The following is a 57,671-nucleotide window of genomic DNA, read 5'->3' on the forward strand; positions in this document are numbered from 1 at the left end:
CGGCTATAAGAAGAAATTCGCCAAGCATCGTAAGTGGGGTAAGGTTACTTCGCTTATTTGGTTTGTAACTGCAATTACCGGTACGATGGTATATATTTTGCTATATTTGATGTATCCGGGCGGGCATACGAAGCCGGTAATAGATGCTATTTTCGGATTATAAAGTAACGGACGGTTTGCAAAGGGAAAGCCATGCTTGCGAAAGAGATCGCTCTTTCGTAAGCATGGCTTTTTTTATGGAGGAATGCTGCAAAGCTAAATTTAGTGTATCGTTAAGATCTCCCATATTATTGAATAAGTGAAACGACTTTCCTTTTTTATCGTATTGATGGATCAGGATAGGGTGCTTGGCGTGTACGAGAAATCAGATCGAACTAAGTGAGGGGAGCAGCAAAATGAATTCGTTAAAAGTCGAGCAGGTCGTTAAGCAATACGGAGATAAAACAGCCGTCAACGGCATTAGCCTTGAGGTGAGTGAGGGCGAGATTTACGGCTTGCTCGGCGCCAATGGTGCAGGAAAGACGACAACGATGCGGATGGTGCTTGGCCTCATTTACCCGGATGAGGGCCGGATTTTATATAACGGGAAAGGCTACAGCAGCGATCAGCTCCGCAATCTTGGGTATTTGCCGGAGGAAAGAGGCTTGTATCCGAAGGTACGCGTCAGCGACCAGCTTATTTATCTCGCTCGGCTGCGCGGCATGTCGAAGAAGGATGCGGAGCTAAGCCTGAAGAAGTGGCTGGACCGGTTCGAGGTACCGGAGTATTACAATAAGAAGGTCGAAGAGCTGTCCAAAGGGAATCAGCAAAAAATTCAATTTATCGCAGGCGTTATCCACTCGCCCAAAATCGTTATCCTCGATGAAGCGTTCAGCGGCCTCGATCCGGTTAATGTCGAGCTGTTGAAATCAACGGTGAAGGAGCTGCGTGACTCAGGTACGAGCATCCTGTTTTCGACCCATCGCATGGAGCATGTGGAGGAGCTGTGCCGGAACATTACCATTTTGCACCGCTCGAACGTCGTGTTGAAGGGTAATTTGAAGGAGATAAAAAAGCAGTTTCCGAAGGAACGCGTCATTCTCAGCACGGAGCAGGAGGTAACCGGAATCGAGGGGATTACCGGGGTTACGAACGTTAACCGTCATGAATATGGCTATGAAGTAGGCATTGCTAACGAGGCTGTTGGCGGCGAGATTTTGCGTCATGCGCTGAAGCAGACGGTGATTACGAGATTCGAGATCAAGGAACCGACATTAAATGAAATATTTATTAAGACAGTAGGCGGTGATAGCCATGAATAACTTTTGGACGGTCGTCGGCTTTACGTTAAAAAACAAATTTAGAGGCAAAGCATTCCTTGTTACGACGCTTATTATCGCCGTTATTATGACTATCGCTATTAATCTTCCCTATATTTTTTCGCAATTCAGCAGCGGCGACAAAGTGACCAGCATTGGCTATATTCAATCGAAGCAGGCGGAAGGCTCGGCGACGGGCGATCAGCTTAAAACCTATTTCGATATGCTGGAGAAGCCGGGCGTGAAGCTGGTTCCTTATGCAGATAAAGGCTCGGAGGCAGAGAACGAGAAGCAGCTGAAGCAGGCCATTACAGATAAAGACATAAAAGGCTACTTGGCATTTGGCAAAATAACGGAGAGCGGCTTTCCGGAAATGACGTATAAATCCGAGAAGCTGCTCGCTTTCGAGCTGACTAGTTCGATCCATAACGGGCTTCAGTCTATTCGCCAGGCAGCCGTTCTGCAAAATGCCGGTTTAACGGAGGCGCAGCTGGCTTTGCTGAATGCGCCAATCCATATCGCAACCGTTCAAATTTCCGCGACGGAAGACGCAGGCCGTGTCGATCAAGGCAAGACGCCGGAGGAGCAAGGCGTTAATATGGGGCTCGTCTATTTTATCGTCGTCCTTCTGTTTATGGCGATCATGATTACGGGGCAATTAATCGCATCGGAAATTACGGCAGAGAAAAGCTCCCGCGTGATGGAGCTGCTCATTACGAGCGTGTCGCCGCTGAAGCAAATGTTCGGTAAAATCGTAGGCATGTTTTTGGTAGGACTCATCCAAATTTCCATTTATGTGATCGTCATCATCGTAAACGTGAATTTGCCGCATAACGATAAAATGCTAGGCCAGTTCAATATAGATTTAACGAAGATCGATCCTGAGCTGCTGATGTACGCGGCCTTGTTCTACTTAACCGGCTACTTCTTGTTCGCCACATTATTCGCAGCGGTTGGCTCAATCGTCAGCCGTACGGAGGATTTAGGCCAGGCGGTGCTGCCCATAACGATGACCGCGATGGCCGGCTTCTATATTTCCATATTCAGCATTTCAAGTCCGGACAGCATCCTTGTGAAGGTATCATCGTTCGTTCCCTTCTTCTCGCCATTCGTTATGCTGCTGAGACTAGGCTTGACCGATCCGCCGCTATGGGAAGTGTGGGCATCCATTGGTATTCTTCTCGTTACGATTTACGCGGCTGTATGGTTATCCGCAAAAATCTACCGCACGGGCGTATTGATGTACGGCAAGCGTCCGAGCTTTAAGGAGCTTCGTAAGGCGATGAAGGCTTATAAGATTTAACTGCCTGTGGGACTTGTGGTTGTGGGTAATGTGTGGTGTCATAATTAATGAGAAAGCTTTCAAGATAAATGAGAAAAAGTTTTCAGAAATACTGAGAAATGAATAATGCAAGATTATGTATATAAATTGCGTGGTGATTAATTGTATTTCACAAAAGTTCTTGATTTTATGTAGAATACTAAGAGTTGATTTAGGAAGTGGTTACTTTGGGACCCGGGCATGCCGGAGGAGGAAGTGTGGCGCATGCGGTACGCCTGTTTGCGGACAAATTTGCGAAGCTGCGCAATCGTACTTAAAGCTTGCCGTGACGATTGGCATCAGTTTGCCTGCCGGCGAGCTCGGCCGGGCGGATGCGGCATACAGGGAAGCGGTGACTGCGATGCGGATGGCTATTGTCGGCGGTGAAGAAATCGTGGAATGCGGCATGTCCGAGCCGGAGAATTCCGCACTGTCTTATCCGGCAGAGCTGGATATCCGATTCGAGAACGCGCTTCGCGGCGGAGTGCGGAAACGGCCCTCGAAGTGGTGAAGCAGTTCGGCCAAAAGCTCCGAAGCCAGCGCTACAGTTGTGCGCTTCGCCTATAATCAGCTGCTCACTTCCGCGCTGCGTACGGCCAGTTTGCTCGGTATGCCCTTGCGGAGCATTTCGGGGATAAAGATCCGTATGCCGAGCTCGCCGGACGGCAGAGGCACGAGCAGGCGGTTCAATGGTTTGAAGACCGCCTCATCCGGCCGATCGCCCAGTGCGTGGCGGACCGGCAAAACCGTGATTATGAGAATTCGGTGCGCAAAGTCGTGGACTATATCGGAAATCATTATCACGAGGATTTGTCGCTGAATCGCCAGGTAGCTATCGCAAATTAAATAAAAAGTCCTAAATAAGATCCAACTCCCCCACAGAGGCAGATCAGCTTCTTGCTTTTCGCTGATCCGCCAGTAAAGCAACGATAGCCATGTCAAAAAGATCCCAATCGAAAGGATCGTCCGTCAAATTATTCGTCAAATAGGCTGCGACATCATGCAGATTGTTGGCACGAAGCTCGTGAAGGAGCTCATCCGGGTCGTCCAGAACAAGCAAATTGCGCTCGCGGCTGATCGTTTTCAACGCTTCGACGACATAGGCCGGCGTTCTTTCGGCCTCCCGCTCAAGCTCGGTTAACATAGTGATACCTCCGATATTATCGAGATATCACTATGTTTTCCCGACCTATGGAAAAATATTACTTCAACCGCCGCGCCAGCTCGTCGTCGGACAGCGCATGCGTGGCGCACCAAATAAAAGGGGATCATGCTGATGACGAGCGTGCGCGGGGTGCCAGTCCGATCCGCCAGAAAACCACTAAGTTTGGAGCCGATTAAGCTCACGATGCCTAATATGAAAAGAATGACACTCTCCACTCCTCCACTAAATGACATAACGGAGGTGAGGAATGGGGTAATATACGTATTGACCACCGAAGAAATTCATCATCAGTGGTGCGGTACTAGCGCCGCATGTATTGCTAACGGGCAATTAATTGAGTAAACGATTTGAGGTGATAAATATGGACATTAGAGAAACAGGCATTATTCTTTTCTGCGAGGATTACGAATTAGTATTAAAGTTTTATTCCGAACAACTTGGCATGAAAATCCGACAACGTGGTGAGGACTTATCTATTTTGGATTTCGGCGGCAGTTATCTCATGCTTGAGAAAAATGGTGGGGCTTCAGATAAAGAAAAAACAAGATCGCAAAATCCAACGGTTATTCGATTCAACGTTAATAATTTTGGTTCAGCCGTATCGGAGATTGTGGCACGTGGAGTAAATGTTGAGGTGAAGAGCTTTGAATGGGGAACGATAGGAGTAGTTATTGATCCCGAAGGAAATAGAAAAAGGTGTCTTCTTCTGTCTGCTTATTCAAGTTCCCGGCATTGTTCTTCTTCGCCGTTAAGCTCATTTTCCGAGCCAAATTCCGTTCCTTCAAGGTCCTGTCTCTCAATATGGCCTTTTATTGCAGCGATCGCATCCGCGTCAGAATTTTCGATCGGTTCCGTGCCGTCTTCGACGATGCGGGATTCATCATATCGATCATTACGTCTCGTTACGTTAGCATAGATTTCTTTGTCATTCATTAAAATTTCAATCCTTTTTATTCAATTGACTTTCTTAAAGGCCGCCGCATGATCCCTTGTATCCGTCATTCTCCTGCATTTCCTTGAGATGTTCGCGAATTTCCGGATCCTCCGGCATTTCTGCCACTATCTTTACTTCCGGTACCTGGTCCGTTGTTTCGATTCTCTGATTCTTTGCCTGATTTCGGTCTGCCATAGCGCATCTCCTTACCCGGGAAAAAATGCCTAGCGGATATTACTCTTCTTCAGCCTCTGTACCTCGGTTTTGCTGGAAACTTTTTGCCGCTACTTCTGCAGGCTCTGCGGAAAACTCCGTATCTTCTTCGTTTGCCATAGGCATTTTATTCATTTCGGTCGTCTGCACTTCTGCTTTGGACGCTTGGTTATGCTGCCTTGCCATGGATAACACCTCCTTAAAGATAAAATCAGACCCCTGTAGATTGCGTTATCTTCATGGATTATATGCAATTCATGCATAGTTAGGTTGATCGAAGTTCAAGCTATTGAGGAATCGAATAGGAGGTCAGATAATGGCAGAGAAAAATATACTTGCTTTCTTTAACAGTCCCGAACAGGCGAAGGATGCGCTGCAGCAGCTAAAGGGTTTGAATCTTATCGATACATCAATAGACCGGGTTAACGCCTACCCCGGAAGCGGAAGCGACCATGTGTCAAACCCGATCACCGGAGATATTCCAAGCCTCGGTTATCTCACTTTAGGCGGTGATTTCAACGACCGGAATGCCGGTATTTTAGCCGCCACCAGCGTCAGCGCGAGCGGCATGAGCGCAGGCGGTCCCCATAATACAGTTACCGGAAAAGACACCGTTCTTACGATCGTTGTCGATGAAGCCGATTTCGAGCAAGCGTTAAAGACTGTTCAGAATGCCGGAGCTCTCGTTTAATATTTCTAAAAAAAAGGAGTCGAATGACATGCAGCAAACCCAAGCTCAACAAGGCCAACAGCAGCAGCAGCCTCTCATGACGCAGCCGCCGCAAGTGATAACGACGAAAGATTACCAGTATTTAAAGGACCAATTGTCATGGGAGATATTGGCTATGAAAAAATGCCGTCACTTCTCCCAGGAAAGCACAAATTCCGAAATTAAACAGGCAATCGATAAGGCGGGACAAATGCATCAAAGGCATTACCAACTGCTCTTAAAGCATCTGCAAAATAACAATATAGAGGAAATGAAAAAAGTTCCGCAAATCCAGCAGTAAAAGGAGGATATAAAATGAATCAAAATCAGGCTTCCCAAGCGATCCAAAATCCGAAACCGGCTAATGAACCTCAGGTTAAAGGCCCGGAAATGAATGACCGCGACCGCGTCAATGACATTTTGGCAATGGAGAAATACTTAACTGACAGCTTTAACATATCGGCCCGGGAGGCAAGTCATTCTTATCTTCACCAAGATATTATGACAATCTTGAATGAGACGCATCAATGTCAATATGAATTGTTTGAATTGATGTTTAAACAAGGCCACTATAAATTAGAGGCGGAGCAACAGCAGAAGCTCGATCAAGCCTATCAACAGTTTAATAACTATTCGTCTCAATTCCCTTATCCAAATACCATGCTTCAATAGGTAAGGAGTGGCTGAGCTGCGAAGCGTTATATATGTTTCCGTCCCGGTTCGGGAACATTAAATGTTGCTGCACATTCATACGGGAGGCGAAAAGCATGCGGAATATCGAAATTAGGCCTAATCTTAAAACAGCCGGAGGAGAGTTCAGCGATATCATGGTGGGCGGGCGGTTTGCCGGCACTTTAGCATTGGTTTATCGCGAAGGAGACCGTATCACGGGATCCGTCCAGCTGGAAAAGGATTCATTGAAGCCTACTGACAAACATCGCGTCGAATCTTACCTGAAGGATTATATTCAATCCTTCATCCACGCAGTCCGGGCTGAAACATGCGATGTTGTCATGACGTTCAGCCGTTACGATCATATTGTAACTATGGATCAGGAGGATTATGAAGCTGAGACGGAGGAATATGATCCCCGAGACCAATCTGATTACAGCGAACGGCAACCCGCTTTTATTTCCGAAGAGGATGAAGATTCACCGGAGGATTGGGAATCAGCCGAGTACGAGTTGGTAATGGTGAACAAAAAGCGGAATCGAATCGAATATCATATTTACGACAACAAAGGAAAATGGATTGCTGAAGCTATCCTTAGGACTGACCATGCGGACATTTCGGGCGACGTACGCTGGGTTTTCGAGCCGGATGATAACGAAGTCCAAAATATTACTGAGCTGCTGGTTACAGATTTTGATGAAGAGACGATAGATACATTCATGATTAACCATAAATTCGACGGGGAACTATTAGAGACCGTAGAATTGACCCATGAAGATTTATTGGATACCCCGATAGAAGAAATTGGGGACATTCCGAAGAAGAAAGATTACAGCGTTATTTTAGCCCGTGATGACGGAGATGTATTAACTTACGAGATTTACCAACAAAGTGCAGGAAAGCTGCCGATCGGTACCGCCACAGTAAACATTGAGCATCGCCGATTAACCGGCTTCATTGATTTCCGTCACCGTTCAAACGTTAACAATGCAGAAGTCATTTCCTCCCTGCTGATGCAGGAACTTGACAAAGAAAAGGACTATAGCGGCTTAAACCTCTCTCTGATGTTCAAAAATGAACTGGTAGACGAGCTTATTTTTGATAACGAGCCCGTACATTAATTAAATTGACTAATGATGAGTCAGTCAGGATAGATTGAACCGGGCACCTGCTGAAATCAATAAGCTTATCAGGAGGCATGTTTCTATCGTAGGATTACGATAGAAACATGCCTCTTCATTCGATTAAAGTCCGAATCTATGAAAATCGAGGGGTGGTGATAGGGATTATGTTGCCTCCGGTCAATCCAATTGCCGGGAAACATAATCCGCCGTACGAATCGCCAGTGCAGCTGTAGTCAACGTCGGATTGGCAGCTCCTGTAGTTGGCAATACACTGTTGTCAGCGATATAGAGGCCGGATACGCCGTGAATTTGACCGTAGCGGTTGGTTGACGAGGTAGACGGATCATCTCCCATACGACACGTTCCCATTACATGATAGTCGCTTCCGGGAAGAGCTATACAGATTTCAGGCTGCTTGTTTGCTCCTAAGACAGAAGCAGCTTTATTTAAACGATCCGCCAATTGCGCAAGGATAGACTTATCTTTTTCACTGAAAGAAAAATGAACTTGAATCTCTGGGACTCCGTAAGAATCCCTTCTGCTGGGATCCAGGAAAAGCCTGTTTTCATAACGGGACTCCACCTTGCCAAAAGACCATGTACTAGCATGATATTCCGCAGCGTTATCGAGTGTTTTATATCTCTCGGAGATGCCAAACTGGATTTGATTCGTTTCTTTTTCCGTCTGCGGAATCAAAAGATTAACCGTTTGCAGGCTATTCCCGACGGCACTTTGTGGCTGCTTCACTTGGAAGCTTGATGACAAAAAAGAATGAATGGTTAAATAATGACCGATCGCTCTTCCTTTTATCCCGGAGGAAAGCAAGAGGCGCGGGGTTTGAAAAGCGTTTGCTGAAATGATTATGTTTTTTGCTTTTAATTCATAAGCTTTTTTCTCAGGAGTCATTACCTTAATGCCGTTGACTTTCCCTTGATCCGTAAGGACTTGTACGGCTCTGGCATTGATCGCCAAATCGAACGGCCGCTGCATGAAGGCTGAGCCTAAAAAGGAGATAGAACTGAAATATACGACAGGGCCATATTTGGCCGGTTCCAGATTTTCTGCCCGCGGAATGATAGTTGCTTCGGGAAAACCACCCTCCCAAAGACGGGTAAGGAACGATTCGGAAAGCGGATACTTCGTCTTTGTGACGGTCATTTGCTGTTCTGCGATATTGTAATATAACTCCAATTCATTTCGATCTATAGGATAATTCAACCATTCGGAAATGAACATGCGAGGGCTTGCCAAACCCCAGAACAAATTCATGCCTCCAAGACCAATTACTTCTCTAGCGCCAGGCAAGTCAGGAAGGAGATTGCCAATATGCCTTGAAATTTTTGGATTTAAAAAATAGTCATTAAATCTGAGCGTAGGAAGGTTTCCAGCATGGGTTTGTAACAAGATCGGTCCTGCTTCCACAACACCGATTTTTTTACCGGTATTCCGCAGCTGTTCACATAACCTCCAGATTGCCGCACCGCCGCCCGCCCCTGTTCCAACGACGATCACATCATAATCCGTTCCAGCCATTTCATCTAATGAAGTTAGTGGAATAAATTGATCCTGCAATTTCCCTGGAACCTGTGGGGGACAAAAAGGGATGCCGGTGAGATTTCTGTTTCGCATAAATATTCTCATTATTTTCTCAGTCCTTTTCTGACGACCTTATATAATGAATATTTACAGTCCATTATTTATATGTTCTTTTTTTGCATGATAAGGTTTCACAGTGCAAACGTTTCCCTAAAATTATCATGCATGCTAAAATGATTAGAAAAAAGTATGAAAATAGTTATGTATGGAGGGTTGTAGAAGAAAATGACGTTGAAGAGAAGAATTTTTTTAATATTTCTAGTCAGTTCTGTGGTGCCCTTTTTAAGTATTTTTATCATTTCGAACTACACGATTGACAAGATATTTGACAATAAAATTGAGAGCGGAATTAACAGTAATTTAAGACAAGTTGAACTTTCTTTAGGGAATTCCATAAGCAATCTAAATCATATTTCACAACAATTAGCATATGGCGGCAATATCGTAAAACAAATAGACGATGTCTTGTTCCAAACGATGGATCGTTATCAAAGAATACAAACTAAAAATCAGTTGAAAAGCGAACTGAACTTGATAACCTTTTCCAACCCCAATATTGGACTAGCGCTTTACTATATCCAGAAAGAAGATGCCATTCAATTTGAAAACTTCCCTGTAAAAGAAACATTTTCAGTAAATTCTTTGCCTTTGCTAGCTAAGTATTATGATATTACGTATTTCGGACCCCATAAAAGTATGAACGAGTCTGATAATCAAATCGTGTTGTCAGCGTTAAGAAAGGTAGGATTGCCGGATCGTGATGATGTCTACGTTTATATTGAAACCGGGTTTTCCTTGACCCAAAACATTCTAGATAACAATGAATATGGAGGAGGCTTATCTCATCTTATTTTAGACGGGAATGGTCGAATCGCTTATAGTGAGGTTCCGGAAATATTTATGAATGGCGCACAATTCCCCGATTTTTCGAAGGAGGAGGGGACCGGTTTATATAAAGATCATTACTGGTTTAAGCAGACCTCTAATCAAAATTGGAGTGTTGTTTCCGTTATTTCACAGACTGACTATCACAAAGAAAAAGACCAATGGATGCTTCAAATATTGCTGGTTTCGCTGTTTTTTATTTGCCTGACCATTTTGCTCGCTTGGATGCTTTGGAAGATGGTATACAAGCCGTTAAACCTTTTTCATTCCGAGATTAAATGGATGTCTCAAAATCGCTTAAAACCGCAGCTTGAAAAAACGAATATTCCCGAATTTGATTACTTATTAAGACAATTTTCCGAAATGAAGGAACAGATCTGGAATTTATTTAAAGAAGTAGAGCAAAAGGAAAAAATACGTGTAGATCTTGAAGTAGAAAAACTGCTCTATCAGATCAACCCACACTTCTTGATGAATACCCTTGATACTGTGCATTGGCTCGCCATGATCAACGGGCAAAAGGAGATTGACCGGCTCGTAAAGTCGCTGAACAAGCTGTTGTATTACAACTTGGGTAAAATGGGACAAGTATCAACCATTGAGGAAGAGATCGACGCGTTGAGACAGTATCTTGTTTTACAGCAAATTAGGTACGATTTTCAGTTTGATGTTCGGATAGGAGTGGACGAGAGTGTCCTAAAACAGCCCGTGCCGCGCTTTATACTGCAGCCATTGGTTGAAAACTCTTTATATCACGGCTTAAGCGATGATGGATATATTGAGGTCAGTGTCGCATTGGATAAAGATATTCGCATATCCATTCATGATAATGGAGCAGGGATGAAGGAAGAAACGATCCAAGAGATCCTGAATAATCGCACGATTGAACATAAGAAAGTCGGGATGGGAATTGGCATGAATTATGTTAAACGAATGCTGGATGCACGTTATGGAGATAATGCGAGTCTGGAAATAAAGAGTGAAGTCGGCAAGGGGACAAGCGTATTGTTGACTTTGCCTCTGAGCAGGGAGGATACGTGATGTCGATAAAAGTTCTTGTGGTAGATGACGATAAACTAGTTCGCAGAGGCCTGATTTCGTTTATGCCTTGGGAAGATTTCAGCATGGAGGTAGTCGGGGAAGCGAGTAATGGTGAGAAGGCATTAAAGTTTTTAGAATCACATGCAGTCGATTTGCTGCTTACAGATCTCTCCATGCCGGTCATGTCCGGCATTGAACTTATGAAGATCGCGCGAATGCGGTTTCCGCATCTGCATATGGTTGTATTGACGCTGCACCAGGATTTCGAATATATCCAGGAAGCGTTAAGGCTGGGCGCAATCGATTATATTGCCAAGGTGCAGATGGAAGAGGAACAGTTTGAAGAAATTCTTGGTCGAATAGCAGCACGTATTAACGAACAAAGAAGTCAAAGCATAAAATCGTTAAATCCGGATCAAGCTATTGCCGAAAATAAGTTTGCTTATGTGCTTTTATCCTTGAATCATGAAATTGATCATAATTGGCCTCATGAACTGCAGCTTTCTACATCTGCAGTCATGATGGAAGCGGATCGAAATTGCTCTGTGTGGTTTACTAAAGAAGAACAACAAAGTGAAGTGTTTGAAACATTATCGGAGAAGGTGCGTGTGGAACCGGAGAGCGTGCTGCTTATTTTATCTGACAAGGACGGGTACAGCTGGAAGGATATGCAACGCTGGTTTAGGGTTTATAAGGAGAAAGTTTTATTTTATGAATATCATCCTGATCACAAAATCATTAACGTTTCCCTGAGCGAGGATGTAAATGTCCATACCGAAACGGATGATTCAGTATTGGAAAAAGTAAAGGAAGGCTGGCTGTTCTCTACATGGTTCCATAACGATACTACATTTAATAGACTTATTCACGAAATGAAGTCGTTGAGGCTGCAAGAAAAACAATTAATAGGACTTCTATATTCGCTTGTTATCGAATGGAACCGTCTTTTTACTCAGACTCAATTATGCAAAATTCAAATGATCAACCCTGTTCATTCTTGGTTTCACGTAGAACAATGGTTAAGCAAGATCCGAAAGAGCATTCAGGATTCTATTGGAAATCCTGCTTACTCACAAGAAATCATGGATTGCATCACGAAGGCTGTTTCAATGGTTCAAGATGAGCTAAGCAAGCAGCTTACAGCAGCCGAATTGGCCCAACGATTAAATTTAAGCCGAGGTTATTTTAGCCAATGTTTTAAAGATATTATCGGAAAAACGTTCAACGATTATTCCCGGTCCATCCGAATAGAAAAGGCAAAAGAGTATTTGTTGAATACGAACCATACCATTGTTTGGATCGCGGAACAAACCGGCTACTCGGATGAAAAATATTTCAGCAGAATTTTTCGTGAATTGATAGGCGTACTTCCAAGCGAATATCGTCAAACTAATCGAATGAATTAGTACAGGAGACCCGAAATCCATGCAGGTAGATATATGTATGATAATAGGGAGGGAAATGTTAAGAGCAAATTGCCATTTGCGATCCTGGTCGCATGAATTGCCTTCATTTCTCTAACTGAACCTCCTCTCGCTATCTATCTCGGAGTGCTGACTTTCAGGTATATACTGAAACACGAGGCAAAAACTTAGCGAAAGAAGGGGACGTTAATGTTAAAAAAGATCACCATGGTGTTGCTTGCAGCATCAATGGTAGCGGTATCAGCGTGTTCGAATGGATCAAATGAATCAACAGCGGAAAAGCCGCAGGCAAGTGCTAAACCAGCCGTACCTGCCGATCCGTTCGGTAAATACGAAGAGCCGGTAACCATCACAACCGCTTACTCTGTAGACCCGGCCTTCAAGTCCACTAAAGGGGAAACACTTGAGAAAAATGCCTGGAAAACGGCGATGAAAGAAGAACTTAATATAGAAATTGATATTGCGTGGCAGGTATCCAAAGAAAATTTTGAACAGAAAATGAATTTGTCCATTGCCAGCAATGATTTGCCTGATGCTATGGTTGTCAGCCAAGTACAGTTGAATCAAATGGTGAAAGCAGGGGAATTGGAAGATCTCACGGAGGCTTACAATAACTATGCGTCTCCTTCTGTAAAAAGAATTATGGAAAGTACAAATGGTCTTGCTCATGAGCAGGTTACCTTTGACGGAAAGATGATGGCTATTCCGCATGTAGGTGCAGAAGACTTTAATATGCTGTGGATCCGTCAAGACTGGCTCGATAAGCTCGGCCTCCAGCCTCCAAAAACGGTGGAAGAACTGGAAAATGTGGCGAAAGCCTTCGTGGAGCAGGATCCTGATGGAAACGGTAAAGCGGACACCATCGGTATCGCTGCGGGTACGGGATTATACAATGATTTTACTGCCGGCCCAGGCGCCTTCGATGTAACGCCGATTTTTGGAGCCTTTCATGCGTTTCCGGGATTTTGGGTTGAAGACGACGACGGCAAGCCAGCGTATGGATCAATTTTGCCAGAGACCAAAAATGCGCTTGCTAAGCTGCGGGACATGTATGCAAACGGTTTGATCGATAAAGAAATAGGCATTCGCAAAGCTGCCGAAGAGACGGTCATTGGCGGTAAAGCGGGTATGTTTTTCGAAGGTTTCTATGGAGGATACTGGCCGCTGCCGAGCGCATGGCAGAACGATCCCAAAGCCAACTGGCAGGCTTATGCGGCGCCGCTGGATGCGGAAGGCAAATACAACGTCAAGGTAACTAACCCATCGAACGGTTACCTGGTTGTCCGGAAAGGATATGAGCATCCGGAGGCTCTAATTAAGCTGAATAATCTTTATTTGAGAGACGAAGCGATACACGGGCCTGATTTCATGCTCATCCGTAACTTCTTTGCGCCGCTCGACGAAATCGGTTTTGAATATAAGGCTATGCAAGAGGTATTGGCGGGGACCAAGACGCCGGAAGATTATGCAGACATGCCGGAATATAAATTGCTGAAAAATTCGTTGGAAACGATTAAAAATGCCAAATTAGAACCTTATGACAACCTGGATATTCAATATTGGAATCAGAGCGACAAAGATTTTATGCGCGCCTATTCCATTATGGTTGGGGCTAGAAACCATTCCGATCCAAATCTCAATAAAGTCAAAAGTCTTTCCTATACACGTACCGGAACCGTCGAGAAAAGATGGACGAACTTAGCCAAGCTGGAAAAAGAAACGTTCTTGAAGATTATTATGGGTTCTGCACCGCTTGATACCTTTGATCAGTTCGTTAAGGACTGGAAAAAACAAGGCGGCGATGATGTAACAGAGGAAATTGCAAAAACAATTAAATAAAAACTGTTACCAGGAAGGACGCCGACATAAAGACGGCGTCCTTTCCCTATGTCTTTCATTGCTTAGGTGGACAAATGTAGGATGGACAGGCGTATAGATGTTAGAAATGATTGATCAAACGGCTCTCGTGCTTGCTTGATTTTCCTTCATTTCTCTACCTGAATGCCCTCTCGCTATCTATCACGGAAAGAAGTACATCGCGTTTATACTGAACTAGAAGCATCTGCATAAGAGCACTTGCACTGATCCGGCATCTCTCTACAACGAAAACAAGGAGTGACAGTATTGTGAAAAATAAAGGATTAGCAAAACATTACTATCTCATGCTTCTCCCGGGGTATGCATGGTTGATAATGTTTAGTATCGTACCGATGTTCGGGGTACTTATTGCTTTTCAGGATTATCAGCCTGTACGCGGCGTGTTTGGCTCGGAATGGATCGGTTTAGAAAACTTCGAATATATGTTTGCGCTTAATGACAGTAAAATCATCTTTTTTAATACCATTTTTATCGCACTAATGAAGATGGTGGCGCATCTTATTGTACCGGTTATTTTTGCTCTAATGCTAAATGAATTACGGGTCGCCATCTTCAAAAGATGGGTGCAAACTTTAGTCTATTTACCACATTTTCTGTCTTGGGTCATTCTCAGCGGGATTATAATGGATGTCTTCTCCTTTACGGGCCCGGTTAACAACATGTTGTCGGTATTCCATATTGATCCGATTCTATTTATGGGCAAACCAGAGTTGTTCCCGTATCTCGTTGTCGGGAGTGATGTATGGAAAGAGTTTGGTTTTAATACCATTATTTATTTGGCAGCTTTAACAGGAATCAATCCCTCTTTATATGAAGCGGCGGCACTAGATGGAGCAAATCGCTGGCATCGGCTCAGGCATATTACGGTTCCAGGTATCGCGCCAACCGCTTTGCTGCTTCTAATCTTAAGTCTAGGAAATGTACTGAATGCCGGATTCGATCAAATCTTTAACTTGTATAATCCGCTTGTATATTCCACCGGCGATATTATTGATACCTGGGTATACCGCGAAGGTCTGTTGAAATTGCAATATGGTTTGGCTACGGCCGTCGGTTTGCTAAAATCCGTTGTGGGCTTTATCTTGATCACATTATCTTATTACCTTGCCAATCGATTTACAAATTACCGGATCTTTTAACGAAGGAGCATTGAAATGATTAGAGAAACGAGTGCCGCCTCCAAAATATTCGATTTAATCCTTATTATCTTATTAGTTGCCATTTCACTTCTATGTATCCTTCCTATCTGGTACACATTGATGGTTTCCCTGAGTCAAAAATCTGCAGCTGCAGCCGGTATCGTCAGCGTATGGCCGATAGGGTTCAATCTGAATTCATACATGCAAATTATGAAGGATGCTGTTTTTTTTAACTCATTCTGGGTATCCATTCAACGTGTTGTATTGGGGGCTTCCCTCAGTTTTGTAGTTACGGTGTTTATGGCGTACCCGTTATCCAAGAGCACCAAAGAGTTTCGTTTAAGAAACGTCCTTATGTGGATACTGGTGTTTATGATGCTGTTCAGCGGAGGGCTTATCCCGCTCTATCAAACTGTGAAGGCATATGGACTCATCGACAGCGTTTGGGTATTGGTGCTGTCAGGCGGCTTACCCATGTTTAATGTCATTCTGGTCCTGAATTTCTTCAGGAACTTACCTAAGGAGCTGGAAGAATCCGCTTTTGTGGATGGAGCAGGACCGTGGTATACCCTGATTAAGTTAATTATACCTTTATCCGTACCGGTATTAGCCACAGTTACACTGTTCAGCATAGTCAGTCACTGGAATGAGTTTTTCAGCGGTTTGGTTTTTATGACGAAGCCAGATAATTATCCGCTGCAAACCTATATTCAACAGATGGTCGTTCAGATGGATTTGACCACGATTAACAACGATCCTGAAACGTTGAAACGCTTAAATGAGCTATCCAACCAGACTCTGAATGCGGCAAAGATCTTTATTGCCATGATTCCAATTCTAGTGATCTATCCGTTCTTGCAACGATTCTTTGTTCATGGGATTACGCTTGGATCGGTCAAGGAGTAACGGTATCGCCCACAAATGTCTTACCTGATGTGATCAAATTCCTTGATCTATCAGGTTTTTTTATTTGGTTCGATCAGTACTATTGCCAGTCATAACCCCGAAACCTATGATTTGAATTGTGATCGATGCACACATGAATTTAAGTAGAGGGGGACGGCGGATGAAGGGGCAAATGACCAGCCGAATGTTATTTTCTTGTGAGATACTATCATTTGCTAACCAAAATAAATTTTGGGGACGCTTGGCATATTCGCTCAGTAAATCTTGATTCGGAAAATCTTCTGTAGACGTAAAGCCGAGATTGCTGATCATCCAATCGTGCTCCAGGTTTATTAGCCTCGTATCGGCCACACCCTCAATAGAATGAAGATTATACAAGCCTTTGGAGAGATTGTTGATCGTTTGGAAATCATGATTGTGCAAATCATCGTATAGAAAGTCGCTTACCAACGATGAAAAGGCCAACGCATTATACATATTCAAGAATGCTTTTTCTGATGTGTCATTATAGATTTGAAGGAATCTATGAAATGAAAGCAGGCCAGCCTCAACCGAGGATGGGCTGCTTTTGCACTTTTAGCCTCTTCACACGTTTACGGTACAAACTGTTTTCAAGTATGGTTTATAAAAACCAAGCCGATAATGGTTGTGATTACATTTGACTTCTAGGTGGATGCAAAGATGAACAAATGGTTGCAGAAGTTGTATGCACGAATACAAAAGTTTGATCAGAACCAAGATTCACAATCAAACAGCAAACAGGCCGAAACGGTTTCAGGCGACCTGCAGCAAAATATTAATTACATTTTAGCGTTAACTGGGAACAGCTCGGACTTTAACATTCGTAAGTTTCAAGGGGCTTATGGTTTGCCCATGGCTATTATTTATATAAATGGTCTAACCGATACCGAAGTGATTAATGATAACATCATGAATCCGATCCTGTCCGATGCAGATGCAAACACGGTTAAAAAAGAAAATTTATCCGATATGTTTGGTTTTATTAAAGATAAAGTTCTTACTGTAAATGCCGCTAATACGGTGAGTAAAATAGATGACTTAATATCGGCTTTGTACAAAGGGGATACCGTGATTCTCGCAGACGGCTGGAATCAAGCTATTTCTGCAAGCTCTGCCAAATGGATTCAAAGAGGGGTAGAAGAGCCGTCTTCTCAATCGGTTATTCGCGGTCCAAAAGATGGATTCACCGAGGATATAAGCACGAATGTAGCGTTACTTCGGCGCAGAATCAAAAGTCCGAATCTATGGAAAGTCGACCGGAAAATCGGAGTAGTGACACAAACTGACGTTAGTGTTATGTATCTTAAAGGGACCGCCGATGATTTAGTTGTGAAGGAAGTGCTCCAAAGGCTTGATCGCATTGAAATAGACGGCATACTGGAAAGCGGCTATATAGAAGAATTTATACAGGACCAAACCTTTTCCCCTTTTCCTACAATCATAAACACAGAACGTCCGGATACGGTTGCGGCTTCTATCTTAGAAGGGCAGGTTGCCGTCTTGGTGGATGGAACACCCTTTGTTCTTGTGATGCCTATTACCTTTCTCAAATTCTTCATTGCCAGCGAGGACTATTACCAGAGATTCGATATCTCCTCGTTCTTGCGGCTTTTGCGTTTTTTTGCGTTTATCATTTCTATGCTGCTGCCTTCCTTATATATTGCAATAACGACTTTTCATCAAGAAATGATACCGACGACCCTCTTGGTTAGTCTTGCAGCACAAAGGGAAGGGATTCCTTTTCCGGCATTCTTTGAGGCATTATTGATGGAAATCACGTTTGAGGTGCTAAGGGAAGCTGGGGTTCGAATGCCTAGAGCCATCGGTTCCGCAATTTCTATCGTTGGAGCTCTTGTTTTGGGACAGGCAGCAGTTGAAGCTGGTATTGTGTCCGCAGCCATGGTAATCGTGGTAGCCTTTACGGCGATCTCCAGCTTCGTCGTCCCGGCGTTTAATATATCGATTGCCGCAAGATTAATTAGGTTTATACTCATGCTTCTTGCCGCAGCCCTAGGATTGTTCGGGATTATGTCGGGTCTCTTTTTTCTCTTGATCCACATGCTGTCTCTACGCTCTTTCGGTGTTCCTTACATGACACCATTAGCACCTTTTGTACCTAATAACCTAAAAGATACGATCATAAGGGTGCCTTGGTGGATGATGGTTACCAGACCGCGCCTTTTCGCTAAAAACAATTATGTGCGCCAAAACGTAAACGCACGTCCGGAACCTTCCGACATGGAGAAGGAAAAGTAATCGTCTGAAATTTTTCAACAGGGATACGGACATCAAAAGGGGATTAGGAAATGAAGCGAGGGAACATCCTGTTGTTGATCATCATCATGTTATTAGTTAATAGTGGTTGTTCGAACCATATTGAACTAAACAAGCTCGGGATCATCAGCGCAATAGCCTTTGATTTAGATGAACGTAATCAATGGGTATTGACCTTTCAAGTTATTATACCGAAATCAACCTCGAGTAAAACCGGTGGCGGTTCCCAGTCTCCGGTTACCGTCTTCTCAACGAAAGGAAAGACCGTACTTGAGGCCATTCAGAAGAGTGATTTAGAGACCCCTCGCCATCTCTTTTTTTCTCATACGCAAGTTATTATTATCAGCCAGCGTGTTGCTGAATTCGGAATCAGCCAAATACTGGACGCTTACTTAAGAAGCTATGAATCAAGGGAAACAGCAAATGTTCTAATTTCGAATATAGACGCTCAGAATGTACTCGGGATCCTTGCGCCTTTAGAAAACATTCCCGGAAACGCGATTAACAATTTGTTAAGTAGACAAGGAGACAAACAAATCAACATCATTCAGTCCAAGTTACATGATGTGATTTCTACAATGACAAATCCTTCAGCTAGTGCTACTTTGCCGGAAATCAAAATCGGGGGCGAGACAGAGAAACAAAATTCTTTAGATGCACTTAAACAAACTCGGAATTACGCAACATTGACATTGGATAGAGTGGGGGTGTTTAAGCGGGATAAATTTGCAGGCTGGTTAAGCCGGAAAGAAAGCCTCGGCATCCCCTGGATAACAGATCAATTAAAAAGAACGACCATCGTCTTTTCTTGTGAAGGGGAGAGCGGCAGCGAACAGCTATCCTCCTTTTTAGTTGAAGTATCTCACACAAAACGAAGACCGAAAATTTCGAATGGCAAGTTGTTCATGAACGTAGAAATTGAAGCCAAAGGAAATCTGATTGAAACGGCATGTAATCTGGACCTGAAAAAGTCTAAAACCTTAAAAAAACTGGAAAAACATATCCAAGAGAAAATAAAAAATGATGCGGAATATTCCTTTCAAGCTCTGAAAAAAATGAAAGCAGATGCATTGGGCTTCGGAGACGCATTTCACAAGTTTTATCCACAGGAATGGAAAAAGCTAAGCATGAACTGGGAGAATGAGTTTACGGAAATAAAAATGGACGTAAAAGTTAATGCAACAATAAGGCGGACCGGAATGATTGATGATTCCTTTTCCAAGATTTCTGGTAAAAAAGAATGAGAAATGAGGCTTCATATGGAACAAATCAGCAAATATCAGTTGGGTTCGATGATTATCTTATTTCAAATTGGAAGCACGCCTTTATTTGAATTAGGAATCAAAGCCAATCAAGACGCATGGTTAGTTGTTGTTACTAGCATGCTGCTGGGATTAATGCTGCTTTTTCTTTTTTTGGCGATCCAACGAAGGGAACCAGAAAAAAATATGAGTCAGTTATTAACTCAATATTTCGGTTCCTTTGCGGGGAAGTTTCTCTTATTGCTCTATGTCGTGTTCTTTGCTTACGAAGCCATGCGAAATGTGCGCGATTTCGGGGATCTTTCCCTCTTTACCATTCTTCCGCATGGCCCCATTTCCGTTATTATGATCATTATGATGTCGTTGTCGATCTATTCGGTTTACAAAGGAATTGAAGTCTTTTTTCGGTTTGCCGAATTTATCGTGATAGGAGTGCTGTTATTTTATCTGATCTTGATTATCATGCCATTTATTTCGGGAATTGTGCACTTGGATCGTCTTCTTCCGATTATGGAAAATGGAATTCAACCCGTTTTAAAAAATAGTTTACTTCATGAAGTCTGGATGCCATTTGGCCAAATGGTCGTTTTTCTTATGTTTTGGAGCTATGTAAACGAAAAGAAAGAAATGGCTAAAACGACGGTTAAAGCTTTTTTTGTTTCGAGCATGGTTGTCCTTCTCTCTAACATCATAAATCTGATCGTTCTGGGGCCGGAATTAATTAAAATTAGTACGGTACCTTTATTGCAATCCGTACAGCTCATTCAGATCGCTGAAATATTCGAGCGTTTTGACGCGCTTGTTATTTTGCTTTTTTATGCGGGGATATTTATCAAAGCGACACTATGGTATTTAGCAGCCTTGCTTGGTCTGTCTCAGTTATTTCGTATAGATTATAGACGGTTTGCCATTCCTGTCGGAGCAATTATTTATATCACTTCACTTCTCCCTACAAGCTGGCAATCGCATCTGGAGTTTGGGCATTTCATCACGGATCAATTACATATTAATAAGGTTTTCATCGCCATTATTCCTGCCCTTCTATATATGATTATGATGATTAAATCATACAAGAAATAATGAAACGAGTGTCTTTTTGTCGACAATTTAATCAGACCATGAAATAATAGATCCACATTTCTTACTAAGGGTGGTGCTGGATTTGTGAGATCGTTTCTGCCTTCTTTGCCTGCCTTTAGCTTAAGGGCGCGGCTGACGTTTTATTTCATCACGTTGATTATAATTTCGCTTACGGTCATGGGAGCAGGCTATTTTATGAAGAGCTCCGACGTCATTCTGGCAAACGCAAGCGAAACGTCGCTGGGTCTGGTCAAAATGAGCAATCGATCCATAGACGCCACATTGGCCCAGGTAGAGCAAAGCGCGATTAACATGCACCTGGACGAAGAGCTTTTTACTTTTTTTAATAACACCAGCCTTGAAGACAGAAGCGATGCCGACCGTAGGATTACGCGCGTTCTCAATAAATATTTTCCTTCTACGGAGGATGTGTTTTCGGTCAATTTGGTTACGAAGGAATACACGTTCGGTGAAACCCCGAACTTTTGGATTCCCAAAAAGGATTATGCCTTATCCAATATTTATCAGATTGGCCAGCGATCCACGGCAAACACAAGATGGATTCCTACTTACAACCTGCTTGAACAGTTTTATTCGACCAGCCTCACATATACGGAGAAGGATCAATACGTTTTTACCGCCACCAGGCGGATGAACTTTACAGCAGTACGGAACAATTTGCTGAGGGAAATGGGAGAAAACGTAGAGCGCCCGATCCTCATCCTGAACTTTCAAGAGACGATGATTAAAAAGGCATTTAAGGAGAGTCTGACGATTGAAGGCTCTTTTTATCAGATGTTCACCGAAGATGGCATGATTGTGTCTGCCTCTGGGTCGCTTCACGATCAGGCTGCGGTAAGCCAGGATTGGATCCGTTATGCGGCTGCGAAGAGGAGCGGTACGGAATATATCGAGATCAATGGCCGGAAGATGGTCGTTTGCTTTGACACCGTTAACGTTACAGGCTGGTTATCCGCTGTATTTATTCCTTACGACAACCTAAAGAAAACCGTTCCGAACATGTCTGCCTATATGTTTTATTCGACGATCTTCATCATTCTGATCTCGGTTGTCCTAGCCTCCTTTATATCGGGGAGAATAACCCTGCCGTTAAAAAGGCTTCTGCGGGCCATCCATCGCATTGGGGAAGGCAATTTCGACAGCAAAATCGAACCGACAGGCACGATGGAGCTTAACGTCATCATTCACAAATTCAATCAAATGAACGATAAAATCCATACTCTGATCGAGGAAAACTATAAGACGCAACTGAAAGAAATGGAAGCGGAATTGAAGGCGCTCAATTTTCAGTTCAATCCGCATTTTCTTTATAATACGCTTAATATCATTAATTATTTGGCGATTGAGAACAAGCAAAAGCTGATCAGCAATATGCTGGTCGATCTATCGGAGATGCTTGAATATACCGCCAAAAATCCGGGCAGGGTAAGCTTCAAGGAAGACCTCGCCTACTTACAGAACTATGTCTTCATCATGAACCAAAGGTTTGAGGGGAAATTTACGATATCGTATGAGATGGATCCCCAGTTATTCCATTATTCCGTACCGAAATTTTTTCTGCAGCCTTTTATAGAGAATTCACTGATACACGCTCTTGATGAGATGGAGGAGGGCGGAGTAATTAAAGTATCGGGACGAATCGAAGGGCAACTTAGAGTTTTCACCATTGTGGATAACGGGAAAGGAATGGATCCGGACACGATCCGCCGTGTGCTCGAGTCAGAGGATATTCCGAAAGATAAATTTCAATCCATAGGGATGACGAACGTGAACCAACGGATCAAAATGCTTTACGGGCATGACTATGGCATTCATATTGAATCGCAGAAAAATCATGGGACGACCGTTACGATACGGCTTCCTCTCAGCTAATTGGATCAGGCGAGAATGGCTATTGACGCCGCCTTGCCTGATTTTTTTATGGAAATGTGCTTTTGAAAGTGTTTTCAGTGTTATTGTCCACTAATTTACGTTTTTTAGAGTAGGTTAATTCCATTAATCCTATTATGATGAAAGCGTAATCAAAAAACGTTTAGGATGGTGTTATATGAAAAAGGGGATCATTACCGCAGTACTTGCCACAATGCTTATTACCGGCTGTTCCTCCGGAGGCCAAACGAACGAAGCGGCTTCTGAAGGGAGCGGCGGAAATGCAAGCAATGAAGTAGTTGAGCTTAACTTCTGGCGTCCGCAAGCGGGCGAGGCGGAGGATAATGTTTATGTAAAGCGGATAGAGGAGTTCAACAAAGCTTATGAAGGCAAGATAAAATTGAAGATGGAAGTCATTACAAGGGGCAATTCTTTCGCTTATGAAGATAAAATCAATGCGGCTGTAGCATCCAATACGCTTCCGGACGTCATTGCGATGGACGGGCCCAATATCGCCAATTACGCGGCTTCGGATATTATTATCCCGCTGGATGAATATTTCACCGAGGAGGACATGAATGATTTCGTACCGTCCATAGTCCAGCAGGGCATGTATAAGGAGAAATTTTATGCGCCAGGATTGAACGAGTCTTCCGTAGTGTTGTTTTACAATAAGAAAATTATGGAAGAAAACGGGATCACGCCGCCTGACAAAATAGAAGACGCATGGACATGGGACGAGTGGTATGACGTCATGAAGAAAACCTCCAAGGACGGCATTTTCGGAACGAATATGATTAACGATAAGGGCGAATGGATGACATATGCGTTCGAGCAATTGTGGATCTCGGGCGGAACGGACCTCGTAAACGACGAAGGAACAAAGGCTGACGGATTCGTTAATAGCGAGCAAGGCATGGAAGCCGCCGCTTTCCTGCAGAAGCTCGCGAATGAAAAACTGTTCAACATCGACCCGAAACCGACAGAATTCGAAGAAGGAAAAGCGGCCACCAAGCTTGGCGGTCCTTGGAATATCCCTGGATTCAAAAACTATCCGGACCTGGAATGGGGCATTACCTATTTCCCTAAGAAACCGGGTGGCAACTCGACCGCACCTTCCGGCAGCTGGGCTGTAGGCGTCTCGGCGGACAGTGAGCATCCGAAGGAAGCGGCGGAAGCGGTGAAATGGCTTACGAACAAAGACAGCTCCACAGAGCTGGCGAAAGCGACAAGCATGCCGGCCAGCCGTAAATCTGCTTTCGAGAGCATGTCGGAATACAATGAACTGCCGCTCCGAATCATTAAGGAGCAAGTGACGACGGTCTCGAACGCAAGACCGGTAACCCCAGCTTATCCCGTGCTGACGCAAAAGTTTGCCGAAGCTTTGATCGATATTATGGTGGGCGCCGATGTGAAGAAGTCGCTTGATAATGTGGCAACCATTTATGATGAAGAATTCAAGAGAAACTTTGCCGAATAGGCGTTAAGTAGAGAATGAATGGTTGCGGCAGCGGGAATAGCCACAAATGCTCCTGCGCCGCACCTTTCATTATTTTTGGAGAGAGGGAGATTAGACGATATGCAAACTGCATGGGGTGTAGTTGAACATAAGATCAAGCAGGCGTCACTCAGGCGGCAGAAGAGAAGGGAAAGTGTCGTTGGTTATTCTTTCATTGCGCCTTCGGTAATATTGCTTCTGGTGTTTCTGGTGCTGCCGTTTATGTTTGCGGTCCTATTCGGCTTCACCAAGTTCAACTTGCTTCGGCCGGATAAGATCCAGTTCATCGGATTAGATAATTACAAGCTTCTTTTTCAGGACAGCTTATTCTATAAGTCACTGTTCAACACATTATATTTTACCGTCATCGTCGTTCCTGTCCAATCCGCTGTGGCGTTTATGCTTGCCCTCTTGGTCAATCATCAGTTAAAGCTGCGGAATGTGTATCGAATCGCCTACTTCAGTCCGGTTGTGACCTCCATGACCGTTATCGCTATATTGTGGATTTCTCTCTATAATCCGAATGAAGGATTGATCAATTCAGCCCTGAATTTTTTCGGAATCCCGAAACAACCCTTCCTGAGAAGCGCGGATCAGGCGATGCATTCGATTATCTTTATGTCGGTATGGCAGGCGGCCGGCTATCAAATGATGATTTTTCTCGCCGGCCTTCAGGGGATCTCCAAGGATATCTATGAAGCCTCATCTATAGACGGGGCGAACAGGTTCCAGCAGCTGCGTTTCATTACAATTCCAAGTTTGTATAACGTGACTGCGTTTGTGCTGACGATTACGACGATTCAAGCGGTGAAGCTGTTCGTGCAGCCGTACATTATGACGAACGGCGGTCCCGAAAATACGACGCGGACGCTGGCCTTGCTCATTTACCAACAAGGCTTCCAGTTTAGGAACGCTGGATATGCTTCGGCCATATCCGTCATTTTCTTCCTTATTGTCGTCGTTATCTCTTTTTCCATGAAAAAATTTTTTAGAGATAAATAGCGGGAGGGTCGTTACGTATGACAGATCGAACAGCAAAACGGTTTCTAAATATAGCTAACATAATCATGTCGCTTTTGTTCATTACCCCATTGCTATGGATGGTGGTTTCATCGTTTAAGCCTGAAACTCAGATTTTCGCGGACTTAAGCTCCTTGAAAGCATTGCTTCCTCTACATTTTACGTTTGATAATTATATAGCCGCTTTCGACCGGATTCCGATGATGAAATATTTGTTTAATAGTTTATTTTATGTTACGGTCACTTGTGTAAGCGGATTGGCTGTCAATTCCATCTGCGGTTATGCGCTTGCCAAGCTGCAATTCAAAGGCAGGGAATTCGTCCTTATGGCCGTCATTGCGCTAATGATTGTGCCATTCGAGAGCATCCTGATGCCGATGTATTTCATCGTGAACAGCTTGAAGTGGGTGGACACCTGGTATGCATTAATCGTTCCTTTTGTAGCGAATTGCTTCAGCATCTTTATGTTCCGCCAATTTTTCATGGACGTTCCCAATGAAATACTGGAATCGGCCGCTATTGACGGTTCATCGCCGATGAAGACATTTATAGCCATCGTCGTTCCATTATCGGGGCCTGTCTTCGCGACCGTTTTTATCCTTGATTATATTAATCACTGGGGCGATTTCATGTGGCCGATCCTGGTCACAACGGGAGAATCGCTGCGGAACATTCAATTAGGGATTCAGACCTTTTTCACACTTCCGCCTATCTATTACGGTCAGATTATGGCAACCCTTACGTTTACTACCGTTCCAATCATTATTCTTTTTCTGATGTTGCAAAAATATTACGTGCAAGGAATAACGAGCGCGGGCATAAAAGGGTAAATGAACGGCCTTATGGTAAAATGAAGCCAACATATGACAATCGTTAGGGTAGGTGAGAATCATCTTGAACAAGATAATGGTCATCGACGATGAGGCTATTCAGCGAAGGGTGCTCGGGAAAATGATTCGTGAAGTCCTGCCCGAATGCGAGGTTATTGAGGCAAGCAACGGAAAGGCTGCCCTGGATTTGCTCAAGTCACATTCAATTGATGTTGTTATCACGGATATTAAGATGCCGATCATGAATGGTTTTGCATTCATTGAGCATGTGAATGAAACGGACGCCCATACGAAAATTATCATTCTTAGCGGATACCGCTACTTTGAATATGCACAAAGAGCCGTCCAGCTCGGTGCATTCGATTATTTGCTGAAGCCGGTGAAGGAAGAGAGTATAGAGCAGCTGTTGAATAAAGTAGCGGAGACCATCCGAAAAGAAAAAGTGCAGTCCATAGAACAAGAGACGATCAAAAATCAATTGCACAGCAGCTTAAGCGTCTATTATGATCACTTGCTGCATGAGTGGATAAACAACGGGTTGTCAGAGCCCAAGTTAAAAGAACTGAAAACCAAATTTAAACTGGGCAATAACGGTTTCAGCGTTGTTACAAGGATTTATGATACCGATCCTGAACATTTATCCGAAGGCCAATTAGAGGAAATCAGAAACGCCATGCCTGACAGGTTGGAGAATCTTATTGGTTTGGACGGCAGGGCTGTTTCTTTTTTTTCGACGGAGGATAAAAGAAGCCTGATTACCGTGATGACTGCGGAGACTTACACGGATGCCGAAGCAGATAAGATGCTGGTTTCCTTAAAGGATTTCAGTCGCCAGTTGTCAGAGCAATACAATTGCTTGTTCATCATTGGTGTGGGCGGAGTACGTTCGAATTTTTTGCAGGGCGCGTTAGATTCTTATAAAGAAGCGCAAGCAGCTGTTTGCTTCCGTTATTTTCTCAGCACAGAGCGTGTAATCCGCTATAAAGATATTTCGGGCAAGATTAAGCCCATGCTTTATGATTTTATGAAGGATGAGGAGCTTCTCAAAGAGTACATCCGAACAATGAAGAGCGAATCCATGATCAACCATGCCGAAGCGCTGTTCAATCGGGTCATCGACAACGGTTTCCCGTACCCTGACCAGTGGATCAAGTCGGTTGTTCATATGGTTTATCATATAGCGCCGGTTATTTCGGATTTCGTTAGCGATGATGAATATCAACAAACGTTAGCGGAAATCGAGAGACTGCTCACGACGGCTGCAGATTATGGCGATTGTCAAAAAAAGTTTACGGATATTCTCATTCACTTCATGACGATCATCAAAAGCAATCGCACGAAAAAGCATGAAATGGTGATCGAGAAATGCAAAGCCTATATCGACACTCATTACATGGAGGATTTGTCCTTAGAAACGGTATCCAGCCAGTTATTTTTTAGTCCCAATTATTTGAGCATCATATTGAAAAATCATTTGGGCATGGCCTATTCGAAATATTTAACGGAAGTTCGATTAAGGAAGGCCGTTGAAATGCTCGAGAACCGGGATAACAAGGTGTATGAAATCGCCGCCAAAGTCGGATTTAAGGATGAAAAATATTTTTATCGCGTATTTAAGAACAGATTTGGCGTTACGCCGGACGAATACCGCAAGAGTCATCACTGTTTTGATAATCGTCAGTAACGAGCAAGGCGGCAGCCAGGGAGGGGGCTGCCGCGTTTTTTATTTCAATCCTCAGAAGATTTTTCTTCCGTAAATATGGCCAAATATTTCACCTGCGGCGACAACGGGATAACGAGGTGTTCCTCCAAGGAATTAAAGTATACGCCGTCTCCGGCATTCATTTCATATTCCAGGCTGCCAACCTTGTATTTCATTTTGCCGGAGAGCACAAAGATGAACTCCTCCCCTTCATGGGAAAATACGTGGCTCTTGACCTCGCCTTTCTCTGCGATAAATAGATACGGCTGCATCGTCTTGTCCCTTCGTCCCGATGCAAATGCATAGAAGGAATAACCGTTGCTCGTCTTGATCCATTTATCAGCATCATCATATTCCGCTGCGCTTGTAAACACGGTTCCATTGCTTACATCGGGTTCAAGCAGGTCCGACACCTTCACGCCAAGCGCTCCGGCGATTTTCATGAGTGTCGCAACGGCGGGCATGGTGCTGCCGCTTTCGATCTTGGACAGCATGCTCTTCGTGAACCCGCATGCGCCCGCAATCTCATCTTGTGTTCGCTTCTGCTCCTTGCGAATCAAACGGATTCTCTTTCCTAATTCCATGTCCATACCTCATAACTTAAAAGTTTATCGTCATTCAACTTTACCCATGTTAGTGTAAAAAAGCTAGTCCATGAACGATTGCCATGAAGAAAACGATTGCAGAAATGCCCGGCCTATGCTATATTTACGCTAATTCAACTAGGTTGAATATAAGTTAATTAAATTGAATGAGGTGAACGGAATTGAAGAAGTTTAATGTCGGTCTGATCGGGGCGGGCGGTGTAACCGAACTGCATTTGGAAGGTTACAAGGGCGATCCGGAACGTATTGCATTTACCGCAATCTGCGATCCGAACGAAGAAATACTTAAGCATCGGGCAGATAAATATGGCATTCCCCAGCGATTTACGAATCTGGATGACTTCATCCGGGAAAGCGGTGTCGATGTCGCAGTCGTCTGTACGCCTACCTCGATCCGCAAGCAAATTGTTCTGCCGCTGCTAGAAGCGGGATTTCCGTTGTTTGTGGAGAAACCTTTTTCCGATACACTCAGCGATGCCGTAGAAATTACGGAAAAAGCGAAGCAGCTTGGCATCCCGGTTGCCGTGAATCAGAACTTCAGACGCCATTATACATTCGATACCGTTAAGAAAATTGTTGCTGAGAATACGATTGGAAAAGTAACCATGATTACCTTCAATAATATGTTTTACCGTCAAGACACCGGTTGGCGGCTGGATTGTGAACGGCATGCGTTGTCCGTTATGGGGATTCACTGGTTCGACGGGTTCCGGCAGGTTCTCGGGTGCGAAGCAGAATCGATCGTCAGCATGATGAGCTCTTCTGCGTCAATCGACTGCAAGGGAGAAACAGACGCAACCGTGCAGATTAAATTCGAGAATGGCGCCATTGTTACATATACACAAAGCTTCTCCTCTAGGATAGGCAGGACTGAAATGATCGTGATCGGCGAAACGGGCACGCTTCGCTGCGACCACGGCAGCGTTGAGCTTTTCCGTAATGGCGACAGGGAACCGTCTCAAAGATGGGAAAATAACTGTTCCAGGGAAGAGAACAGTCTGGAAAATATCAAACAGCTGTTAACCTGGATCGAAACGGGCGTAGAGCCGGCTAACAGCGCGGAGGACAACCTGAAGATCGTGGCAATGCTCGAAGCAGCTTATACGTCAGCGAAGGAGAACCGGATCGTCCAGTTGAGAAACGGAGTATTGATATGACGGTGAAGTTTGCTTTCTCAAGGCCTACCGCGACAGACGAGGAACGGAATCGGCTATTTACCGGGTACAGGCCAGCCGGATATGGGGGATTGCAGCTCAAGTCCGGCCAATATGCGCCTTATCTGAAAGTGCCTGAGCGTTTTCTGGAGGAGTGGGGCCATCTGGACGGCGTCGGTTCCGCCTTGATTACCGGAGGAAGCCTAAATGAACAAGGAATAGATGAGCTGCGGGAACGATTTCATTTCGGCAGGATGATCGGTTCAGAATTAATCGTATTCTGCCACGGCGTATCTAGAAGCAAGGTGACGGCAGAGGATATTCGCAAGTTTGCGGATATATTGTCAGAGCTGGGGCAGGAAGCGCAGCAGCACGGTTTAAAGCTTTCGCTGCATCATCATTATGATCAGCCGGTCATGTACAGGGAGGACTTTGACATTTTCTTCGATCGCGTGCGGGAAGGAACTGTCGGGTTAACAATCGATACCGCTCATTTGGTTAAGTCGGGACACGCAGATTGCCCAGAGCTCATTAGAAGCTTTAAGTCTGTCATTGACAACTACCATATGAAGGACTTCGCTAATGGGGAGTGGCAGATTCTTGGCCGGGGGGAGATCGAGTTCCCGCAAATTTTCAAGGCGATCAGGGACAGCGGCCACAGCGGATGGATATCGGCTGACGAGGAAAGCGGCGGAGGGATCGATGAAGGATTGGCGGAATGCTTATCTTTTCTGAAGAGCGGATTTGGGAAACAATCGTAGGAGGAAAATAGATATGGCAACAATCAAGGATTTGCGCAAGCAGGATGAAGGTCGGATATTGCCGATGGACTGGGGAAAGATCCAGTGGCTATGCGGAAAGGAAATTGACCCGGAGGCGGAAATGACGTTCGGCATGGTTTATATTGATGCCGGCAAAGCAAACACCAGGCACATCCATCCCAATTGCGAGGAAATTATATTCGTTTTAAGCGGCGAATGCGACCACTCGCTCGGGGATGAGGTGTTCCATTTGGAGCCGGGTATGATGCTGCGGATTCCAAGAGGCGTTCCGCATCATGCTAAAGTGACCAGCTGGGAGCCTTGCCGCATGATTATCGCGTATTCCGCGCCTGACCGGCAGACGATCGGAGAATAGTGCAAATTGCAGTACCTATGGACTCCTCCTTGTTTTCTTGTGTGAGATTACGATACACTGAAATAAGGAGGGATTGCTATGAGTTTAAATCGCAGCATCCAAATCGGTCCAGCTAAGTTCGGCATCGCCGTTCATGCCCTCATTTGGCTCGCGCAAAGCGGAGGGACTCTGTCCAGCGCGGCCATTGCCAGCCAAGTCAATTCCCATGCCACATTCCTGCGGAGGGTACTGGCGCTGCTCGTTCACTCGGGTATAGTTGAAGCGAAGGAAGGAAGGGATGGCGGATATTTTCTAAAACGCTGTCCCAATCAAATTTCGCTCGCGGATGTATTCATGGCCGTGAAATCGGAATGCGGCGAACAGGATATGCATATTGATTGCGGTACTGCAGGTAAACAGATCGATGCGAGGCTGGAAGCGATTATGGAGGAAGTACAATGGAAAACGGTTACGCTGCTCAAGCAGTACACGTTAGATGACGTGATGAAAGATATTGATTTTACCAATTAAGTATTAATAAATAATTGGCTTGCAATGTTTCTTCAAAAGTTATAAACTGAGCTTAGGTTTATTGCAGTTAAATTTTTAACTGCATTTTATTTTAAACTATACTGTGCCTTTGTTCAGCTCAGTATAATTTGCCGGGGAGTAGGCGCCGCTCCTTTGAGTCAGTACCCATTTTAAAACGGAGGATAACACTTATGGCAAAGATATTACTAGTTAAAGCAAACGACAGACCTGCGGAGCAAGCCGTCAGCGTCCAAATGTACGAAGCTTTTTTGAAAACATACAAAGAAAGCAATTCGCAGGACCAAATAACGGAGCTGGACCTTTATAACGTGGAGCTTCCATATTACGGAAATGCTGCCATCACGGGTCTTTACAAGGCAGCACAAGGATATGAAGCAACGGCAGCAGAACAGCAGGCTGCGGAAATAGTGAATCGCCATTTGAACCAATTCCTGGAAGCAGACAAAATAGTATTCGCATTCCCTCTCTGGAACTTAACGGTTCCGGCGCCGCTTAACACCTACATTTCCTATTTAACGCAAGCAGGCAAAACGTTCAGGTATACAGCGGAAGGCCCTGTAGGACTGGTTGGCGAGAAAAAAGCTGTCCTTCTCTGCGCGCGTGGCGGAGACTATTCATCGGAATACATGGCCCCGATGGAGATGGGCTTGAACTACGTGAAAAACATAATTGGCTTTTGGGGAATAAAAAACGCTGAGGTTGTCGTCATTGAAGGACACAATCAATACCAAGACCGTTCGGCGGAAATTATCGCATCCGGATTAAGCAGAACTGCTGAACTGGCAGCAAGCTTTTAATCCTGTGCTTGTCCCTTAGTAGAAGGTATCGTATTGACCCTGATTTGCCGGTCGTTTTGTTCAAATATAAGAATTTATAAGTTTCACATTTATAAATAAGCTTATATTTCACCGCGAAACGAGCTGTTGCCGCCAAAGGACGGCGACAGCCGTTTACGCTAGCGTCGTCCATTAGAAAAATCCAGTCGCAGCAAAGCTTTGCTGTGATTGGATTTTTCTATTTTTCAAATAGGATGAAAATTTCGCTTAATCCATATGCGCATTGCTTAAGAAACTGCACAAGACTCTTAAAAAGGAGCATATGTATCAGTCATTTTCTTGTGCTAATCTTTAAAAAGCATAGCATAGAGAAGGATGGTGGACGATTTGGAAACACAATGCGCGACAATCGACCTCATGGAGTGGGACATTCTTCATGAGGGTTATCCGAATAGAAGAGCGTCGAATGAAGCGGGAATTCTGATTATTCCGGCTGACAGCGTTAATTTTCAATATCCTGGCGTGCAAGAGCCGAATAACTGGTATTTGCGCGGTTTTGAAGAGAAGAATGATTTTAGCGTCGATCTAAGAGACTGGCACTTTCTTGAGCTGGAAGTGGAGCTGCCGGCCGATGGTTTGTTCGAGCTGAAGGTTGAGGTCGGTTTGCTGCTTAATAAAAGCCCTATGCCAGAACAAGCGGAGTTTACAGCAGTCCAATGCCTGGTGGCTGGACGAGGCAGGCAGACCGTTACATTCCCGCTCAATCAGTTTGACGATAAGAAATCATTATCGGGAAAATGGAAATTTGTCCGGAGCATCCGAATATCCGGTGAATGGAAGACCGGGGGCTCGAAGGAGCCCTTTATGGTGCTCCGAATGGAGCTGAAATGCAGGCAGGCCATTCATATCAGCGCGCCGGTCCGCTCCAAAGCCGTACCAGCGGGAGAAACAGCCCAATATGAAATGACCGTTCACAATTGTACGGGCCGAACGCAGCCCGTAACATTTATTTGCGAGAAATACGGGTGGGAAACGATGACCGTCGAACTGGACCCGCCCTTCCTGTTGATGGAGCCTTGGGAGACGAAGCAGCTCCGGGTCAGCGTAAACGTTCCGGAGAAGGTCGCTCCCGGCGGCCATGAAAGGCAAAAAATTACAGCGATACCCGGGGGACAAGGGGCTGCCGTCGATGCTTTGGAGCTGTTTACTCTCCGGTCACTGCCCCGCCCCTATGTGAAAATGACTGAACCGGAGTGGGAAGGAGTACGGGAGAAGGCACAAAGCCATGAATGGGCCGGAGAGCTACTGGCCATGTACGAACAACGAGCGGACAAATGGATTGTACCCGAAATCCATGACGGTCTTTATTTGTTCGAGACTCATCACTCGCATGAAGCCGAAAATGCGGCCATCGTCTGGAAGGTGACGGGCAGACGGGATTTGGCGGAAAAAGCGGCGATGTTCCTGCGCCGGCTCATTGACCCGGCGAAAGGTTATCCGGCAACGCGGAGAGCCAGCCATCAGGAGCTGGTTCATGAAGGCGAATTGTTCAAGCATGCAGCGGTTGTCTATGATTTGATTTACGATTCGGGATTGCTGTCGGAGGAAGACCACGCCAATGTGGAGAGAACCTTCCGCTTATTTATTGAGCTGATTGATTGGGCGCTCTGCAAGGGAGTGATTTCCAACTGGACGCTCGCTGAAATGATCGGCGCCTTATACTGCAGCCAGACACTTCAGGATTATGAACGGATGAACCGCTTTCTTTACGGAACCGGCGGCTTTACCGATCATTTGTCCAAAGGCACCTTGGACGACGGCTGGTGGTATGAATGCTCGGTCGGCTACAACCTCATGGGAGCGGGATTGTTCTCCGAGATGACGCAGAGCTGCAGGCCTTGGGGCATCAATTTGTCCGAAATCTGGGTGCCGGCCCATTATTACGATCAGGTTACTCCCGGAGGGAAACCGGATATTGACGGCCTTTGCGTCGATATTTGGGGACCCAGCCGCAGCAATTACCGTTCGATAACCCAGCTTTGGGACAGTCTGCTGCCTTTCGCGGATTACCGCGGCATTCTCTTCGGTATCAATGATTCCGCCGAATCCAAACTTCCGGGCATTTCACCAAGGGGCTATATGGATGGCCGTTTCGATCTGGCTTATTACCTGTACCGCAAGCCTGAGTATGCCGACATTCTCCTGACCTGCGGTCTTGCGGACCGGGATCTGCTGTACGCCGTCCCCTGTCTGAAGCAAAGCGAATCCAAGCCGTATCTTTCTTCGGCCTATGCGGACAATGCCGGCGCAGCCGTTCTTCGTTCGCAAACCGAAGGAAGAGCACCCCGCGAACAGATTCAAGCCGTTGTAAAATACGGCTCTCACGGCGGGGCGCACGGCCACTATGACAGGGTCAGTTTGCTCTCCGTTATGCGTTATGGGAGAAGCTTCTATAACCCGGAAAGCATCTGGTACAACTACCATACCTTTATGTATAAGTTTTACGTGCAAAATTCCATTACCCACAATATGGTCATCGTGGATCAGAAGCTTCAGGACCCGGCGGAGGGGCAAAGGCTTCTGTTTCATAGCAGCGGGTTATTCCAAGCCTGCGCGGTGGAGAACAAAGCCCGTTGGTCCCATCCCCCTTATGGAGGCTGGCGGGTAGACGGGGATAAGACCTTTGCTGAGCGCAACTGGAACGAGGGCAGATACGTGCCCGTTCCGGACGAGGCTCCGGAATACTCGAAACGTACAGCCTTTACGGAGCCGGTCCTGCAGCGCCGTATGACCGTCGTCACCGACGATTATGTCGTTTTGTTCGATTATATGAGCGGGGAAGAGGAGCATACTTATGACTGTTTGTTCCACTGCAAGGGATTGATCACTCTGGAAGCGGACAAAAAACGTCACAAAGCGCATACGGAGCAGTTTAGCGCTGATCCGCTGGGAAGCGCCCAATTCATTACCGATTGCGATTGGTATGACATGTCGGGCACCGTGAAAGCCAAGTTCGAGATGGGCTTCGGACAGGGCTACGACAATAGGGCGAACCGGACGGCATGCAACGAGGACGGACCTCTGAGCATCGATCATTATACGGTTTGGCCGCCTGAGGTAGAGATGATCGTCGGCGCGGACCCGGAATTCTTCCAGGTGCAGAAACAGCTCCATTATACGGTAGCGGGCGACGGCCAAACACTTGCCGGCGGGAAGTTTGGGGCATGGATTTTAGGGAGAGACGATCTGGACGTTGCTGTGGAAGGGATCGAAATGCTGGAGCTCCGGGTCCGAACGGATGAAGCATACGGCGAGCATGGCATCATGAACAAGTCGGAGAAGACGATTTTTTGGGGAGACCCTTACATTGTAACAGAGGAAGGAGATATCCGGTATTTGGCGGATTTGCCAATCCGCTATAGCAACACTGACCAAGGAAACGGGGTTGGGGTGGATTACTTCGGCGGTCCCGTGAAGCTTAGGGGCAAACGGTTTGACCGGGCGGTGCCCGCGAACCCTGCGGAATTGGGCCGGGAAGGCGTTATTGCCGTGGATTTATCAGGCTTAAAAGCGGTACGGTTTGTCGCTTCTATCGGGGGTGATTTCCCCTTGGGAGATGAGACGTCCAGGCGCAAAATGTTAAGCGCCCGCGCTGTCGGCAAAAGCGCGCGTTTTGTATCTGTGATCGAAACCTATGAACGAGCCGCTATGATTACGAAAGCTGTAGCGGCATCTGCCAATGAGATCAAAGTGGAGCTTTCGGACGGCAGGGTACAAATCATTAAACTATCCGGATTTGACAGGGATGGAGATGTTTTGTCCGTACACCTCCAAGAGATCGGCGCGGACGGCACAATGATCCGCCAAGAAATGACAGGCGACCGATGACAAAGAAAATAGCTATTGGCTTAGAGCATAGCGGATAAGCAAGCGAAAGAGGCCACCATCGGATCATACAATCCGGCGGTGGTCTTTTTGAAAATATAAGAATTTATAAGTTTCACATTTATAAATACGCTTATATTTCACCGCGAAACGAGCTGTTGCCGCCAAAGGACGGCGACAGCCGTTTACGCTTGCTCTTAAAAAATCGCAATTATGCCATTAATTACTTCATTTCCTGCCAGGTGCTATATCGGTTATGATAAGGTGGAATACCTATTTGTACATCATGTCCGGGGGATAATTTCATGATCAAATGGACGACGATACGGCATAGTATCTTTTTCAAGTTTTCGCTGGCTTTTCTGATCGTTGGGATGATTCCTCTCCTTGTGCTTAGTGCGCTGTCGCTCAATCAATTTACCGATCAGGTTGAGCGCAATACCGAGAACAATTTTAAACAAATGGTGCTTTATCTGAGTAAAAATGCGGATGATATTTTTCGCAATTACAATGAAATTTCCAAAAACATGTACTATAATCCGCAAGACATTACCGATCGGCAGGGCATTACGCTGGGAGAGGAAATCAATCGTCTCGGCAGGATAAATCTCACGACGATCAATGATTTCTTGAAAACGATACTATTTAGCGATACGCATATTGAGAACGCTTTATTCGTTCGCACTTCCGATCAAGCCGTCTTTAACCAGTCGCGCGCCAACCAGATGCTCGACTCGAATGAACCCTTCCCGCCGGTCAGCTGGGCCTATACGCTATCCGGAAAACAGAAGCAGCTCGTTGTTTTTCCTCCGCATCCCGAGACTTACTTTGGCTCGACGAGACCGGTGATTACATTTGCGCGCAACTTAAACGACACTTCCGGTAAACTCGGTCCCGAAGCAAATGTGCTTGGCACGCTCTATTTCGACGTCGATCTCGATATCTTCGATAAGCTGTTTCAGCAGGTTGTGCTTGATCGAAGGGATGAAGTGTATGTGATTGACGGCAATGGTTATATTCTCTATTCCAATCAAGGAGACAAGCTCGGGAAGCGATTCGACGAGATGGCAGCCCAAAGAAGCGGAACCAAGATGCTTTACTCGGAGCCGATACCGTTCATTGGCGGACAAGTCATCGGGCTGGTATCCAAGGCGGATTTTTACGCTTCTTTGACTCAGATCAGATCAAATGTGATTATTGCTTCCGCGATATGTCTGCTCGCGCTGCTCGCCCTTGGCGCTTTATTTTCAAGGACGTTCACTAGGCCGGTTCTCGATATTATGCGGCTGATGGTACGCGTCGAGTCGGGACATCTTGAAACCGGTATCATGACAACGCGCAAGGACGAGATGGGGCGGCTTGCACATGGCTTCAACCGGATGATCGAGCGGCTTCAGTTGTTTATCAATGAGGCTTATGTAGCCGAGATCAAAAGCAAGCAGGCGGAATTGAATGCGCTGAAGAATCAGATTCAACCTCATTATTTATACAACACATTGGAAGTAATCCGCATGAGCGCCGTAGCCGACGATTCATTGGAGGTAGCGGACATGATCCATGCCTTGGCGGGCCAGCTCGAATACGTGATCGACTTCGGCGAAGAGTGGGTTACCGTTCAGCGGGAATTAGAGCACTTGAAAAATTATTTTCATCTGATCGAAGTAAGGTTCGACCGCCGGATCGACCTGCAGATAGACTTGAAGGAGGAAGATGCGGAAGCGCTTATTTTGAAGCTGTCCATTCAACCGCTTGTCGAGAATGCGGTGCATCACGGCATCCGTCCAAGAAGAGGGAAAGGTACCGTGCTTGTTACGATAGAGAAATCAGGTGCGGACGGCTTGGCTGTTACGGTTTATGACAACGGTATCGGGATGGATTCAGAAACGCTCGCCCGGCTTCAGCGTCAATTGGCAGAGGGCGAGAGCGCGACGGGGAAAAGCATCGGCCTCAAAAATGTGCATGCACGGATACGTCAGGCATGCGGGGAACCGTACGGGATTACGATCGAGAGCAAGCCGGAAATCGGTACTTCGATTCGAATGCTGTATCCGCTGCAAAGGGAGGAGCTGCGATATGAGAAAAATAAAAGTTTTGCTGGCGGATGACGAGCCTGTCATTTTGAGGGGACTTCGTAAGCTGCTGCAATGGCATGAACTTGGCCTCGAAATCGTCGGCGAGGCCTATGACGGGGAAGAATTGCGTCAAATGATAGATACGACTGAACCAGATTTGATTATTAGCGATATCAGCATGCCCGGGTGCACAGGCATTGATATCATTCGCGAAATTCATGACACGAACCGGAATATAAAAGTCGTTTTTATCAGCGCTTATCGTGACTTTTCCTATGCCCAGGATGCGCTGCTATACGGAGCAATCAGTTACTTGGTCAAGCCCGTTGATAAAAATCAATTGGAGCATGCCGTTCAGAAAGTGATCCGGCTTATTGGCGACCAGTCGCAAAGAGTCCGCGAGAAAGAAATGGCCGTGCGATTCGAGATAGAAAAGCGAAACGATTCCATTGAAGAGCTGCTTGTGCGATTGGCAGATGGCGATAAAAGCGCATCAGTCCAATTGAAAAAAATGGGAGTCGTTTCTCGGAGTAAATATATGACGGTGTGCTTCGGTGAATTGGACGGTGTTAGGAGTGACGGGAATAACCGCTTGGAATCGGGGCGGAAATTACTCGATTTTGCTATTTCCAATGTCCTTGTAGAATCCATTTCACAGACTGACTCCGGCATTTATTTCCGGAAAGGCGATCTGCACGGCATTTTTCTCCAACATGACCGTCTGGAAGATGCATTATCTTTATCGCGGGACTTCCATGATAAGCTGAATCGATATGTGAAGGTCAGCTTTACGATTGGTGTCGGAAAAGCAGTTGAAACGTTGGAGGAGGCAGACATTTCCGCTCATTTTGCGATGAATTCCTTGCAAGGCAGATATTTCTCAGGATGGAACCGTGTCATTGAAGGACAGCAGCCTAAAGCGGATTCGGAGGTCAAAAGCCGAATAAACGATTTGCTGAAGAAGCTTGTGACCGCTTTGATCAATCCCGCCCAAGGAGATACGGATGAAAAGGTAAGCGAACTGATGGAATCGTTTCGAATGCTTGCGCCCGGCGGCAAACATGCCGCAGTGTCTGCTGTGTATGGAGCAATCACCTATATACGGCAAGAATTGAAGGATTTCGGCATTTCCTCGGGAACAACCGATTTGGACGATCACGAGCTTCTCGCGAGGCTGGACCGCTTCCAAAATTTCGAGCAAATGGCCGTGCACGCAAGCGAAATAATCGAAGAGATTCGCCGCGAGGCTGCCGCCAAAATAGGCAATAAGGAAGTTATGCAGCTCGTGTCGGTCAAATCCTATATCGAACAGCATTATGCGGAGAACATTACGCTGGAATCGATGGCTGCGCTTGTTTATATGAATCCTTATTATTTCAGCAGTTTCTTCAAAAAGCATACCGGTGAAAACTTCAAGCAATACCTAACCGAGGTTCGGATGAAAAATGGAATGCGCTTATTAATGCAGAGCGATTTGATGGTGTATGAAATCGCAGACCGGATCGGGTACAATAATCCGCGGCAGTTCAGCGATACTTTCAAAAAGAGGTACGGCAAGCTGCCTCTTGAATACAAACAGTCGATAAATCCATAAGAAGGACCACACCTCAAATAAGGCAAGGAGGCCACGACTATGCAGGGATTGCGTATTTCAGCCGTACTGATCATACTTGGAAGTCTGGTCATTCTAACATCATGCGGAATAAAAAATGGGAGCCGTTCAGCTGTTGAAGACGGCAGTATAGCGAAGCCGCTCTCTTTTACGGTTGTCTATGCTAAAGATGATCTATCGCACAAACAAGGCATTTCTTCGGTAATCGGCGCTTTCGAAAAGTCACATCCGAATATCGTGATCGATGAAGTCGATGAAACATGGACCGGCTCCTACGTGGAGTACTTGAAAATGAAGGAGGCAGTCGGGGAATTTCCGGACTTGGTGGAAATGAGCGATACGCAGCTGTTTGCTGACGCCGGTTTGCTCCATGAAATGCCGGGCGATTTAGTGGGTCTGCTTCGCGCCGCTCCGGAAGTAAACGGCCGTTTTTATAATTTACCGTTAGAGCTTCCCGCACCACAAGGCATTATTTACAGCAAAGCTGTTTTTCGTAAGGCCGGGATCGATACGCTGCCCAAAACATTCGATGAATTTATGGAGGCTTGCGAAAAAATTAAACGTTTAGGCATTGATCCCGTCGTTGCCGGTATAAAAGACATTAGACATATGGGGTACTGGATCAACAAGTTCCTGATTGACGAAGTCTATATGCACAATCCGGACTGGAACGCACAGCGGAGCGAAGGCAAGGTAAGCTGGACCGATCCCGGGCCCATGAAGGCAATGAATAATCTTGCTTCCCTTTGGAAGCGCGGTTATGTGGCGCCGGGTTTTCTTACGACGACTGATAACCAAACAGCCGCTATCCTCGTTTCGGGTCAAGCGGCTATGCTATTTTCCGGACCGTGGCTGTTCAATCCAATCAAGGCAGCCGATCCTTCCTTCGAATACGGATTTTTTGCTCTGCCGGATGATAACGGAATGATAAACGTGGCAGGGGAACAGGCGCCGGTGGGGTGGTCGATATCTGCTATGGCGGCGACAGATCCGGCTAAGCTTGAGGCGATCAATCAGTTTCTCCATTACTTTTACAGCGAGGATCAATATCCCCGCTACTTGCAGGCGGTTAACGGAATTCCTTCCACGAACGAAGAAATCAACTACCCGCTGCCAGAAGCGATGAACGACGTGTTTCGCGTTATTAATGATCCGAAAACAGGGAAATCTATGTTTATAGACCAATTTTCGGGGCGAAATATGGCTCCTCCGCAGTTCCGCGATTGGTTCTATCAGACGGCCCGAGACTGGCTGACTGGAGAAATGAGCGTAGAAACGGCCATGAAGGAAGCGGATCGGATGTGGGACACTTTGAAGGAATGAGGAATGCTTTTGAAGAAGAGGCGGCCGAGTTCATAAAAAAAAGCAGTTTTCTCTTAAAAAACCGCAGTTTTTATCGCAAACCTATATATGCCCGGTGCAGACTTCTGGTGTAAACTAAGCGTATGAAGCGCTTCCAACTTAGAAAGGGCGATAGTATGTTGTTAAAGAAAAAACGAACTGCATGGTTGTTTACATTCGTTATGATCTTTTTATCAGCTTGCAGTATGGATCAATCGCAGCCCGAAAATATGCGAGACGACCCCTACAGTCCGGAGCCGCAAGAGTTAAAATTTATGTTTTTCGGAGACAAACCGACGGATATGGATATCGTGCTTCAAGAGTTTGAGCGGAGAACGAAGCATTCTCTTGGTTTGAAACTCAATATGGAATGGGATGCCATGGAAGAATACAGACAAAAATTGAAGCTGAGGCTTGCCGCAGGCGAGGAATTCGATGCCGTATTCGATGCTTCTTGGTTGAGTCTGGAACAAAATGTGGCGCAGGGCTATTATCAAAAGCTGGACAAGTATTTCAACAATGATGATTATCCCGGTCTTAAAAAAGCTTTTCCGACGGCCTTTTTGGAATCTAATACCATTAAGGGACATTTGTATGCCATACCACTCACCCAATTATTTTCTGATATCGAAGTCTTATACATTCGCAAGGACCTGCGGGAGCGGCTTGGACTTGTGCCAATTGAAAGCTACGCAGATCTGGAAGCCTATTTGCAAGCTGTCGCCAGCGCGTATCCCGATATGGTCCCGTTAGCGTTGAAGGGCGACCGGGGATTTTTTAAGCTGTTCGCCAATGAGGACAAGCAGACGCATTACCGGATGGCTCCTCACATGATTTCAGGAGTAGGAGTCGGTTTTCAGGTTGTGTTGTCCAAGGACGGAAAGCATGTGCTCGGGGCCGTGACCTACGGCGATCCATTAAGCGCTTATGAGGACTTCCCGGCACCATTAAACGATCCCGATTACTTTTATGGTGCGTTCGACCGTTTTGTGGCGTGGAATAAGTATATTCAAAAGGACGTTCTGACCGAGCGAAATCCGCAGGTACTGTTCGCGGCAGGAAAATCGGCGGCTTCCGAAGCTGTGTTGTCAAACTGGGCGGAAATTCGCCAGAAATTGATCACTTCCATCCCGGGTGCGGAACTGGAAGGGTTTGTATATGCTTCTTGTCAACGAAAGATGGAAAAGGGCTGTATCGGAACCGATTATCGCGCTTGGAACAATCTGGTTATCCCTGTGACCTCGAAGCATGCCGACGAAACGATGAAGTTTCTGGACTGGCTGTTTCAAAGTCAGGAAAACCACGATCTATTCGAGCTCGGCATGGAGGGCGAACACTGGGTAGTGGCAGGGAATGAGATGTATAAGCCGATGCCTGCCGCTACGAACTATCTGTTTCCGCGTTATGAATTGACATGGAATCCGACCATGTCGCGGATTAATGCCGATAACGCTCCGGAGGCGGTCGAGCTGCTGCGCTATTCGGCCGACCCGGAGACCTATTACCGGCTTCCGCTTGCCGGTTTTCACTTTGACCCTTCGCCGGTAAAAACGGAAATTGCGAAGGTGCAGCCGGTCTCGGATCAAATGGTGCAAGTATTCCGCAACGGGCTCGAGCCCGATTGGCGTTCCGCCGCCGCCAAAACGAATCTGAAGCTTCGAAGTCTAGGACTGGAGAAAATTCGGAGTGAGCTGATCAAACAAATTCAAGCCTACCTGGACGCGGGCGGTACCTGACCGCGATTGATGAAGACGCATGCTGCGAGCATGCGTCTTTTTATTTTCAAAAAATGGCGTAAGGAATTGCGCAGCGCTTAGCCCAGAAGGACAAGGCCTCCTTAAAAAACCGCAATTTCAACTTAAAAAGGCTCATTCAAGCTGTGTTTCAAATCTGATAAAGTTAGTCCCATCGAACAATCGACAACGATATTGAATAGGAACAGAGGAGGAACCCAGATGAAAGATTCGGTTGCCTTGGAGACGCGGGCTCCCAGTACGAATGCGAGGAAAAAAGGAGGCGTTGTCCTGACGGAAATACGCAAGCACGGCTTATTGTATTTACTTACCCTCCCGGGTATTTTGTTGATATTTATATTCGCGTATCTTCCAATGGGCGGAATCGTCATCGCGTTTCAAGATTTCAACGCAATCAAAGGCATTACCGGCAGCGATTTTGTCGGCTTGAAAAATTTCGAATTTTTTATCCAGTCGAATGAAGTGCTTTTTGTCATCTTCAACACGCTTTTCCTGAATGCGCTCTTCATTTTATTCGGTACGTTCGCTTCCGTCGCCATTGCGGTCATGTTCTCGGAGCTCGGCGGCAAATGGTTTAAACGAATCGTCCAGTCGCTCGTCACGCTGCCGAACTTCCTGTCATGGACGGTTATCGCCATGTTCGTGACGGCATTGCTCTCCAGCGATACCGGGATGCTCAACAAATGGCTTGGGGCTTTCGGAATGGAACCGGTCACTTTCTTTAACGAACCGGCGATTTGGCCCGCCATTCTGGTGCTGATCAAGATTTGGCAAGGGGCAGGCTTCGGCTCAATTGTCTATCTTGCGACTATCACAGGCATTAACCCGGACATATATGAGTCCGCTTCGATTGACGGAGCCAGCCGGTGGAAGAAAATCCGTTACATTACGCTTCCTTTGCTGAAGCCGACTGTCATTCTGATGATGCTTCTCGCCATGGGCGGCATTTTCTACGGGGACTTCGGCATGATCTACGCGATTGTCGGCCGCAATGTCATGCTCTATTCGACGACGGACGTTATCGACACGTACGTATACCGGGCGCTCATGGAGCTTAACGATATGGGCATGGCGGCAGCCGTTGGCGTGTTCCAGTCACTGGTAGGTTTCGTTCTGGTCGTATCCGTCAATCAATTGGCCCGTAAATTCAGCCCGGACTCGGCGCTATTCTAAAAGAGATTATGAAAGCAGGTGCACCCATGATAAAAGAAAGCAGCAGCGACCGGCTGCTAAAAGCAATCATTTATGTATTGCTAACCATTTTTGCCATCTATTGCGTTATTCCGTTCGTGACCGTTATAAGCAGCTCGCTTTCGGCCGAATCGGCGATTCTTAGGGACGGCTATTCGATATGGCCGCGCGAATTCTCGTTGGCTGCCTATAATTTGATATTCAAGGATGACACCATTTACAGGGCCTATGGGGTGACGATCTTCGTTACGATGGTCGGCACGGCGCTCGCCATGCTGGTAACATGCGCACTTGCGTATCCGCTGTCCATTCGCGCCTTGAAATTTAAAAACGGGATCAACTTTTACATTTACTTCACGATGCTTTTCCACGGCGGGCTAGTGGCGAACTACTTGCTCATCTCCAAATACCTGGGAATGAGGGATTCGATCTGGGTACTGATTATTCCTGCACTCATCAGCCCATGGAATATGTTTCTGATGCGGAATTTCTTCAAATCGGTAGACGAGTCGCTTGCGGAATCCGCCAAAATCGACGGGGCGAACGACATTTATATTTTCTACAAAATCGTGCTGCCTATCTCGATGCCGGCAATTGCTACAGTCGGATTATTTTATGCGATGGGCTTCTGGAACAAATGGTTCGAGGCGATGCTGTTCATTTCCGACGAGAACAAATTCCCGCTTCAATATCTGGTCATGCGAATTATGAACAATGCGGATTTTGCGAACCAGCTTTCGGCCAAAATCTCTCTGCCGAACTACGTCGTTCCAACGTTGTCGACCAGACTGGCTACAACCGTTGTGACGATCGGCCCGATTATCTTCCTATATCCGTTCTTGCAGAAGTATTTCGTTAAAGGCCTCATGGTAGGAGCTGTCAAAGGCTAAATCCAAAGCGGCTGAGCTCGCCCTAAACGGCGGTTTAGTATATAAGGTTCAATTAAAGGGAGGAAACAGACAATGAAACAGACAATGAAACAGATGCGTAAAGGAATGTTCATGCTGCTGCTCGTAACCATGATGGTCACGCTGCTTGCGGCATGCGGCAGCAACAATGTAAGCAATGGGAATGCCGGCGATACGAAGAATGCCGGAGCCGACTCAACCCAGACTTCTAATGAAGCAGGAAAGGCTCCAGATCCAGCCACTTTGAAACTCATGTTATTCGGCGACAAGCCGATCGAACTCGACAAGGTGCTGACTGAATTCGAAAACCGGACCAAGGATACGCTGAATACGAAGCTGGACATCGAATTTAATCCGTTCGCGGATCACAAGCAAAAGCTGAATTTAAAGATGACAGCCGGAGAAGTGGTCGATGCCGCGTTTGACGCGCCGTGGGGCTCTCTCAACCAAAACGTGTCGCTCGGCTACTATCAGGAGCTCGACAAATACTTTAACAACGATGAATACCCGGGATTGAAGAAAGCGTTTTCAGAAGAGTTCCTGAACGCCAACAAGATTAACGGCCATATTTATTCCATTCCGATGACCAATGCGTTCTACGATATCGAGGTCGTATACATCCGCAAAGATCTGCGTGAAAAATTCGGCATGCAGCCGGTTCAAAGCTACGATGATCTGAAGACTTACCTGGAGAAAGTACAGCAATCGGAAAAAGGAATGATTCCGTTCGCCCTTAAGAATGACCGCGGCTTCTTTAAAATGTTCGGCCATGAGGAGAAGCTGACGAATGTAAAAATGATATCCGGCGTTTCGCCTGCATTCAATGTATTCTTGTCCGATGACGGCAAAAAAGTGATCGGCGCAACGACTCTCGGGGATTCGGCCGATAAATTTGCCAGCCTGCCGACTCCTTACAACGATCCTTACTACATGTATCCGCAATATGACAAGGCTGTAGAGTGGAACAAGTTTGTGCAGAAAGACGTTCTTTCCGAGAAAGACCCTGGGGCGCTGTTTGTTGCCGGTAAATCGGCTGCCAATGAAGCGACAATCAATGCCACCGCTCAAGTCCGTCAGAAGCTTCAAGCGGCTGTGCCTGGCGCCGATATTGAGTTATTCGTCTATAACTCCAAAATGCGCAACATGGAACAAGGAGCGATCGGAACCGATTACAAAGCGTGGAACGATATCGTCATTCCGGTCACGAGCAAAAATGCTGACCGGACCATGAAGTTCTTCGACTGGTTGTTCAGCAGCCAGGAAAATCACGATCTATTCGAGAACGGCATTGAAGGCGAGCATTGGACGAAAGACGGCGACCGCAACTATAAGATGACAGACAAGACTACTAATTATTTGTTCCCGGGCTATGAGTTCACATGGTCGCCGACGATGTCCAGAATCAATTCGGACAACGATGCGGAGACGCTTAAGCTGCTTGATTACCAATCCAAACCGGATACGTATTATCAGCAGCCGCTTACCGGTTTCGTCTTTAATGCAGAACCGGTTAAGACTGAGATTGCCAAGATGAGCACGATCTCAACGTACGAACCACTCTTCAAAAACGGTCTAGACAAAGATTGGAAGGGCTCGGCCGCGAAAATGAATAAAGAATTGGAATCCTTAGGGCTCGAGAAAATCCGTCAGGAAGTTATCAATCAGGTTCAAGCTTTCCTAGATAACAGCGGCAAGTAATCTTACTTCATGATCGTTCAATATTTTTTCGAAAAACCGTCCGAATGTTAATCATCGGACGGTTTTTGTCGTCGATTAGTTCTTCTACGGAACTTTAGACGGCAATAGTGCGGAAATTCAATAGGGAAATGACGGATCCGTGAAAGAAAGAAAGGCTGCGGTGTTCTATCATAATAGATAAGAACAACCTTTCAAGTAGTGAAGTTCATCCAATCGAGACGGGGGTATGTGATCAAATGACGATTGCGGCAGGTATTAATATTTTTTCCGTTTACAGGGAACTAGGCGAAGATTATTTTGGCACACTGGAGAAGGTCGCCGAAGCAGGATATGTAAATATTGAGCTTATCGGATTCAATATGAAGACTTTTAAACGTTACATCGATGAGGTTCCTATGGAATCGGTTAGAGATAAATTGCGAGAGCTTGGACTTAAGGCGGCCTCCGTTCATGAGGGTACGGCACCGGGGCAAGAACTGACTTCGCATGATTGGGACACTGTTATGAAGTACTATGCGGGCCTTGAATGTGAAGGCATTGTGCTTCCGTCCGTGTGGATAAAAGACCGCGAGGACACGCTGAGAGCAGCGGAACAGATGAACAGCGTCGGCAAAAAAATGAAAGAGGGCGGCTTTCAGTTCTATTTGCACAATCACGCCCATGAGTTTAAAACGGTCGGCGATCATACGCTGTTCGACCTGCTTTTGCAAAATACCGATCCATCCTATGTGAAATTTGAAATTGATCTGGCATGGGTGATGCGTGCGGGCATAGATCCGGTTGCCGTTCTGGAGAAGCTTGGAGACCGCTGCGATATGATCCATCAGAAGGATTTAAGCAAAAACCTTGCGGGCCAGCTTAATATTATGGAGGCTATGCGGCAGGGCGGCGACGAAGCGCATGAATCATTTGAAGTCTACCGGAATGTAGATCCTGGCGATTTCGTCGATCTCGGCACCGGTATTTTCGATTTCGCCTCCGTATACGAGCAAATCCGGTCAATGGGGCATGTCCGTTATGCGCTTGTCGAGAACGAGGGCGAGTCGGAGGACAAGTTCGGCAGCATCCGCAAAGATTTAACCGTATTGCAGAAATATGTATAGATGATTTGCGATATCGAGATGCCGCAGGGCAGCGGATTGGAGCTCTATGAATGGGTACGCGAGCAGCACCCTCAAACCGAGTGTATCTTACTAACCTGCCACGCCGACTTTCAGTATGCCAAGAAAGCGCTTCAGCTGGGCAGCTTCGAGTATTTGCTAAAATCGGTTCCGCATGATGAACTGATGCTGGTCATGACGAAGCTAATCGAGAAGATCAGGAAGGAACGGGAATCGACCACGATGGTGACCAAGTGGTTTTGGCAGGATGTGCTCAGCCAAGCGATTCCGTCTAATTTGAATAAAATGATGGAGGTCATCGGCAAGCAGAAGCTTCCGTACGCCAAATCCATGAGATTTCTGCCGGTCGTCATCAGCATTCAGCATTGGGAGAAGTCATTAACGGCGCGGGTAGCGCAAATCATGGAGTATGCGCTGCGCAACGCACTGGAAGAGGTCGTTATTCAACGCGCATCGAGCGCACAAATCGTCCGAATTAATCCAGACTACCTGTTGATCGTATTCACGCAGGACCTGCCGCCGGCGGAAGGCTGCAACCCTTTTTTCAAGGAGATCAAAAGCCGCTGCCGGGCTTTTATCGAGGTGTGCAATCAGTATTTGTATTGCCACCTGTCCTGTATGATCGGCAAGCCGGTGCAAGCGCATGAAGTGAGGGATATGGTCGAAGTCTTGATGGCGTTCAAAAAGAATCAAGTCAATATCGTTGACCGTGTCATCTTTATTGACGATCGATTGAAGAAAGAATCTCAAATCCCGCTGCCTCCCATGCATGTGTGGTCAGAGCTTATCAAGCAGGGGAATAGGAAAAAACTGATCGATGAGTCGCAGCAGTTTCTCGATTCGTGGAAACGGATCGAGTGCTTGGGCGCCAAAGGGCTGCAGCAATTTTATCAAAACTTCCTGCAGATGGTCCTTCATACGCTGCAGCAGCAAGGGCTGCGCGCGGATGAAATCTTCCCAGATCATTTGTCTCCTGAGCGTATTTTGTCGGCAACGCGCAGCGTAAAGGATTTGCAGGACTGGGTTAGGGACGTGCTTGAAAAAGCGCTTTTTCATATTCAAGGGCTGGATTCGAGCGAGACGGTTGTGGAGAGGATCAAGCGGTATATCGCGCTTCATATCGACGAGGAGCTGTCCAGGCAGTACATCGCAGATTATATCGGGCTAAGCCCGGATTATATCGTTAAGCTGTTTAAGAAAGAAACAGGCTGCTCGATATCCGATTACATTCTGAAGGAGAGAATCAATCTGGCGAAGGAGCTGCTGTCCATGACGGATACGACGATCAGCAACGTCGCGCTGGCAGTAGGCTTTTCCAACTTCTCCTATTTTTCCACGCTGTTTAAAAAAGAAGTAGCGATGACGCCTCAGGAGTATCGCAAAGGCTGACGGCAGCCCGGGGAACGGGAAAACAAAGCTCCAGACTGCCGTGTATGATGGGAATTGCCCCGTTACTTACCCGTTTATTTCTGTACGAGGTTTCTTTCAAACATGTCGATAATGAACAGGAACCTTTCCGCTTCGCGGAACACATGATCTGCCAGCAAAGGATGAATGATGCTTTTGATGCGGCAAGCATCGATCAAATCCTTTGCCGTCTTTTTGAAATCCCGAAGCGATTGCACGGATACCCGATTTTGATCTAGAAATTGGTCAAGCAGCGGAACGGTTTGGGATTGAGGCCGCATGGATTCTAAATCTTTTGCTTGAAATAACAATTGATCAAAGTCATGACTAAAATTTCGCGCCTGATCAACTAATTGCCGTTCAGACGGGTCAAGCAGATGTCCGATAAACTTTGCATGGTCAGCCATAATTCGGAGGAAAAAAACATTTTCGTCAATAATGGCATCGGGCAGAGGTTCCAATCTTCCTGTATTCAGTTCTTCCAGACGGTTTCTAAAATAAAACGCTTCTCTGCTTGTATGGTCAATCAGCAAAGGAAAATTGTTCGCTCCCGGCATTTGGCAGGTTAACACCAGACCCAACACTTTTCTTTTAAATGCCCAAATGTGTGAAACCGCGTTATGGACTTCAGTATTAAAACGTCTAATTTGTTCGGGATCTGCTGCGGCTGAGAACGCATGCGACCTTCTTTCGATGTCTTCAAACACAGTGAAAAACTGATTGGCTTCCGCTATTAATTGGGTATCCTCGCATCGAAAGCCTAATTTAAGAAAAAGCGAGTGCTCCTTCATGATACGCGCCCAAAAGCGAATTTCATCCAGCGAGCGCAGTACAAACATATTTGACAAGATTATCACCCCTCCTAGATTAGGTAATCTATAATACTTATTGGGCGAAGTGATCATATATGTGATTTAAATTTTTAAATTCATTATAAAATGGTGCCGTTAGAGGGGGATGACCTGCCTTTAACGGCCATTTTTTGCTTTCGTTTCATGTCGGAAACTCAAAAGCTGGATGTCGGATTATTAGTAGTTGGGGGATTTGCTTTGCGGTAGTATTAGACCAAGCAAGCAAATAAATGAAACCAAAGGTGGTCGAGACCCATGCAAGCAAATTTTGAGACGGTAACCCCAAATATCAAGCAGGTCTCATGGAAGATGAAGAAGAATGCAACATTCGCATTGGAGATGAGAAAGGTAAAGAAATACCATGCTTTGGTGCTGATGGCGCTTCCCGGCCTTGAATTTATGCATCATTTATTTAGCGGCAATCATCGGTATCGACAGCGAGTATTATGAAGCAGCGACGATTGAAGGATCTGGTCGACAAATATAATATCGATACGACCAAGATAAAATCGCTGAATGATCTGGACGCTGTATTCAAAATCATTAAGGACAACAGCCGGGCATCATCCCGACGGTTAAGGTGTCGGTGCACTTCAGGCCTGTGGTCACGGCGACCTCCAATATCATATCCATTATGTGGAGCGTTGTAATGACGGAGAGTCATTGCGGGGGTTTTGTATTTAGGCGGATATTACTGAGGTTTGATCCTGACCTCCAATCGCTTACAATGGAATAACAAGACGATGGAATGCTGAGCCTGTTCAACAATCCCTATTTAAAAGGAGAACAAAAATATGACTTTACCGCTCGCGCCGCAGCTAAATCGAGAATATATCGTCAGCCAGCTGGAAGCTTTGCTAAGCATACCGAGCCCTAGCGGATACTGCATGGACATTATGAAGCATATGGAGGCTGAAACGGAAAGGCTCGGCTATCAGCTGGAGAAAACGCCTAAAGGAAATGGTATCATTACCATTCCGGGTGAAAAGTCTGACCAAGTCATTGGCATATCGGCTCATCTCGACACACTCGGAGCGATGGTTCGCTCGATTAAGCTAAACGGAATGATTCGATTTACGCCGGTAGGGGGCTATGCGATGCATACGGTCGAAGGCGAATACTGTTTGATCCATACGCGCGATGGCCGAAAATATGCCGGAACCGTGTTGTCTACTAAAGCCTCCGTGCATGTATTCTCAGACGCAAGGGACTGGAAGCGTGAGGAGGCGAATATGGAAATTCGCATCGACGAGCTGGTGAAAACGAAAGCGGATACGGAGGGGCTGGGCATCTCTGCTGGCGACTTCATTTCATGGGAGCCCCGGACACGCATACTGCCAAATGGCTTTATCAAATCACGGCATTTGGACGATAAAGCTAGCGTCGCTGCTTTACTCGGCTTTATGGAGTGGCTGAAGCGTGAAGGAAGGACACCTTCCCGCACACTCAAGCTCATTTTATCGACCTATGAGGAGGTAGGGCACGGAAGCTCTAATATCCCGGCGGATATTACGGAAATGATTGCCGTTGATATGGGGGCGCTCGGAGATGATCTGTCGGCGACGGAGCAAGATGTCTCGATCTGCGCCAAAGATTCTTCCGGGCCATACGATTATCAGATGACCTCCCGCTTAATCGAACTAGCCAAACGCGAAAAACTAGCTTATGCGGTCGATATTTATCCGCATTATGGCTCCGACGCTTCAGCAGCGCTGCGAGGCGGAAGCAATATCCGTGCGGCTTTGATCGGGCCAGGGGTTCATGCCTCGCATGGGATGGAACGGACGCATGTGGATGCGATAGCAGGCACAGCCGCTTTGCTGCTTGCTTATGTGATAGAGTAGCAGTTTCGAAAGCAAATCGGCATGTGAAGTTCTTAGGAATCCCCTTCTTCAAAAATCAATTGATTTTAAGAAGGGGTAGTTCAAAACGCTGTTCAAGAAGAAAACCGGGCTTACGCCTAACGGCTACCGTCATTCAAATCGTAGCAAGGAGAGCAGGGACTGAATATGAGAACGGAGCTATTATTTAAAAATCCAAAGACGCTTCTCAATAAAGGAACGGGCTTCCTGAATGGTTACAGCCACTCGCTCAATCCGTATACGGGCTGCTCGTTCGGCTGTTCGTATTGCTATGTCCGGCAAATGCCGGTCGCAACGTTCCGTAAGCAGGAATGGGGCAGCTGGGTAGACGTTAAGCTGGAAGCGGCGGCTATCCTTCGTAAAGAGCTTCACCGGGCCAAAGGCAAAGGAAAGGTCACCATATTTATGTCATCGAGCACAGATCCCTATCAGCCCGTTGAATATAAAGAGAAGGTGACGAGATCGCTGCTTGCGGTAATGGCGGAAAACCCGCCGGATTTTTTGTTTGTGCAAACCCGGAGTCCTCTCGTCCGCAGAGATATTGATTTATTTCTTCTATTAAAAGATAGAGTCCGTGTAAGCATGACCGTTGAAACTGATCTGGAGGACATACGCAAGCATTTTACGCCGGCTGCGCCTCCTATCCGCGCCAGATTGAAGACGCTGCAACTGCTCTCGGAAGCGGGCGTTCCGGTTCAGGCAACGATTGCTCCCGTGCTGCCGAGCAGCGAAGCATTCCCGGACGTATTGAAAGCAGTGGTCGACCGCGTCTGTCTGGACGATTATTTTATGGGAGACGGCAGCGGGGGGAGACGGACGCGAAGCCTGGGCATTCATTCGTTGTACAAAGAGCTTGGCTTAGAGGAGTGGTATTCGCCTTCCGCGTACCGAATCGTTTATGATCGGCTGATGCATGTTTTTTCCGGGGATCAGCTTTATTTGAGCAAGGAAGGATTTGCGCCGTAAGCGCCATAGAAAGGGGTTAACCAGCAGGTCATGGACTGACTGCCTGGTTAACCCTTTTTTTGATCATTAGAAGAAGAAAGCGGAATAGTCATTATGGAATAACGGAAACCGAAATATTGGTCCATATTCAGTGCTTCCGCAGCTATATATTCATCCCGATTCATAGTCGGAAATCCTGATAGGCTGTACAGCATACGAGGCAAATTACTATGAATATTTATGCAACTACCCTGAAATGTACGTTTTTAGAATTAAAAAAGCATATTTTTGGATGAAAATCATGATTTTATTTTTATTTTTGCCAAAAAGATAACGCTATCATCTGTGAAAATGATCACAAATAGGGCCGTGCGGAAAATGTCGAGCAGTTTTTTTATCCTACTTTGGTAGGATACTGGTCAATAGTCCCTGATTTAATCATAAATTGAGCGTAATTTTTAATGTAATTAGAATGGAAAACCTGGAATTGAGCAGTGAACTTCCTTGATTTTGCAAGGGGAAACGTCAGTTTATATATATACTGAATGAGTCTGAAGAAGGTATATTTGCAAATATACATAAAGCGTTTCCAAATGACAAATTTATCTTTTCACGCACTAATTATGAGAAAACTAAAAAATGTCCATTCTGTAAATTTAGGAGCCTGTACTTATGAAAACCATTTTGAAAATGAGCTGGAATGTCTAATCGACAACATGTCTTTATTCCCTCAAGAATTGCAAAAATCTGTGTCATACTTGTAATCACGGTGGAAGCAAGGCTGACATGACGCTTGATATCGATTAGGCGAATAATCAAAACTTCTGGCATCATTATAATTTATTAACATTAGAACCTCCTAATGAATCTTGTGTTATTTGTCGATTTGTAGCAATCTAGGTTTACGTGAGTGAACATTGAGAGAACGAACGAGTTGATGAATGGAGGGCTTCAATTATGAATGTTTCGAATGTGGAGCAGAAGCGAATAAGGCTGAAGCGATTTTTGAATATACTATCCGAAGATCCTTCTCTATTAAATCAAGCAGAGCAAGTGGAATCGAGATCGTTGGCTGATCTTCTTATGCTCACCGGTTACACGCCTCAAAACGAACACGTTGATATGGCTGAGCTGGTGTCGCTGCTGCTCAAGAAGATAGGGCATCATGCTTGCTCGGAAGATATGATGGAGCACGTCATGAATGGCGGAACGGTTGATGAATTTATGAACATAAGTAAATAAGCAGCTACATAACCGTGATTAGGAAGCGATCAGACTGGATGCTCCTATGAAAATCCATACCTAAAAGTTCGCGTTTTGAATAATGGTATGAGAATTGTATTCTTTATGAGTAATTTTTAATTTTAAATAGCTAGATGACTTAACCAGTAACGGAGGAAATGACTTGGAATTAAAACATTATTGGTTCATCGTTAAAAGAAGGCTGCTATTGATAACGTTGATTATTTTAGTAAGCTGTCTGACCATCGGCATTTACTCCTACAAGTTCATCGAACCGCAGTATGAAGCTTCCACAAAACTAATTGTCAATGATTACAAGGACAGCAGCGCACCGCTTCCGAGTATCGATGTTGGCTCGATTAACTCCACGATTGGACTCATCAAAACCTATAAAGAAATCATTAAAACGCCTCGTATGATGAAAAAAGTCATCAAAGAGTACCCAGAGCTTGCTAAGACGTACGGTGAGCTCATTGGCAAAGTAAGTGTAAGCTCAGCTACTGAAACGCAGGTCATGACCGTGACCGTCCGTGATGATTCCTATGAGAAGGCGGCTAATATCGCAAACGCCGTTGCAATCGTTTTTCAAAAATCAGTTCCTGAGCTGATGAAGGTTGATAATGTTTCTGTCTTGGACCAAGCCGATCCGAAGGAAAAACACGGTCCGGTGGCTCCGAATCCGAACTTAAATATTGCCGTCGCATTCATCCTGGCGCTGATGGCGGGTATAGGTCTTTCCTTCCTGCTGGATCATTTGGATAATACGGTCAAGAGCGAAGAAGACATCGAGATGCTTCTAGGCGTTCCGGTACTGACTTCAATACCGAGAATTAAAGAAAGTGATGCTACTGAACGGGGAAGCAATGCCCCGCTAACGCCAAGAGCTGGGAGGGGAAGCAATGTCTCGCTTGATACGTAAATGGAACCTTATTACGGAAAGAAATCCGAATTCGCCGATCTCCGAAGGGTATCGGATGCTGCGGACAAACATCGAGTTTTCAACGATCAACCATAAGCTGCAAATCATTATGGTCACCTCTTCCAAACCAAGCGAAGGAAAAAGCACCACTTGCGCCAATATGGCAGTGTCTTTCGCTCAAGCGAACAAACGGGTGCTGCTGATCGACGCGGATTTGCGAAAACCGGCACAGCATCACATTTTCAATATTTCTAACCATAAAGGCTTGACCACCGCCTTGTTCAATCAACAAGAGCCGCAGGATGTCATTCAGCATACGCATACGGAGAATCTGTCGGTCATTACCGCAGGTCCGACTAAGCCTAATCCATCAGAGCTGCTGTCATCGAAACATATGGGGGCTCTGCTTGAGAAAATGAGGGAAACATACGACGTGATCATCATCGACACACCGTCGATCATGTCCGTAACGGATGCTCAAATCGTTGCCACCCAAAGCGATGGCGTCGTTCTAGTTATCGAATCGGGAAAAGTGAAAAAAGAACTTGTGCTCAAAGCGAGGGCCTCTCTCGAGCATGTGCAAGCCAATCTTATCGGCGTCGTTCTCAATAACACCAACCGAAATCGCTCGGATTCCTATTCCTACTATTACGGAGCTAGTAACGACGCTTAGCGTCATTACACCGGATAATAGCTAAGTTGGATTGGATGGTAATGTCTCCTGCACCTCTATCACCGGAGGCACTCGGTCACACTGTGGGTCAGCCGACCTTAGACGTTTAGCGTCAAGGGTGTGACGTGAGGAAGGGTTTAATGCCCTAGCAATCTTTATTTTTTATTTTTACCTCGGATTTTTTCTAAAAATCTGAGCTATGCTCTCCGAGACGCTTCAAGACACTCCAAGATATGGAAAGCATAGCTCGCATTTTTAGCATCTTGGTAGAATGCGAATAAAAAAAATATAAATAGGATAGGGTGAAGTCAAATGAAAAAAGTGAGAAAAGCTATTATTCCTGCAGCAGGACTCGGTACCCGGTTTTTACCGGCGACAAAGGCGATGCCGAAAGAAATGCTTCCAATCGTTGATAAGCCCACTATTCAGTACATCGTAGAGGAAGCCATTGAATCTGGGGTAGAAGACATCATCGTCGTGACTGGTAAAGGTAAACGTGCGATCGAAGATCACTTTGATATTGCGTTTGAGCTGGAATATACCTTAGAGGAAAAAGGGAAATTCGACATCTTGGAAAAAGTCAGAAAATCTTCCAATGTAAATCTTCATTATATAAGGCAAAAAGAAGCGAAAGGGCTCGGGCACGCCGTATGGTGCGCACGTAATTTTATCGGAGACGAACCGTTCGCTGTTCTGCTTGGCGATGATATCGTAGAATCCGAAGTGCCTTGCATCAGACAGCTGATCGAGCAGTATGAGCGTACCGAACGTTCGGTCATCGGCGTTCAAACCGTCAGTGCGGATCAGACAAACCGGTATGGGATTGTCGATCCTGGCGAGATAATGGACCGTCTGTATCAAGTGAAACGTTTTGTGGAAAAGCCGCCGCTAGGACAGGCTCCATCCAACTTGGCCATTATGGGCCGATATATTTTGACCCCGGAAATATTCGATTATTTAGGGCAGCAAGAGGTTGGCGCAGGCGGAGAAATTCAGCTGACCGATGCGATTCAAAAGCTGAATATGGATAAAGGCGTTTACGCCTATGACTTCCAAGGCAAGCGCTATGATGTGGGTGAAAAACTCGGCTTTATTTTGACAACAGTCGATTTTGCGCTCCGGAATAACGAACTTCGTGATCAGCTCATGAGCGAGCTTGGGGAATTGTTGGAACGGGAACAAGTGAAACAACAATTAATAGGTATTGGGGGTGAATAACCATGATGCGTCCGCAGTATCGCGATGAAGTGATATTGAATGACAACTCAACTGATTACTATGAGAACTCACTCCATTCGGTGATCAAACGCACCCTTGACATTACCGGATCTCTGGTTGGATTAATTCTGTTAAGTCCGCTGTTTGTTATCATTGCCATTCTGATTAAATTAGAGGATCCGAAAGGCTCCGTATTATTCTATCAAACAAGGATCGGCAAGAACGAGAAGCCGTTCCGGATGTATAAATTCCGCTCCATGGTAAGCAATGCGGAAGAAAAGCTGAAAGATCTGCTCGCTAAGAACGAAATTGAAGGCGCGATGTTCAAGATGAAGAACGATCCGCGTATTACGAAAATTGGGAAGTTCATACGAAAAACAAGCATCGATGAGCTTCCGCAGCTGATCAATGTGCTCCGAGGCGATATGTCCTTGGTAGGTCCAAGACCTCCTCTTACAAGGGAAGTTGCGGAGTATACGGCTTACGACAAGCTGCGTTTAACGGTTAAACCTGGTTGTACAGGACTTTGGCAGGTAAGCGGCCGTAATGAATTAAGTTTTAAAGAAATGGTTGAACTGGACTTGAAGTATATCCAAAATCGTAGCATAGGGGCCGACTTGAAAATCATATTCAAGACTTTCAGAGTACTCCTGGGGGCAAAAGATGCTTTCTAAGGTGGGAAATTGATGAAAAAGATGATGTTTATTACGAACCGGCTTCCATTTCCTAATACGGACGGCAGAAAAAACCTGCTTCAGCAATACATTCAGCAAATCAAAGATATATATCCAGAATGTCAGATCGTGAACTTGTCTTTTGTTGATGACAATAAGTACCTGAAGGATAAGCCGGATGCGATTTCCCGATTGGTATGTCTGAATTTGCCC

Annotated in this window: 53 protein-coding genes and 1 pseudogene (2 of these 54 cut by a window edge); 46 read left to right on the forward strand and 8 right to left on the reverse strand. The window is 45.7% G+C overall.

Going from position 1 to position 57,671, the window contains the following annotated elements; translation table 11 throughout:
• From ASG81_RS14255 to ASG81_RS14270, 4 genes are all read left to right on the forward strand, one after another.
• Positions 1–163: the end of a DUF420 domain-containing protein gene (locus ASG81_RS14255; protein ID WP_442952881.1), read on the forward strand. The gene continues 284 nt to the left of window position 1, outside the view; 163 of the gene's 447 nt are visible here — the last part of the coding sequence; its start codon lies beyond the left edge, outside the window; the stop codon is at positions 161–163.
• A gap of 232 nt (positions 164–395) precedes the next feature.
• Complete coding sequence (locus ASG81_RS14260; protein WP_056635138.1) at positions 396–1,301, forward strand: ABC transporter ATP-binding protein; 906 nt, start codon at positions 396–398, stop codon at positions 1,299–1,301.
• A complete protein-coding gene (locus ASG81_RS14265; protein ID WP_056635140.1) occupies positions 1,294–2,601 on the forward strand; it encodes an ABC transporter permease in 1,308 nt (435 codons plus the stop codon). Before ASG81_RS14260 ends, ASG81_RS14265 begins: the two co-directional genes overlap by 8 nt.
• A gap of 304 nt (positions 2,602–2,905) precedes the next feature.
• Positions 2,906–3,130, forward strand: a complete 225-nt coding sequence (locus ASG81_RS14270) for a hypothetical protein (RefSeq protein WP_056635142.1) — start codon at positions 2,906–2,908, stop codon at positions 3,128–3,130.
• Between the two features lie 378 nt (positions 3,131–3,508).
• Here the strand turns inward: ASG81_RS14270 and ASG81_RS14280 are convergent, their stop codons facing one another.
• Positions 3,509–3,763 (reverse strand): hypothetical protein, encoded by a 255-nt coding sequence (locus tag ASG81_RS14280; protein WP_056635149.1) that lies wholly within the window; start codon positions 3,761–3,763, stop codon positions 3,509–3,511.
• A gap of 382 nt (positions 3,764–4,145) precedes the next feature.
• Between ASG81_RS14280 and ASG81_RS33990 the strand changes: the two are divergent.
• Positions 4,146–4,463, forward strand: a pseudogene (locus ASG81_RS33990) (VOC family protein); the annotation flags it as partial.
• Positions 4,464–4,498: 35 nt separating this feature from the next.
• Here the strand turns inward: ASG81_RS33990 and ASG81_RS14290 are convergent.
• The 3 genes from ASG81_RS14290 to ASG81_RS32090 are packed head-to-tail and all read right to left on the reverse strand — an operon-like array spanning position 4,499 to position 5,117.
• On the reverse strand, positions 4,499–4,717 hold the full coding sequence (locus tag ASG81_RS14290; protein WP_056635155.1) for a hypothetical protein: 219 nt from the start codon (positions 4,715–4,717) through the stop codon (positions 4,499–4,501).
• Between the two features lie 34 nt (positions 4,718–4,751).
• Positions 4,752–4,913 carry a hypothetical protein gene (locus tag ASG81_RS32085; RefSeq protein WP_200961509.1) on the reverse strand — a complete coding sequence of 54 codons (162 nt, stop codon included), beginning with the start codon at positions 4,911–4,913 and terminating at the stop codon, positions 4,752–4,754.
• A gap of 39 nt (positions 4,914–4,952) precedes the next feature.
• Positions 4,953–5,117: a hypothetical protein gene (locus ASG81_RS32090; RefSeq protein ID WP_200961510.1), complete on the reverse strand. Its 165-nt coding sequence runs from the start codon at positions 5,115–5,117 to the stop codon at positions 4,953–4,955.
• Between the two features lie 130 nt (positions 5,118–5,247).
• Here ASG81_RS32090 and ASG81_RS14295 point away from each other — a divergent pair, with 130 nt between their 5' ends.
• The 4 genes from ASG81_RS14295 to ASG81_RS14310 all read left to right on the forward strand — a co-directional run bounded on the left by ASG81_RS14295 (position 5,248) and on the right by ASG81_RS14310 (position 7,433).
• Positions 5,248–5,622, forward strand: a complete 375-nt coding sequence (locus ASG81_RS14295) for a hypothetical protein (RefSeq protein ID WP_056635158.1) — start codon at positions 5,248–5,250, stop codon at positions 5,620–5,622.
• A 28-nt stretch (positions 5,623–5,650) separates the two neighbouring features.
• Positions 5,651–5,941, forward strand: coding sequence for a hypothetical protein (locus ASG81_RS14300; RefSeq protein ID WP_056635161.1), 291 nt, complete (start codon positions 5,651–5,653; stop codon positions 5,939–5,941).
• Positions 5,942–5,955: 14 nt separating this feature from the next.
• On the forward strand, positions 5,956–6,312 hold the full coding sequence (locus ASG81_RS14305; protein ID WP_056635164.1) for a spore coat protein: 357 nt from the start codon (positions 5,956–5,958) through the stop codon (positions 6,310–6,312).
• Positions 6,313–6,407: 95 nt separating this feature from the next.
• Complete coding sequence (locus ASG81_RS14310; RefSeq protein ID WP_056635167.1) at positions 6,408–7,433, forward strand: hypothetical protein; 1,026 nt, start codon at positions 6,408–6,410, stop codon at positions 7,431–7,433.
• A gap of 180 nt (positions 7,434–7,613) precedes the next feature.
• Here the strand turns inward: ASG81_RS14310 and ASG81_RS14315 are convergent, their stop codons facing one another.
• A complete protein-coding gene (locus tag ASG81_RS14315) occupies positions 7,614–9,065 on the reverse strand; it encodes a GMC oxidoreductase (protein ID WP_081417342.1) in 1,452 nt (483 codons plus the stop codon).
• A 192-nt stretch (positions 9,066–9,257) separates the two neighbouring features.
• Between ASG81_RS14315 and ASG81_RS14320 the strand changes: the two genes are divergently transcribed.
• The 5 genes from ASG81_RS14320 to ASG81_RS14340 all read left to right on the forward strand — a co-directional run bounded on the left by ASG81_RS14320 (position 9,258) and on the right by ASG81_RS14340 (position 16,305).
• Positions 9,258–10,958, forward strand: a complete 1,701-nt coding sequence (locus tag ASG81_RS14320) for a sensor histidine kinase (protein WP_056635173.1) — start codon at positions 9,258–9,260, stop codon at positions 10,956–10,958.
• On the forward strand, positions 10,958–12,364 hold the full coding sequence (locus tag ASG81_RS14325; protein WP_056635176.1) for a response regulator transcription factor: 1,407 nt from the start codon (positions 10,958–10,960) through the stop codon (positions 12,362–12,364). The genes ASG81_RS14320 and ASG81_RS14325 overlap by 1 nt, the downstream gene beginning before the upstream one ends.
• Positions 12,365–12,571: 207 nt before the next feature.
• Entirely contained in the window at positions 12,572–14,221 is a 1,650-nt protein-coding gene (locus ASG81_RS14330) for an extracellular solute-binding protein (RefSeq protein ID WP_056635179.1), read from the forward strand.
• A gap of 287 nt (positions 14,222–14,508) precedes the next feature.
• Entirely contained in the window at positions 14,509–15,399 is an 891-nt protein-coding gene (locus ASG81_RS14335) for an ABC transporter permease (protein WP_056635182.1), read from the forward strand.
• Between the two features lie 15 nt (positions 15,400–15,414).
• On the forward strand, positions 15,415–16,305 hold the full coding sequence (locus ASG81_RS14340) for a carbohydrate ABC transporter permease (protein WP_056635185.1): 891 nt from the start codon (positions 15,415–15,417) through the stop codon (positions 16,303–16,305).
• 60 nt (positions 16,306–16,365) lie between these two features.
• Here the strand turns inward: ASG81_RS14340 and ASG81_RS14345 are convergent, their stop codons facing one another.
• Positions 16,366–16,782 (reverse strand): hypothetical protein, encoded by a 417-nt coding sequence (locus ASG81_RS14345; RefSeq protein ID WP_155971527.1) that lies wholly within the window; start codon positions 16,780–16,782, stop codon positions 16,366–16,368.
• 204 nt (positions 16,783–16,986) lie between these two features.
• Here ASG81_RS14345 and ASG81_RS14350 point away from each other — a divergent pair, with 204 nt between their 5' ends.
• From ASG81_RS14350 to ASG81_RS14385, 8 genes are all read left to right on the forward strand, one after another.
• Positions 16,987–18,582 carry a spore germination protein gene (locus ASG81_RS14350; RefSeq protein WP_056635191.1) on the forward strand — a complete coding sequence of 532 codons (1,596 nt, stop codon included), beginning with the start codon at positions 16,987–16,989 and terminating at the stop codon, positions 18,580–18,582.
• Between the two features lie 50 nt (positions 18,583–18,632).
• Positions 18,633–19,844, forward strand: a complete 1,212-nt coding sequence (locus ASG81_RS14355; RefSeq protein ID WP_056635193.1) for a Ger(x)C family spore germination protein — start codon at positions 18,633–18,635, stop codon at positions 19,842–19,844.
• 15 nt (positions 19,845–19,859) lie between these two features.
• Positions 19,860–20,942, forward strand: coding sequence for a GerAB/ArcD/ProY family transporter (locus ASG81_RS14360; RefSeq protein ID WP_056635196.1), 1,083 nt, complete (start codon positions 19,860–19,862; stop codon positions 20,940–20,942).
• Positions 20,943–21,026: 84 nt separating this feature from the next.
• The gene (locus ASG81_RS14365; protein ID WP_056635199.1) at positions 21,027–22,835 is read left to right on the forward strand and encodes a cache domain-containing sensor histidine kinase; all 1,809 of its coding nucleotides are present in this window, start codon (positions 21,027–21,029) and stop codon (positions 22,833–22,835) included.
• A gap of 175 nt (positions 22,836–23,010) precedes the next feature.
• Positions 23,011–24,312 carry an ABC transporter substrate-binding protein gene (locus ASG81_RS14370; protein ID WP_056635202.1) on the forward strand — a complete coding sequence of 434 codons (1,302 nt, stop codon included), beginning with the start codon at positions 23,011–23,013 and terminating at the stop codon, positions 24,310–24,312.
• Positions 24,313–24,411: 99 nt separating this feature from the next.
• A complete protein-coding gene (locus ASG81_RS14375) occupies positions 24,412–25,332 on the forward strand; it encodes a carbohydrate ABC transporter permease (RefSeq protein ID WP_081417343.1) in 921 nt (306 codons plus the stop codon).
• Positions 25,333–25,349: 17 nt separating this feature from the next.
• Positions 25,350–26,180: a carbohydrate ABC transporter permease gene (locus ASG81_RS14380; RefSeq protein WP_056635205.1), complete on the forward strand. Its 831-nt coding sequence runs from the start codon at positions 25,350–25,352 to the stop codon at positions 26,178–26,180.
• A 64-nt stretch (positions 26,181–26,244) separates the two neighbouring features.
• A complete protein-coding gene (locus ASG81_RS14385; protein WP_056635207.1) occupies positions 26,245–27,864 on the forward strand; it encodes a response regulator in 1,620 nt (539 codons plus the stop codon).
• Positions 27,865–27,908: 44 nt separating this feature from the next.
• Here ASG81_RS14385 and ASG81_RS14390 read toward each other — a convergent pair whose 3' ends face one another.
• Complete coding sequence (locus ASG81_RS14390; RefSeq protein WP_056635210.1) at positions 27,909–28,466, reverse strand: helix-turn-helix domain-containing protein; 558 nt, start codon at positions 28,464–28,466, stop codon at positions 27,909–27,911.
• Positions 28,467–28,648: 182 nt separating this feature from the next.
• On the opposite strand from ASG81_RS14390, the gene ASG81_RS14395 reads away from it, so the two are divergent.
• The 15 genes from ASG81_RS14395 (at position 28,649) to ASG81_RS14465 (ending at position 49,056) form a co-directional block, all read left to right on the forward strand.
• The gene (locus ASG81_RS14395; RefSeq protein ID WP_056635213.1) at positions 28,649–29,644 is read left to right on the forward strand and encodes a Gfo/Idh/MocA family protein; all 996 of its coding nucleotides are present in this window, start codon (positions 28,649–28,651) and stop codon (positions 29,642–29,644) included.
• Positions 29,641–30,402: a sugar phosphate isomerase/epimerase family protein gene (locus ASG81_RS14400; RefSeq protein WP_056635214.1), complete on the forward strand. Its 762-nt coding sequence runs from the start codon at positions 29,641–29,643 to the stop codon at positions 30,400–30,402. The genes ASG81_RS14395 and ASG81_RS14400 overlap by 4 nt, the downstream gene beginning before the upstream one ends.
• A gap of 13 nt (positions 30,403–30,415) precedes the next feature.
• Positions 30,416–30,778 carry a cupin domain-containing protein gene (locus ASG81_RS14405; protein WP_056635217.1) on the forward strand — a complete coding sequence of 121 codons (363 nt, stop codon included), beginning with the start codon at positions 30,416–30,418 and terminating at the stop codon, positions 30,776–30,778.
• A 78-nt stretch (positions 30,779–30,856) separates the two neighbouring features.
• A complete protein-coding gene (locus ASG81_RS14410; RefSeq protein WP_056635220.1) occupies positions 30,857–31,288 on the forward strand; it encodes an Rrf2 family transcriptional regulator in 432 nt (143 codons plus the stop codon).
• Between the two features lie 191 nt (positions 31,289–31,479).
• A complete protein-coding gene (locus ASG81_RS14415) occupies positions 31,480–32,106 on the forward strand; it encodes an FMN-dependent NADH-azoreductase (protein ID WP_081417344.1) in 627 nt (208 codons plus the stop codon).
• A gap of 366 nt (positions 32,107–32,472) precedes the next feature.
• Entirely contained in the window at positions 32,473–35,973 is a 3,501-nt protein-coding gene (locus tag ASG81_RS14420) for a COG1470 family protein (RefSeq protein WP_056635226.1), read from the forward strand.
• A gap of 302 nt (positions 35,974–36,275) precedes the next feature.
• Positions 36,276–38,075 carry a cache domain-containing sensor histidine kinase gene (locus ASG81_RS14425; protein ID WP_056635229.1) on the forward strand — a complete coding sequence of 600 codons (1,800 nt, stop codon included), beginning with the start codon at positions 36,276–36,278 and terminating at the stop codon, positions 38,073–38,075.
• Positions 38,044–39,636, forward strand: a complete 1,593-nt coding sequence (locus ASG81_RS14430) for a response regulator (RefSeq protein ID WP_056635234.1) — start codon at positions 38,044–38,046, stop codon at positions 39,634–39,636. The genes ASG81_RS14425 and ASG81_RS14430 overlap by 32 nt, the downstream gene beginning before the upstream one ends.
• Positions 39,637–39,675: 39 nt before the next feature.
• Positions 39,676–40,977, forward strand: a complete 1,302-nt coding sequence (locus ASG81_RS14435; protein WP_056635237.1) for an ABC transporter substrate-binding protein — start codon at positions 39,676–39,678, stop codon at positions 40,975–40,977.
• A 293-nt stretch (positions 40,978–41,270) separates the two neighbouring features.
• A complete protein-coding gene (locus ASG81_RS14440; RefSeq protein WP_235548872.1) occupies positions 41,271–42,731 on the forward strand; it encodes an ABC transporter substrate-binding protein in 1,461 nt (486 codons plus the stop codon).
• A 219-nt stretch (positions 42,732–42,950) separates the two neighbouring features.
• On the forward strand, positions 42,951–43,922 hold the full coding sequence (locus ASG81_RS14445) for an ABC transporter permease (RefSeq protein WP_056635243.1): 972 nt from the start codon (positions 42,951–42,953) through the stop codon (positions 43,920–43,922).
• Between the two features lie 26 nt (positions 43,923–43,948).
• Complete coding sequence (locus ASG81_RS14450) at positions 43,949–44,830, forward strand: carbohydrate ABC transporter permease (RefSeq protein ID WP_056635245.1); 882 nt, start codon at positions 43,949–43,951, stop codon at positions 44,828–44,830.
• 72 nt (positions 44,831–44,902) lie between these two features.
• Positions 44,903–46,546 (forward strand): ABC transporter substrate-binding protein, encoded by a 1,644-nt coding sequence (locus ASG81_RS14455; protein ID WP_235548873.1) that lies wholly within the window; start codon positions 44,903–44,905, stop codon positions 46,544–46,546.
• Between the two features lie 236 nt (positions 46,547–46,782).
• Entirely contained in the window at positions 46,783–47,649 is an 867-nt protein-coding gene (locus ASG81_RS14460) for a sugar phosphate isomerase/epimerase family protein (RefSeq protein ID WP_056635248.1), read from the forward strand.
• On the forward strand, positions 47,650–49,056 hold the full coding sequence (locus tag ASG81_RS14465; protein WP_056635251.1) for a response regulator transcription factor: 1,407 nt from the start codon (positions 47,650–47,652) through the stop codon (positions 49,054–49,056).
• Positions 49,057–49,130: 74 nt separating this feature from the next.
• On the opposite strand, the gene ASG81_RS14470 is transcribed toward ASG81_RS14465, so the two are convergent.
• Positions 49,131–49,913, reverse strand: a complete 783-nt coding sequence (locus ASG81_RS14470; RefSeq protein ID WP_442952882.1) for a DUF2935 domain-containing protein — start codon at positions 49,911–49,913, stop codon at positions 49,131–49,133.
• A 267-nt stretch (positions 49,914–50,180) separates the two neighbouring features.
• Between ASG81_RS14470 and ASG81_RS30890 the strand changes: the two genes are divergently transcribed.
• The 9 genes from ASG81_RS30890 to ASG81_RS14525 all read left to right on the forward strand — a co-directional run.
• Positions 50,181–50,375, forward strand: a complete 195-nt coding sequence (locus tag ASG81_RS30890) for a hypothetical protein (protein WP_056635256.1) — start codon at positions 50,181–50,183, stop codon at positions 50,373–50,375.
• 344 nt (positions 50,376–50,719) lie between these two features.
• The gene (locus tag ASG81_RS14480) at positions 50,720–51,769 is read left to right on the forward strand and encodes a M42 family metallopeptidase (protein WP_056635260.1); all 1,050 of its coding nucleotides are present in this window, start codon (positions 50,720–50,722) and stop codon (positions 51,767–51,769) included.
• A 165-nt stretch (positions 51,770–51,934) separates the two neighbouring features.
• Complete coding sequence (locus ASG81_RS14485; RefSeq protein WP_056635263.1) at positions 51,935–52,753, forward strand: SPL family radical SAM protein; 819 nt, start codon at positions 51,935–51,937, stop codon at positions 52,751–52,753.
• 936 nt (positions 52,754–53,689) lie between these two features.
• Positions 53,690–53,974 (forward strand): hypothetical protein, encoded by a 285-nt coding sequence (locus ASG81_RS14500; protein ID WP_056635272.1) that lies wholly within the window; start codon positions 53,690–53,692, stop codon positions 53,972–53,974.
• Positions 53,975–54,137: 163 nt separating this feature from the next.
• Positions 54,138–54,893 (forward strand): YveK family protein, encoded by a 756-nt coding sequence (locus ASG81_RS14505; RefSeq protein ID WP_056635275.1) that lies wholly within the window; start codon positions 54,138–54,140, stop codon positions 54,891–54,893.
• On the forward strand, positions 54,874–55,566 hold the full coding sequence (locus ASG81_RS14510) for a CpsD/CapB family tyrosine-protein kinase (protein WP_056635279.1): 693 nt from the start codon (positions 54,874–54,876) through the stop codon (positions 55,564–55,566). Before ASG81_RS14505 ends, ASG81_RS14510 begins: the two co-directional genes overlap by 20 nt.
• 312 nt (positions 55,567–55,878) lie before the next feature.
• Positions 55,879–56,784: a UTP--glucose-1-phosphate uridylyltransferase GalU gene (gene galU, locus ASG81_RS14515; protein ID WP_056635282.1), complete on the forward strand. Its 906-nt coding sequence runs from the start codon at positions 55,879–55,881 to the stop codon at positions 56,782–56,784.
• 2 nt (positions 56,785–56,786) lie between these two features.
• Positions 56,787–57,458: a sugar transferase gene (locus tag ASG81_RS14520; RefSeq protein WP_081417345.1), complete on the forward strand. Its 672-nt coding sequence runs from the start codon at positions 56,787–56,789 to the stop codon at positions 57,456–57,458.
• A 12-nt stretch (positions 57,459–57,470) separates the two neighbouring features.
• Positions 57,471–57,671, forward strand: partial view of a glycosyltransferase family 4 protein gene (locus ASG81_RS14525; RefSeq protein ID WP_056635285.1) — the beginning only. It continues 1,056 nt past the right edge of the window; only the first 201 of its 1,257 coding nucleotides appear in the window; its start codon is at positions 57,471–57,473; its stop codon lies off the right edge, out of view.

It is taken from the genome of Paenibacillus sp. Soil522 (genome assembly GCF_001428245.1).
GTDB lineage: Bacteria > Bacillota > Bacilli > Paenibacillales > Paenibacillaceae > Pristimantibacillus.

Bases quoted from the DNA above. Each gene is read 5' to 3' on its own strand.
- ASG81_RS14500 (WP_056635272.1), top strand. From the start codon at position 53,690: ATGAATGTTTCGAATGTGGAGCAGAAGCGAATAAGGCTGAAGCGATTT.
- ASG81_RS14460 (WP_056635248.1), top strand. From the start codon at position 46,783: ATGACGATTGCGGCAGGTATTAATATTTTTTCCGTTTACAGGGAACTA.
- ASG81_RS14340 (WP_056635185.1), top strand. From the start codon at position 15,415: ATGATTAGAGAAACGAGTGCCGCCTCCAAAATATTCGATTTAATCCTT.
- ASG81_RS14400 (WP_056635214.1), top strand. From the start codon at position 29,641: ATGACGGTGAAGTTTGCTTTCTCAAGGCCTACCGCGACAGACGAGGAA.
- ASG81_RS14375 (WP_081417343.1), top strand. From the start codon at position 24,412: ATGCAAACTGCATGGGGTGTAGTTGAACATAAGATCAAGCAGGCGTCA.
- ASG81_RS14370 (WP_056635202.1), top strand. From the start codon at position 23,011: ATGAAAAAGGGGATCATTACCGCAGTACTTGCCACAATGCTTATTACC.
- ASG81_RS14430 (WP_056635234.1), top strand. From the start codon at position 38,044: ATGAGAAAAATAAAAGTTTTGCTGGCGGATGACGAGCCTGTCATTTTG.
- ASG81_RS14470 (WP_442952882.1), bottom strand. From the start codon at position 49,913: ATGTTTGTACTGCGCTCGCTGGATGAAATTCGCTTTTGGGCGCGTATC.
- ASG81_RS14330 (WP_056635179.1), top strand. From the start codon at position 12,572: ATGTTAAAAAAGATCACCATGGTGTTGCTTGCAGCATCAATGGTAGCG.
- ASG81_RS14320 (WP_056635173.1), top strand. From the start codon at position 9,258: ATGACGTTGAAGAGAAGAATTTTTTTAATATTTCTAGTCAGTTCTGTG.
- ASG81_RS14435 (WP_056635237.1), top strand. From the start codon at position 39,676: ATGCAGGGATTGCGTATTTCAGCCGTACTGATCATACTTGGAAGTCTG.
- ASG81_RS32085 (WP_200961509.1), bottom strand. From the start codon at position 4,913: ATGGCAGACCGAAATCAGGCAAAGAATCAGAGAATCGAAACAACGGAC.
- ASG81_RS14345 (WP_155971527.1), bottom strand. From the start codon at position 16,782: ATGTATAATGCGTTGGCCTTTTCATCGTTGGTAAGCGACTTTCTATAC.
- ASG81_RS14510 (WP_056635279.1), top strand. From the start codon at position 54,874: ATGTCTCGCTTGATACGTAAATGGAACCTTATTACGGAAAGAAATCCG.
- ASG81_RS14295 (WP_056635158.1), top strand. From the start codon at position 5,248: ATGGCAGAGAAAAATATACTTGCTTTCTTTAACAGTCCCGAACAGGCG.
- ASG81_RS14260 (WP_056635138.1), top strand. From the start codon at position 396: ATGAATTCGTTAAAAGTCGAGCAGGTCGTTAAGCAATACGGAGATAAA.
- ASG81_RS14450 (WP_056635245.1), top strand. From the start codon at position 43,949: ATGATAAAAGAAAGCAGCAGCGACCGGCTGCTAAAAGCAATCATTTAT.
- ASG81_RS30890 (WP_056635256.1), top strand. From the start codon at position 50,181: ATGCAAGCAAATTTTGAGACGGTAACCCCAAATATCAAGCAGGTCTCA.
- ASG81_RS14290 (WP_056635155.1), bottom strand. From the start codon at position 4,717: ATGAATGACAAAGAAATCTATGCTAACGTAACGAGACGTAATGATCGA.
- ASG81_RS14280 (WP_056635149.1), bottom strand. From the start codon at position 3,763: ATGTTAACCGAGCTTGAGCGGGAGGCCGAAAGAACGCCGGCCTATGTC.
- galU (WP_056635282.1), top strand. From the start codon at position 55,879: ATGAAAAAAGTGAGAAAAGCTATTATTCCTGCAGCAGGACTCGGTACC.
- ASG81_RS14355 (WP_056635193.1), top strand. From the start codon at position 18,633: ATGAAGCGAGGGAACATCCTGTTGTTGATCATCATCATGTTATTAGTT.
- ASG81_RS14455 (WP_235548873.1), top strand. From the start codon at position 44,903: ATGAAACAGACAATGAAACAGATGCGTAAAGGAATGTTCATGCTGCTG.
- ASG81_RS14265 (WP_056635140.1), top strand. From the start codon at position 1,294: ATGAATAACTTTTGGACGGTCGTCGGCTTTACGTTAAAAAACAAATTT.
- ASG81_RS14425 (WP_056635229.1), top strand. From the start codon at position 36,276: ATGATCAAATGGACGACGATACGGCATAGTATCTTTTTCAAGTTTTCG.
- ASG81_RS14465 (WP_056635251.1), top strand. From the start codon at position 47,650: ATGATTTGCGATATCGAGATGCCGCAGGGCAGCGGATTGGAGCTCTAT.
- ASG81_RS14380 (WP_056635205.1), top strand. From the start codon at position 25,350: ATGACAGATCGAACAGCAAAACGGTTTCTAAATATAGCTAACATAATC.
- ASG81_RS14520 (WP_081417345.1), top strand. From the start codon at position 56,787: ATGATGCGTCCGCAGTATCGCGATGAAGTGATATTGAATGACAACTCA.
- ASG81_RS14410 (WP_056635220.1), top strand. From the start codon at position 30,857: ATGAGTTTAAATCGCAGCATCCAAATCGGTCCAGCTAAGTTCGGCATC.
- ASG81_RS32090 (WP_200961510.1), bottom strand. From the start codon at position 5,117: ATGGCAAGGCAGCATAACCAAGCGTCCAAAGCAGAAGTGCAGACGACC.
- ASG81_RS14300 (WP_056635161.1), top strand. From the start codon at position 5,651: ATGCAGCAAACCCAAGCTCAACAAGGCCAACAGCAGCAGCAGCCTCTC.
- ASG81_RS14315 (WP_081417342.1), bottom strand. From the start codon at position 9,065: ATGCGAAACAGAAATCTCACCGGCATCCCTTTTTGTCCCCCACAGGTT.
- ASG81_RS14350 (WP_056635191.1), top strand. From the start codon at position 16,987: ATGAACAAATGGTTGCAGAAGTTGTATGCACGAATACAAAAGTTTGAT.
- ASG81_RS14310 (WP_056635167.1), top strand. From the start codon at position 6,408: ATGCGGAATATCGAAATTAGGCCTAATCTTAAAACAGCCGGAGGAGAG.
- ASG81_RS14305 (WP_056635164.1), top strand. From the start codon at position 5,956: ATGAATCAAAATCAGGCTTCCCAAGCGATCCAAAATCCGAAACCGGCT.
- ASG81_RS14485 (WP_056635263.1), top strand. From the start codon at position 51,935: ATGAGAACGGAGCTATTATTTAAAAATCCAAAGACGCTTCTCAATAAA.
- ASG81_RS14325 (WP_056635176.1), top strand. From the start codon at position 10,958: ATGTCGATAAAAGTTCTTGTGGTAGATGACGATAAACTAGTTCGCAGA.
- ASG81_RS14360 (WP_056635196.1), top strand. From the start codon at position 19,860: ATGGAACAAATCAGCAAATATCAGTTGGGTTCGATGATTATCTTATTT.
- ASG81_RS14415 (WP_081417344.1), top strand. From the start codon at position 31,480: ATGGCAAAGATATTACTAGTTAAAGCAAACGACAGACCTGCGGAGCAA.
- ASG81_RS14440 (WP_235548872.1), top strand. From the start codon at position 41,271: ATGTTTTTCGGAGACAAACCGACGGATATGGATATCGTGCTTCAAGAG.
- ASG81_RS14445 (WP_056635243.1), top strand. From the start codon at position 42,951: ATGAAAGATTCGGTTGCCTTGGAGACGCGGGCTCCCAGTACGAATGCG.
- ASG81_RS14390 (WP_056635210.1), bottom strand. From the start codon at position 28,466: ATGGAATTAGGAAAGAGAATCCGTTTGATTCGCAAGGAGCAGAAGCGA.
- ASG81_RS14480 (WP_056635260.1), top strand. From the start codon at position 50,720: ATGACTTTACCGCTCGCGCCGCAGCTAAATCGAGAATATATCGTCAGC.
- ASG81_RS14405 (WP_056635217.1), top strand. From the start codon at position 30,416: ATGGCAACAATCAAGGATTTGCGCAAGCAGGATGAAGGTCGGATATTG.